Source organism: Allomuricauda sp. F6463D (genome assembly GCF_023015965.1).
Classification (GTDB): Bacteria; Bacteroidota; Bacteroidia; order Flavobacteriales; family Flavobacteriaceae; genus Flagellimonas.
On record NZ_JALKAN010000003.1, the window covers coordinates 173014 to 230684 of the forward strand.

The window sequence follows — 57671 nt, forward strand, 5'->3', positions numbered from 1 at the left end:
TGGGACGGTTCCGAAGCAACTGAAAAGGAAAATGCATACTTGATCGATGTACAGAAAGCATTGGCCGCGGCCAAAGCAGGAGGTAAAGCCGAACTTCCTCTATTGATCGGTGAAAAGGATGGTGAAAAATTTTATATCATTCCCATGTACGGTAAAGGACTTTGGGATGCTATTTGGGGATACCTTTCTGTTGGTGAAAATATGGAAATCAAAGGTGTCTTTTTTGATCACAAAGGAGAAACGCCCGGGCTAGGTTCAAACATCAACCAACGCTTCTTTATGGATGATTTCGAAGGAGAACTGGTCGTTAGAGGCAATACTTATGTAGGTGTTGAAGTGGCAAAAGGAAACAATGATCCTTTGAACAACGACAAAGAAGATTATCAAGTAGATGCTTTGGCAGGTGCCACCATTACTGGAAATGGGATATCCGCAATGATTAAAGAGAGCCTTGAGCTTTACAAACCTTATTTAGAAACTATTAGAACCAATTAATATGGCGCTACTATCAAAAAAAGATGCAAATCTGATAAAAGACCCTTTGGGAGACAATAACCCGATTACCATTCAGGTATTGGGAATTTGTTCAGCATTGGCAATTACGGCAGAACTAAAAGCTTCTGTGGTAATGGCAATATCCGTGTTGTTTGTAATGGGTGTCGGTAATGTCGTGATTTCACTTATACGTAATATAATCCCATCAAAAATTAGGATTATTGTACAGCTCGTTGTAGTGGCAGCCTTGGTGATAATTGTAGATCAAGTGTTGAAGGCATTTGCTTATGACCTTAGTAAAACCTTATCAGTATTTATCGGGCTTATCATTACCAACTGTATTATTATGGGGCGTTTTGAGGCATTTGCTCTTGGAAACGGTCCGCGTAGGGCTTTTCTCGATGGAATAGGAAACGCACTGGGCTATGGGGTGATTTTGGTAATCGTTGGTTTCTTTAGGGAACTGTTGGGGTCTGGTACACTTTTCGGTATTAAAGTATTGGGTGATCCAATCGCAAAAACTGGATTGTATGCCATAGGATATGAAAACAATGGTTTTATGATTATTCCTCCAGCAGCATTGATTGTTGTGGGAATTATTATTTGGGTACAACGCTCCAGAAATAGAGCATTAATTGAAGAAGCATAAAATAAGAAAGCATGTTAGAGCATTTAGAATTATTTTTTAGATCAATCTTCATAGACAACATGGTGTTTGCGGTCTTTTTGGGAATGTGTTCCTATTTGGCCGTATCCAAAAGAGTGACCACTGCTGTAGGTTTAGGTGCTGCCGTAATATTCGTATTGGGTGTTACCGTACCATTAAACTGGTTGTTGGATAAATATTTGTTACAGGACGGAGCTTTAGTTTGGCTAGGCCCTGAATACGCTGATTATGACCTTAGTTTTCTATCATTTATCCTGTTTATCGCAACTATTGCAACAATGGTTCAGCTAGTAGAGATCGTAGTTGAAAAGTTTTCCCCGTCCCTGTATAACTCACTAGGTATTTTCTTGCCTTTGATCGCTGTAAACTGTGCGATCCTTGGTGGTTCCCTTTTTATGCAAGCAAGGGAAATTCCAAATATTGGATTGGCCTTAAATTATGGTATAAGCTCAGGTATAGGATGGTTCTTGGCGATTTTGGCCATCGCAGCCATTCGAGAAAAGATTAGATATTCCAATGTGCCAGCTCCATTGCGAGGCTTGGGGATAACATTTATAATCACAGGTTTAATGGGAATTGGATTCCAAAGCTTTGGTGGTATGCTCACAGGAGACAACGATCCGCCAGAAGAAATTCAAAATACTACTGTTGAAACCAAAGAAGAAAAAGAATTAAAAAAGGAGATTGAAGCTAAAAAAGAAACAATCTCTTATAACGAAGCCATAAACAAATAAAGATGATATTAGCCGCAAGTACCGGAGGTACCATTATAATTACAGTTGTAGCATTTCTTGTTTTGTTGCTAGCTCTAGTGGCACTTTTATTGTTCACTAAAGAAAAATTGTCCCCATCCGGACCTGTAACGATTACCATAAATGGTGAAAAAGAAATGGAAGTGAGTTCCGGAGGTTCTTTGCTTACAACTCTAGGTAACCAAAAAATATTCTTGCCGTCTGCATGTGGTGGAGGTGGAACTTGTATCCAATGCGAATGTCACGTGTTATCCGGTGGTGGTGAGGCATTGCCTACAGAAACCCCACACTTTTCCAAGAAAGAATTACAAGAAGGAGCACGATTGGCCTGTCAAGTTAAGGTCAAGCAAGACATGGATATCACCATTCCAGAAGAGGTTTTTGGTATCAAAAAATGGGATGCCAAAGTTGTGCGTAACTATAACGTAGCGTCTTTTATCAAGGAATTTGTAGTTGAAATTCCAGAGGATATGAACTACAAAGCCGGAGGATATATCCAAATAGAGATACCGCCATGTGAGGTAAAGTATTCAGATATAGATATTACGGCACACCCAGAAGAACACGAAACTCCAGACAAATTTCAAGCGGAGTGGGATAAGTTTAACTTGTGGCCGTTGGTGATGAAAAACCCTGAAACTGTGGAGAGAGCCTATTCCATGGCTTCTTACCCAGCAGAAGGAAGAGAAATCATGCTTAACGTTCGTATTGCGACCCCACCATGGGATCGTAACAAAAACGGATGGATGGATGTGAACCCGGGTATTGCCTCATCTTATATATTTAGTTTGAAAGAAGGTGATCCAGTAACTATTTCCGGTCCATTTGGTGAATTTTTCATCAACGAATCCGAATCAGAAATGTTATATGTTGGTGGTGGTGCAGGAATGGCTCCAATGCGTTCCCACTTATACCATTTGTTCAGAACATTAAAAACTAATAGAAAAGTTACCTATTGGTACGGTGGACGTTCCAAAAGAGAATTGTTCTACATTGACCATTTTAAACAATTGGAAAAAGAGTTTCCTAACTTTAAATTCTATTTGGCACTTTCAGAGCCGATGGAAGAGGACAATTGGAAAGTCAAGGAAAGTATTGATGATGAGGGGGATGGTTTTGTTGGATTTATTCATAATTGCGTAATCGATAATTATTTGAACCATCATGAAGCTCCAGAAGATATTGAACTCTATTTCTGTGGTCCACCATTGATGAACAAAGCTGTTCAAAAAATGGGAGAAGACTTTGGTATTCCAGATGAGAATATCAGGTTTGATGATTTTGGAGGTTAAAAACAAACCATCATTATCACCTCGAGCATTGTCGAGAGGTATAAATAAAACCAACCGATGCTCTCAGCATCGGTTTTTTTGTTGTTTATGAGAAGAGAGCTTACAGAACAGGAATTGCATAACCTCGCCATGAACATTGTTGGTCGTGAGTTGGAGGCCAATGGTTTTGAATTTATGGCCATCAATAGCAAGCTCAAAAAAAATCCACAATATGTATGCCTAAAGGATAAGGTGCTACATTTTATTGTGGTGCGTAATATTGAGTTTCCTTTAAATCCAAAGAACTATGATGATGGGCTCATGGAGACTGTTAAGCAACATGCTGAAAAGTTTGAAGCAAGAACTTATTTTGCGGGAGTTGGTCTTTCCAATGCATCGGACAGAACCGAGCCCTTGTATTTGGATGAAGAATATATAGTGGATTATCAAGGTTTAATTGAGATATAGATGCGGGGCAAAGTGTTGTTAATAGGATGGGTAGTACTTTTTTTAAACTGTACACCCAAGGAGCAGGTTAAAAATCAAATACGTGGAAATGCACTTGGCACCACATATTCAATCATTTATATTGCAGATGACGAACTGGATTATAAAAAGGAGATAGACTCTGTCTTTCAAGTGTTGAACCACTCCATGTCCACGTATATACCCTCTTCGGATATATCCAAAATTAACGATGGTGATTCCACCATAGTTGTCGATGGGATGTTTAAAGAAGTTTTTGGTATTTCTAGCACAGTTTACAATGCCTCCGATGGCTATTTTGACCCCACTGTTGGTGTTTTGGCCAATGCATGGGGTTTTGGTCCAGGCAAACAAATTGAACTGGATAGCCTCCGTGTGGATAGCTTATTGGCTTATGTAGGGTGGGAAAAGGTCAAATTGAACCAAAATAATACCATCACTAAGACACATGGCTCTATTCGTTTTGATTTTAATGCCGTTGCAAAGGGGTATGCCATTGATCGATTGGGTGCTATGCTCGAAGAAAAGGGCATCAAAAATTATTTGGTTGAAATAGGTGGTGAAATACTGGCAAAGGGAACTAATATAAACTCTGGTAAGCCTTGGTCTGTGGGAATAGATGATCCGCAAGTAAGTACCGGTCGCCAACTAAAACAGATTGTTTCCTTAAAGGATATGGCCATGGCCTCATCTGGTAATTATCGAAAGTTCCGGGTGGATTCCAAAACCGGGGAAAAGTACGTGCATACCATAAACCCAAAAACAGGATATACCAAAAACTCAAATGTTTTGGCAACAAGCGTAGTGGCAAAAACTTGTGCGGTTGCAGATGCGTATGCCACAACGTTTATGGTAATGGATTTGGAAGACACCAAACAATTGCTCGCTAAACATGATGAGTTGGAGGCTTATATCATCCATTTGGATAAAAATGGGGATGTCCAAGAGTTTTTTACTCCCGGATTCAAGGCTTTGATCCAGAAGTGATTATTTTCTTACCAAAGGAATAATTTCTCCTTTCGCTAAACGGTATTTGTCAACGTTTTCTATGGATAGCATTTTGGTGTAATCCACCTCTTCGACGGTGAATCCTATGCTTCGTAGTTTATCAAAGTAATCTCTGCCATAGATGCGGACATGATCGTACTGGCCAAAAATACGTGCACGTTCTTTTTTGTCAGTAATAGAATCGTCCTCAAAGGTTTTTTCCCTTGCCAAATCTTGTGGGATTTGAAAAATCCCCCAGCCTCCAGGTTTCATCACACGATACAATTCTTGCATGGCCTTAGTGTCGTCAGGGATGTGTTCCAGCACATGGTTGCACAAGATCACATCAAAAGCATTGTCCGCAAAGGGTAACTTGCATATATCTGCTTTTACGTCGGCTAAAGGAGAATTTAGATCAGTAGTAGTGTATTCTAAGTTCTTTAGCTTTTTAAAGCGATTGTAAAACGCCTGTTCTGGCGCAAAGTGAAGTAGTTTTATAGGTTTCTTAAAGAATTCCGTTTCATTATTTATATAGAGCCATAGCAATCGATGCCTTTCCAGGGACAAGGTGGATGGGGAAAGCACATTCTCTCTTGGATTCTCGTAACCGTAAGGTAGAAAGCTTCTAAAAGATTTGCCATCAATTGGATCTGTAAACTTGTTTCCCTTTAGGGAAAAAGCAATCAATGGGCGTATCCAATAGCTTAACCGAATAAGTATAGGCCTAGGAATTAGATTGAGGAAGTATTTAAATATTTTTGACACGAATCACATGAATTATCACGAATGCTAACAAATGCTGAAATCTCTTTTCCATAGGTGATTCATATTTGTAAAATTGTGTATTGGCGTCAATATAAAGATTACTGACAATTAAAGCACCAATTTCTTGCTGCGGAACTCATCTTCTTCGTCGCTGGTTACGCCTAACGCTTCATAAATATATTGGAATGTGGACAGTAATTCCGGTTTTCCGTCCACCAAGGCCACATCGTGCTCAAAGTGGGCACTGGGTTTCCCATCGGCGGTTAGTATGGTCCAGCCATCTTTAAGTTGTTTTATGCGCTTGGTTCCCATATTTATCATGGGCTCAATCGCCACAACCATTCCATTGATAAACTTTTTACCTCTACCTCTTTTGCCATAGTTTGGCATTTGTGGGTCTTCATGCAGTTCCCTGCCCAAGCCGTGGCCAACCAATTCCCGAACCACACCGTAACCATGGTCTTCAGTATATTTTTGAATGGCATAGCCAACATCGCCAACGCGATTGCCCAGTTTAAGTTCTCGAATACCTATATAAAGCGACTCTTTGGTTACCCGAAGTAATTTTTTTGTTTCCTCTTCAACCTCGCCAACCTCGAAAGTGTAAGCATGGTCGCCATGGAAACCATTTTTAACGGCGCCACAGTCTACGGATATAATATCACCTTCCTTTAGAAGTTCATTTCCCGGTATTCCATGAACCACTTGTGCGTTTGGACTCCAGTTCAAGGTGTTTGGAAAATCGTACATACCCAAAAAACCTGGAACGGCTCCTTGTTCGCGAATATATTCCTCGGCCATTTTATCCAATTTTAATGGATTTGCACCGGGCTTTATTTCCTTGGCCAACATGCCCAAAGTTCTGGAAACGACCAAAGCACTTTCGCGCATTAACTCAATCTCCTCTTCTGTTTTTACGTGAATCATAGCGGCAAAGATAAATTGAATCTATCGATTTAGAAACATCTTTGATTATACCAATGGTTTTTGGGTCATCAAATCAGGTTGTGGAACTCCCAATAATTTTAGGATGGTAGGGGCAATATCGCCCAAAACACCACTCTTTATTTCTTTGATATCCTCATCCACTAAGATAAGAGGAACCGGGTTTGTGGTATGTGCAGTATTCGGACTTCCATCTGGGTTGACCATGGTGTCACAGTTACCATGATCTGCAATCACTATGGTGGAATAGCCATTTTCCAATCCTGCTGTAATAACATCTTTTGCACATTGGTCCACAGTTTCACAAGCTTTGATTGCAGCTTCCATTACACCGGTATGCCCAACCATGTCGGGATTGGCAAAATTTAGACAAACAAAATCCACTTCGCCTTTTTTCAGTTCGGGAATAATGGAGTCTCGGATTTCGTATGCACTCATTTCTGGTTGCAAATCGTATGTAGCCACTTTGGGAGATGGACAAAGAATACGCTGTTCGCCATCAAAAGGTTCCTCACGACCTCCGTTGAAGAAAAAGGTAACGTGCGGATACTTTTCCGTTTCCGCAATCCGAATTTGTTTTTTGCCATTTTTGGCAAGTGTTTCACCTAGAGTATCCTTAATATTTTCTTTATTGAATATGATTTTAATTCCTTTGAAAGAATCATCATAATTTGTCATGGTAACGTAATACAGGTCCAGCTTGTGCATGTTTTGTTCATGGAAATCCTGCTGACTCAAGGCTTGGGTGAGTTCTCGGCCACGATCTGTCCTGAAATTGAAAAATACAATAACGTCTCCGTCTTTTATGGTGGCAATTGGTTCGTTGGCTGCATCTGTTAATACCAAAGGTTTGATAAATTCGTCCGTAACGCCATCATCATAACTTTTTTGCATGGCCTTGCCAATATCTTTAATTTTTTCTCCAGCAGCATTGACCATTACGTCATAAGCTGTTTTTACGCGTTCCCAACGTTTGTCACGGTCCATGGCGTAGTACCTACCAACAACCGTGGCCAATTTGGTTTTTTTATCAGAACAATAATTGCTAAGGTCCACTAAAAACCCTTTTCCGCTTCTTGGGTCAACATCCCTACCATCGGTAAAGGCATGTACATACGATTGTTCCACACCACTTTCATCGGCAGCTTTGATCAATGCTTTTAGATGATTGATATGGCTGTGCACCCCACCATCACTAACCAAGCCTAAAAAGTGGATTGGTTTATTGTTCGATTTGGCATGGGCAAAAGCCTCTTTTAAGACCTTCTCGTTTTTTAAGGTGTCCTCTTTAACCGCTTTGTTTATTTTGGCAAGATCTTGATATACTATTCTTCCAGCACCAAGGTTCATATGCCCCACCTCACTATTTCCCATCTGCCCTTCAGGAAGACCGACGTTCATTCCATCGGTGTATAGATCGGCATCGGGATACTTTGTATATAAGGAATCAATAAATGGCGTATGTGCTTTTTCTATGGCCGAAACCTTTGGGTCAGGGGATTTGCCCCAACCGTCCAAAATCATGAGAATTACCTTTTTGTTCATAGCTAAAGATTGTATTGCAAAAGTAAAATGATCTGATTGGATGCCCTAGTTTTTCTTTAAAATTGTGATTATGGAGTTGTTAATAATATTGCGTTAAAATTGAATTATTGTTAAAATTTAGTTATTTAAATGTTAACCCTGTAACATCTTTGAATTTGAGAAGTCTACTTTAATAACAAGTAAATTCATTAATCAAAAACAAATCATCATGAAAAAAACAATCTTTACAGTGGCCATGCTTTGCATGTTTGCCCTAAGCGGTATTTCTGCCAACGAGTTGAAATCCATTGAAAGGGAAGCAAAAACCGAGATGGTTTCCCCAGAAGACCTAAGCGCTTTTTGCAAAGCAGTAATGCAAGGGGATGTAGATACCGTGAAAAAATTTATCGAACTTGGAGAGGATGTCAACCAAAAATCTTTGGGCAAGGCTCCTATTCACTATGCGGCCCGGTACAATAAGGCCGAAGTCTTAAAGGTGCTTATCGCTAATGGCGCAGACCTTAAAAAACGTTGCGATGGAGGTATGACCGCAATGAAATATGCAAAACTTTCCAATGCCACGGACGCTCAGGCCGTATTGGAATCCGCTATGAAAAGAAAATAAAAGAGGAGTTTATTCGTCCAAGAAAAAGGGGTCATCCAATTTGGATGACCCCTTTGCTCATTTTACATATTTAGTGTCCTTGCAAAAGAGTGTTTCTCGCGGCTTAAAATTCAAAGCCAGTAAAAGCCCTGTATAAAAATGCGTAAACGGCCAATAAAAACATGGCCGCGCAAAATATAGAGTACCCTTTCAAAAAAAGTACTACAAAGCTAGGTCTGCAATCGTCAAATGCCTCTAAATAGAGATCTTTAAAATGTACTAGTGTTCCCATGTGTTCTCTCTTTTTTCAGCATAAATGATTAAGAGAGTTTACAAGTAGGATTTGGGTTTACTCAAAGGTACAGAAATATTGCCAACCCCCTTTTTTTATCGTTGAACAGCAAATACTATCGACCTGAATATTTTTGAATGGCTTCCTTGATTCTGTCTATCCTGTTCTCGGGGTCGGGATGGGTGCTCTGAAACTCGGGAACCCTGTTGGGTCCTGCTGCAGATTTAAGAATTTTCATAACCTCAATCATTTCATTGGGGTCGTACCCGGATTCAATCATAAACAATACGCCGAGCTCATCACTTTCCAATTCATCACCTCTTCCATTTTTAAGTAAGGTGTTTTGTCCGATACCAGCCACAACATTTCCCATGTCCACACCCACAGAAGCTCCTGTTGCCAAAGTCTGCCAAAAATTACTATCGGCAATACGTTCAGCCGAATGCCTACCGATCACATGTCCTATTTCATGACCCAATACACCGGCCAATTGTGGTTCGTTGAGTTGTGAAAAGAGGGCATAGGTAATAAAAATCTGCCCACCCGGCAATGCAAATGCGTTAATGGTCCGGTCGTCCGCCAAAAGATGAAATTCGTATTGGTACGGTGTTTCCTGGGCCACGCTACTTGTTACCAGTTTATTGCCAATGGCATCCACCAAGTTTTGCAAACGTTCATCCGGATATAGGCCTCCATGTTGTTGAGCCATTTCGGGCGCACTTTGTAGACCAATGGCAATCTCTTGCTCGGTGGTCATATTTATATTCTGGGTACGGCCCGTATATGGGTTCTCCTCTTGGTTGCTGCACCTGCGTACAAAGGCAAAGGCTACTATGGCCAGACCAATAAGAATGCGTATCCTCCAACTTCCTCTTCTCATGGGTTAGTGTTCTTGTTAGTTAAGATACAAAAAAACTGTTATAGAAGTGCTGGGTTTATGTCCAGAATATTGTCCTGTATGTAGGTTTTTATAAAGCCTGTTGTAAAATGTTCACTGCCCAAAAACGCTTCTTTTTGCAATAGCTTTAACATATTGAGTTTACGATAGGCGGTGAGCATTGGAATGGAGATTGGGGCATAACTGTAGTGCCAAGGCTCGTATTTGAACCCTCTCCTTCTAGGGTCGTTGTTGTACACTAGGTAAAAATCATAGTTTTCGGAGTTCTCATCCATCCATAATTTAAGGTCTTGGTATGGACCTCCCTCTTCAAATTTTTCAGTGACCAATACGTCGCCAGAGGCCTGTGGATAACCATCGATAATATCAATATCGGTGCCCCAATGGTGCCTGCTGGTTCCGGGTATGGTGGAATATTCTACGATCTTGTCGAAGGCGTCCAACGGCTGCATGCCTTCATCGTCGGTATATCGAAGGTATTTTCGTTCCCATATGCTTTCTTGTCTGTAAAAATCTCTGTAACTGGAAACGATCTTTATGTCAATGCCATCCGAATAAGCTGCTTTTTTCATTGCTAAAAAGGACTCATGCGCTTCTTTCCTCAGGTTTATACCTTCTCCGAAAAGTTCAATATCCACTTTGCCCATGAGCTCGGCGGTTGAATATTCCAGATCATAAAAGTTTGGAAAAATAGGAGGGATGGTGCAGGCCAATCCCGTAGCGGAAGCATTTTTAATAAAAGTCCTTCTTTTCATAAAATGAATTTTGCCCCCAAGTTAAGAAGTATTTTTAATTCGGAACTTATGTATTGTAACAGAGGTGTTGGATTGTGCGCTAGCGATCCAAGAACAGAAAGCCAGAATATTCCAGTTCCAGGTCGTTCAAGGTAACGAGGTAAAAATATACGCCTTCGGGTAGGCCGATTCCTTGATTGGTGATCAAAGTGCCAGTATTGGCAATTCCATTGAACTCGTTGGTATAGTTTATTTTTTCAAAAACCTTTTGTCCATATCGGTTAAAAATGCGGACACTGTTGTTGGGCGATTCCTCCAAACCGTCTATGACCCAAAAATCGTTGGTGCCATCGCCATTGGGGCTCAGAAAGTATTTGCCCAAGGTTGGATTGTCCACGGCAAAGGTATCGGTAGCAAGTGGTACGGTTCCAAATGTGATAGCAGCATAATCGCTGGGTACAAATGTCTCCGAGGTTATAAAACCATTGTTAATATCCCCACTAAATGCTGAATTGCCAAGAATGACCCATTCGTTGTCTGCCTTGCTCCAACCTACCACAATGATGGATTCTGCGGTGGCGTTCGGAATGGATTCCAAAGCACTGCGTGTATTCCAACTAATGGTAACCTGAGCCGGAGCATCGCTTTGTAAGATCCAAAATTCGCGGTCGGATACCGTGCCAATTTCATTTACCTTTTGGTTGGTATCAAAACCTTCCAATACGGAAGAAGGACTTGAAGGGTCCTCAAAAAGATAGGCGCAGATAGCCAATGGCGTAGTGCTTTCCGACAAAAGAATCAGTGGCCTAAGCTGATCTTGGTCACCCACAGGAAACGAAAATACATCGCTGTTGTTGACTGCGGCAAAACCGGTTACCTTGGAGATATTACTCTCCCCTGTAAGTAAACCCTGGTCCATAAAGTTGAGATACACCGCTTGGTAATTTAGAGGAGTCAAAAAATCACCGTCGATAAAATGGGTATCGTTCCGCACTGAGACGGGTACTTGTAAAAAAACATTGTTATTGTTAAGGGTAAAAATCTCCGTGTTCCACAGCGTAGGTGAAACACCTCCAGAAACCTGTATGGGACCATTACCATAAAACCCTACCAACCCATTGGTTGGTTCAAAAGCGGCATTGTTGATGAAATTGGTATGCAAACCAATGTTTGCACTTTGGTGTATTTGTAGGTTGCCTCCATTGTATAAGCCGCTCTGGGCCACAGCTAAGCTGACCGACAACAAAAATGCTATGTGGAGGAGGGTTTTCAAGGTTAGTTGTTTGATTTATTCAATAACAGAGCCTTGATTTTTGCCAAATCTTCTTTTATGGAGTCCAATTCTTTGGTTAGATTTTGATTTTCGGATTGAAGTTGCTCAATTTTCTTTTCTTGTTCTATGGTATGGAGAAAGAGTTCTTCAATTTTTTCAAGCTGAGCCATTGATGATTCAGTTAAAAAATATTTACCTTGAGTTTTAACTTGATGAGCTGATTTTATACCGGGTAAGTGGTTATTTTCTTTAATAAAGGATTCGATCTCATCTAAACTTCTAAATTTATAATCATTATTTAAACTAGAATACCCATTAAAATATTTTTGAAATACGAAGTCAGGGGTTAAGTCTATAAAATCTCCTGTTGTGGTAACATCACTTGTAAATACAGGATTAATTTTACTTCCGTCAATTGCGGCACCTGCAGCTATTTGACTATTTGTAATAACACCAGGGGCGATTGAATTACTATTTATAGGTCCCGTTACATCACCAGCTAAATTTGTTGTTGAGATTACGTTTGAAGGATCAATATTAATACCTAAACCGGCGGAGTAAGTGGTGTCATCGTCACCGTCATCGATGTCCGCTGGGATCCCTGTAATTGATGCCCAATCGGGTGCGATGTTTGCATTGTCTACGGAAAACGTGTTTCCGGTTAGCGATAGGCCTAAACCGGCGGAGTAAGTGGTGTCATCATCACCGTCATCGATGTCCGCTGGGATCCCCGTAATTGATGTCCAATCGGGTGCGATGTTTGCATTGTCTACGGAAAACGTGTTTCCGGTTAGCGATAGGCCTAAACCGGCGGAGTAAGTGGTGTCATCGTCACCGTCATCGATGTCGGCTGGGATCCCTGTAATTGATGCCCAATCGGGTGCAATGTTTGCATTGTCTACGGAAAACGTGTTTCCGGTTAGCGATAGGCCTAAACCGGCGGAGTAAGTGGTGTCATCGTCACCGTCATTGATGTCCGCTGGGATCCCTGTAATTGATGCCCAATCGGGTGCGATGTTTGCATTGTCTACGGAAAACGTGTTTCCGGTTAGCGATAGGCCTAAACCGGCGGAGTAAGTAGTGTCATCGTCACCGTCATCGATGTCCGCTGGGATCCCTGTTATTGTTGTCCAATCAGGAGCAATATTGGCATTGTCAACCTCTAATGATCCATCTGGAGCTTGACTAAGTCCTGTGCCAGCCACACTTGCGTCTATTTTGTCGGAAGTAACGGCGTCATTAGCCAGTTCTGCCGTATCAATGCCTCCATCTGTAACATCCAACGTATAGGGGTCACCCTCAATACCAGCACCTAATCGTTCCAAAGTTGAATCAAAAGGCCCTACTACTTCGTTCCCTACAATACTGTCTAGTTGGGTGCTCAATAGGTCGGATTGGTTAACAAAGTTCCATGTGCTGCCATTCCACATAAACATATCGCCATTTTGGGATGCAGGTAGAAATTTGTCCTTGTTTATTGTTCCGTCTACGATATGACGATTGACAATTACTCCGCTTTGTATATCATCTCCGTTCACACCACCGGTAACAATGTTGGCAGAGTTGATCTGTCCTACCTCAAAATTGTAATTGATACTGCCATCTGGGTTCTCAACTTCGGAAATAACAACGGTGTTGTCAATTGCCTGTGGGTTTATTGTACTTAAATAATCTGCTCGGGTACTTACCGTAAACGAGTTGTCCAGTTCGTCGCAAATATTGATCCATTCCGTTCCGTCGTAGTAATGCAGGCAATCTTGGTCGGTATTGTATGCCAATGCACCGCGCAGTGGGTTGATCACATTCATTTGAGCATCGGTTAGGCGGGTAATCACCAATACACGTGAGGTACTTTCCAGTTCCAGTACAGAAGCGGAATTTAAGTTCTGTGGATTATCACCGATTTTTACCTGTCCGTACAGCGTATTGATCATGAGTAGGCCCATGATCATGTAGATAATTGAAGTTTTCACAGTGTTTGTTATTTGAGGATTTCCAAACGTAAAAAAACAAAACTAATCTTATGTTTGATTTATTATAATAAATACCGTCAAAACACCTAATTCAAAGGTGAATGGAATTCCCTTTGGTATATTTGCGGACACAGAATTAACAAAAGTTTAGAACGTCTTAATTTTTTATATCCTTGTCAAGGGTTTTCTTTAACTTATATTAAACACCAAATAATGAAAAATACATTCTTGATATTGTTCTCTTTGCTTATTACCGGCTGGGCCTCGGCACAGGATTCCCGCCAAATGCTAAGGGGCAAGGTACTGTACCGGAGTACCAACGTGCCCAATGAGAACGTTATCAACTCCACCAGTGGAGAAGCTACCATTACCGACGACAACGGGGAGTTCATCATAGCGGTGAGAGAAGGAGATCAGGTGGTGTTTACCGCGGTGAACTATCAATTGGAGGTAATTATAATTAGTCCGGAAATTCTTGCCAATAACCGTCTTGTGGTCGAGGTGACCGAAAAAGTACGGGAATTGGACGAAGTGGTCGTGACTCCGGAAGATCAGGAACGTTTTCTTCAAGTAAAGAACGAAGATTTTAAAGAATTTGAATACGGTATTGATCGGGGGTCCGAAGTGGAAAATGTAGCGAGTTCAAGAATTACGCGGGGCATGAAGGATGGAATCAATTTTGTAAACATTTTTAAGGCCTTGTTTAAATCGCAAGAAGCCAACGGACAACAAAGACCAGCGCTAAAAGTGAGCGAAGTGCTCCGACATGTGTACGATGATGAGTTTTTTGTGGTAGACCTTAGGTTGCCCCAAGATAAAATAGATGCTTTTCTTTTGTACTGTGATGATAAAATACCTTCGCAGACCATACTCCGAAAAGAGAACGAGTTCCAGTTGATTGATTTTTTGGTTACCCAGAGTAAAGAATATTTGGCAACCTTGGATGAGTAATGAAAAAGTGCTTTCTCGCATTGGTCAGTTTTTTGGTCGCTCAAGGGGCTTTTGCCCAAGAGGGGGATGCCAAAATGCTCCAGGGAAAGGTTACCAGTACAGATAAGGACGTTATTGGTGTAGTGGTGCAGAACATCACAACAAAAGATGCCGTTATTACCGATTTGGAAGGTAACTTCGCTATCAATGCCCATGTTAATGATACTTTGGTGTTCTCCGCAGTGCATTTTTTAAAGAAGATTTTGCCGGTTACTTCATCCTTATATCAATCCAATTTTTTTGAAGTGCCCATGCAAGAATTTGTAAATCAATTAAGGGAAGTTGTGGTACGCCCTTATGATTTAAGTGGGGATTTGAGCCGTGATGTGGATAAGGTCACCTTGGAAAAGGATGTGAGCGCAGAAGCTTTGCAATTGCCAAATGCCCACCAACGGGTACCCACACAAAGCGAAAGAAAGTTGCAAGAAGCATCATCTGGTATGTATTCTATTGGTAATCCCTTAAGTGTAGGATTAAACCCGATAATCAATGCCATAACGGGTCGCACAAAAATGTTGAAAAACAGAGTGAAAGTGGATAAAAACTACGTTCAAACCCAGCAGGTGCAAGGCTATTATGCGGATTCACTTTTTGTAACCACCTTAAAAATCCCTATGGACAAAATAGATGATTTTATGTATTTCTGCGAAGTTGATAAAATATTTCAGGCTGCAGTGGCATCCCGGGATAAATTACGGATATGGGACGTAATGATGAACAAAAGTAGGGCCTATCGTGAGAACAACAACTTGGATTGATTTTCTCAGGCGTCAGAAACCAGAAGTCATTTAACTTACATCCAAAAAAATAGTTGGGCAAGTACATTGTAGAAAAAGTGATAAAACTGTAACATTGCCGTACAATTAAAGACTCACACCATATGAGGAACATGAAAAAAGCAAAAATCATACTGTTGCCTTTGGCAATACTTCTGTTTTTGTCTTTCACATCCCTGCATAAATTCTACGTAAGCGTTACCAATATTGAGTATGCAGCGGAAGACAATGCTTTTCAGATTACCAGTCGGGTTTTTATTGATGACCTCGACAGGCTTCTCTTAGAACGCTATGGTGTCGAGGCTAAATTGGCTACGCCAAATGAATCTAAATTGGCCGATATGTATATCGAGAAATATTTTCGATCTAAATTTATGGTAGCGTTCGATGGCAAACAGGTACCCTATACTTTTTTGGGCAAAAGATATGATACTGATGTGGTGATATGCTATATGGAAATTTCCGATGTGTCCTTATCGGAAATAAAAACAATGTCCGTGCAAAATGAGGTGCTCACCGATTTGTTTGATGAGCAACAGAACGTGGTCCATGTAAAATGGAACGGTAACAAAAAGAGTTTTGTGCTTATCAAAGAGAACAATAAAGGAATGTTAAACTTGTGACATATTCTTAACATTTGGTTAAAATATGTTATTTTTCACCGTTATAAAATCAAATAGAAAATGAACAAAATCAAGTATTTTTTTGCTTCCATACTGTTCCTTTTTGGAGCTGTAGTTATGGCGCAAGAAGGGGACGTTCAGGAAGAACGAGAGTCCGGTCATTACAACCAAAGTAAGTTTAAACAATTGTACGAGGAATTTTCCACTCCAAACACATACCGGTCTGCTTCGGGTGCCCCCGGTCCCGATTATTATCAACAACAAGCTGATTATGTTATGGATATCCACTTGGATGATAAAAATGCCAAGATCAATGGAGAGGAAACCATAACTTATCACAATAATTCACCGGACGATTTAGAATTTCTATGGGTGCAATTAGATCAAAACGTACGTGCCAAAGACTCTAAGTCGCCACTTCGCGATGGAAATGGGGTAAATATCGCCTATACGGCAGATAACTTTGCCCAAACCTATATGAATGAGCCGTTTGACGGTGGATTTAATATTGAATCCGTAAAAGATGCTAATGGAAGGCCTTTGTCCTATACCATTAATCAAACCATGATGCGAATCAATATTCCGCAACCACTAAAAAGTGGGGATAAAATTTCGTTCTCCATTAAATGGTGGTACAATATTCCGGACCATACGGTTAATAGAGCACGTTCAGGGTATGAATATTTTCCAGAGGATGGAAACCGTGCCTATGTAATTGCGCAGTTCTTCCCAAGAATGGCAGTTTATAGTGATGTGGAAGGATGGCAAAACCATCAATTCTGGGGAAATGGTGAGTTCGCATTGCCGTTTGGTAACTACGAAGTGAACATTACAGTTCCAGCCGATCATATTTTAGATGCTACAGGAGAGCTACAGAATCGTGACGATGTGTTTTCCAAAGAAATGATGAAGCGATACAAGCAGGCTCAAAAGTCATATGACAAACCTGTGATCATTGTGACCCAAGAAGAAGCTGAGGCTGCTGAAAAGGGATTTGCAACGGATACCAAAACGTGGAAATTTAAAGCAACCAATGTTAGGGATTATGCTTTTGCATCATCCAGAAAATTTATTTGGGACATGCAGGCCGTTAAAGTTGGTAACAAAGATGTAATGGCAGTTTCCATGTATCCAAAAGAAGGTAACCCACTATGGGAGGAAATGTCGACCAAAGCGGTAGTACAATCTTTGATAACCTATTCAAAACACACCTTCGATTACCCATATAACAAAGCAATTTCCGTTCATGCCAAAAACCAAGGAATGGAATATCCAATGATTTGTTGGAACTATGGGCGTCCTAACGAGGATGGTACCTACTCCGATAGGGTTAAATACGGAATGATCAGCGTGATTATCCACGAAGTTGGTCACAACTTCTTCCCAATGATCGTAAACTCTGATGAGCGTCAGTGGGGATGGATGGATGAAGGTTTAGATACTTTTATGCAGTACCTAACAGAGCAAGAATTTGGTAGGAACAATCCAGAAGTTATTGCTCCGAACGAAAAATATCCCTCAAGAAGAGGCGAAGCAGCTAAAATTGTTCCTTATATGAGCGGTGACCAAAGTTATATCTCACCCATCATGTCCAACCCAGAAAATGTATACCAACTAGGACCTAACGCTTATGGGAAACCAGCTACCGCCCTTAATATTTTAAGGGAAACGGTAATGGGCGAAGAGTTGTTCGATCATGCCTTTAAAACCTATTCACAACGTTGGATGTTCAAGCACCCGACCCCTGAAGATTTCTTTCGTACCATGGAAGACGCCTCAGCTGTGGATCTTGATTGGTTTTGGAGAGGATGGTTCTACACCACCGATTATGTGGATATAGGTGTAAAAGAAGTTAAGAAGTACTATGTGTCCAACAAGCCAACCAAGGAAATGGAGAAATACATGGCTGATAGAAACCTTACCGAAGCCGATTTGCCACCATTGGTTTATTTGGCAGAAGAGGAAAGCGAGGACTTTGATCCAGCGCTTAAGGGAAAATCTCCGACCGAAACGTCTCAAAACCTTAAGGAGTTCATGATGGACAATATGAGCGAAGCGGAAAGGGCCCAAGTGGAAGAACCCAAGTATTTCTATGAAATTACTTTTGATAAACCAGGAGGTATTCCAATGCCATTAATCGTGGAGTATTCCTATGCCGACGGTACTACTGAAAGCATCACCTACCCGCCAGAAATTTGGAGGAAGAACGATGCTGAGGTGAAAAGAGTGATGGCTACTGAAAAGGAATTGGTTGGAATTGTCATAGATCCGAAATTGCAAACTGCGGACATCGATACTACCAATAACGCTTGGCCAAAGAAAGATGAGAAATCAGATTTTGATAAGTTCAAGGAAAACGTCAAAGGAGATCAATAAAAGAAAAAACTATGTTAAGAGCCTCGTGATTTCACGGGGCTTTTTTTATTTTAAACCCAACTTCTGATTATATTTGTGGTATGCAATTTCTATTCATTAGCGGAGCTGAGATTTTTTTCATCCTATTTATAGTGGTGATGGTGTTTGGTGCGGATAAAATTCCTGGAATAGCTAAAGGGCTAGGCAAAGGAATGCGCCAACTTAAAGATGCCACAGATGATATTAAACGCGAAATTCAAAATAGCACGGATATCGACACGGACTTCACCAAGGATATTCGTAAGGAAATCGATGATGTAAAAAAGAACGTGAGCGATGTCTCTGGTTCCATTAAAAGAGATCTTAATAAGTAATATCCCATGTTGGAAAAATTACTCAAATGGGATAGGGATACTTTTGTTTATCTCAATGGTTTGGGTATTGAAGACTACGATGTTTTTTGGTCAACCGTGACCAATATTTCAACTTGGACTCCCCTTTTTATCCTATTTCTGATTCTATTTTTCTTGAAATTCCCCAAAAAGGAAGCACTTTATAAGTCTTTGACCGTACTTGGATTGGTTGTTTTTATTACGCTTATCACACATTTGACCAAAATTTCTGTAGCAAGGTTGAGGCCGAACAATGTAGAAGAAATCAACACCTTGATTCGTATTCTAAAAAGTCCAACGGGCTACAGTTTTTTCTCTGGACATGCATCCAGCTCGTTCTCCATTACCATGCTGGTGTTTCTTTTTTTTAGGCAAAAATCCAATTGGGTGATTTTATTGTTTATATGGCCCGTATTATTTGCCATGAGCAGGATTTATGTGGGGGTACATTATCCCTTGGATATTATGGTAGGGGCTTTGGTCGGTGTTTTGTCCGGTATTCTTTTCTTTAGGCTCTATCAGCGTTTTATAGCACCCTACTTAAGGTCAGTCCATCCCTAATGGGAAGTAGTACGGTTTCCACTCTTGGGTCATTTTTTAATTTTTGATTGTAATCCAATAACGAAATAGTGGCTTTATCCGATTTTTGAATTGGCTCCACTACTTTTCCGGACCAGAGTACATTGTCTGATAAAATCACACTGCCTGGCTTTGTCTTTTGTATCACCGCTTCAAAATAAGCATCGTAATTTACCTTTTGAGCATCAATAAAAACAAGATCAAAAGTTTGCGGCATAGAGGGTATAAGCTCTAAGGCATCCCCGATATGCTGAATAATTTGAGGACCAAATTCACTCTTGTCAAAATAGTTGCGTTGCATTTCATGCAGTTCTTCGTTGATTTCTATAGTATGCAATTCCCCTTCTTTTTGAAGTCCTTCCGCCAGACAAAGCGCTGAGTACCCTGTATATGTGCCAATTTCCAAGATGTATTTAGGATTGATGATTTTGGACAATACACTTAATACCCTACCCTGAAAATGACCGGTAATCATTCGGGGCTGAACCACTTTTAAATGGGTTTCCCGGGTAAGTTCTTGCAATAATACCGGTTCGTCTTCCGAGCTGTTGGCAATATAATTCTCTAAAATGGGCGATAGGAAATGCATGATAAAATTTTCGCAAAATTATAGAAAAGAACTACATTGGAAACTCTCTTATAATAAAAGCATACAATGTCGTTACCAAAGGTAAACATACGAAAAGCAATTTTGGAGGATCTTCCTGTGTTGCTCAATTTTGAACAAGAAATCGTTAAGGCTGAACGTCCGTTTGATGTTACTATAAAAGAAGGGCCAATCAGTTATTACGATATCAAAAAGATGATTCAAGATCCTAAGTCAACAGTGATAGTTGGTGAAATTAAAGGAGAAATTGTGGCCTCTGGTTTCGCCATGCCCAAAGTGGCAAGAGGTTATTTAAACCATGAATTTTATGCTTATCTAGGTTTTATGTACACGCATAAAGACTTTCGTGGATTGGGGATTAATGCCTTACTAGTTGAAGAACTGAAAAAATGGTCCCTTGCCAACGGTTACAAAGAAATAAGGTTAACGGTATACAACGACAATGAACCAGCAATTAAAGCTTATGAAAAAGTAGGCTTTAAAAAGCATATCATCGAAATGCGTCTGGAGTAATTATCTTTTATCCAGTTTACATGTACATATTGTATTTTTGAGGCAAACCAGAAAAGGATGAGGTTCCAAAATACACTTGAATTTGCAAAAAAGCTTGATGCTTCGGATGCATTGGCCCCTTACAGGAATGAATTTCACTACCCCCAAGTAAATGGAAAGGATGTAATTTATTTTACGGGTAATTCACTCGGTCTCCAGCCCAAACGTACCCAAAAATTTGTGGATGAGGTTATGAAGGATTGGAGGGAATTGGCTGTTGAAGGCCATTTTTATGCTGAAAAACCTTGGTGGGATTACCATGAGAGACTTGCAAACGGACTTGGTAAAGTAGTGGGAGCAAAGCCTAAAGAGGTTTCGGTGATGAACACTTTAACCGTCAACCTTCATTTATTGATGGTATCTTTTTATAGACCTAACGAAAAACGATATAAAATAATTTGTGAGGAAAAAGCATTTCCATCCGATCAGTATATGTTGCAAAGTCAAACTCGTTTTCATGGATTTGACCCAAAAGAAGCCTTGGTTGAGGTTAAGAAAAGAGATGGTGAGCATACTTGGCGCACGGAGGACATCATCGCTAAAATCAACGAAGTAGGAGATGAGCTGGCATTGGTACTCATGGGTGGTGTAAATTACTATAATGGCCAGGTGTTGGATATGGAAGCCATTACCAAGGCAGGAAAAAAGGTTGGTGCTTATGTGGGCTGGGATTTGGCACACGCGGTTGGAAATGTAAAGCTGAACTTGCATGATTGGGGAGCTGATTTTGCCGCATGGTGCAGTTACAAATACATGAACAGCGGCCCGGGAAACGCTTCCGGAATCTATGTGCATGAGAGCTATTTGGACAGGGATGATATTCCTCGTTTTGAAGGATGGTGGGGCACTAAAAAAGAAACCCGTTTTCTTATGCAATCCGAATTCGACCCCATAGAAACCGCAGATGCTTGGCAGCTGAGCAATCCACCCATCCTTTCCATAGCCCCTTATTTGGCCTCTTTGGAGCTTTTTGATGAGGTTGGGATGGATGCCCTTATCGAAAAGCAAAAAACCATTGTGTCCTATCTTGAGTTTGTATTACAAGAGATAGATAAGGAAGTGGACAGTACTTTTGAGATAATTACGCCAGCCGCCAGGGGATGCCAACTATCCGTGTTGTTACACGGGGAAGGAAAATCAATTTTTGATTACTTGATGAAGAATGGTGTGATTACTGATTGGAGGGAGCCGAACGTAATTCGATTGGCCCCAGCACCTTTATATTGTTCCTATGAGGATATGTACCATTTTGGTCAAATTCTAAAAAAAGGGATACAAACAACATAAACAATACAATTATTTACCAACCGAACCGACCAATTTAAACAGATGAAATCCCTATGGCTCATTTTATCCCATCCAAGGTACTTCGGACCTGCATGGGTTTTTACCAGTATAAATATCTGGTTTGGCACTTGGGCCATATATATCCCCACTGTAAAAGACAAATTGGACATTGACAAGGCAGATTTGGGCATAGCTCTATTTTGTCTGTCCCTAGGTGTATTTACTATTTTTCCCGTCGCCTCCAAACTCATTAACCGACTTGGAGTGGGCAGGGCCTGTTGGTTTGGGGTTGTTGGTGTCTCCCTAACGGCCATGTTACCACTTATGGCACCTAATTACTATTTATTGATGGCAGCCTTGTATTTTTTTGGAGCAGGGAACGGTTTTATCGATATTGCCATAAACACTTTGGTTACTGAGATTGAAAAAGAGGACAAGCAAAACTTTATGTCCGCTGCCCACGGATTTTTTAGCTTGGGTGGTATCTTGGTCGGATTGGGAAGTTTTTTGATTCCGGTAATTGGAAGCCAGGTCTTACATATGGGCATAACGGTAATTTTAGTATTTACCATTAATTTGTACTATAGGAAGCATTATATCCATATTGTGGCCGCCCCAGTGGAAAAGGAGCCTTTTAGTCTAAAGCTTTTTAAGCCTTTGTTGCTTTTGGGGATCATTGGTTTTGTTTCCTTTGGTAGTGAAGGAGCCATAATAGATTGGAGCGGACTTTATCTAAAAGAAGTGGCCATGGCTCCAGAACTTCTTATAGGAGCGGGGTTTTTGGCATTCTCCACTACAATGACCTTAGGGCGTTTTTTGGGAGATGGTATCAGCGCTAAAATAGGTCCCATTAAAATAGTGGGCCTAGGTGCATTTATAGCCGCTCTAGGGTACTTTTTGGTTTTAACCGAAAGTACAGTACTTTCCATAATTGGTTTTGCTTTTAATGGTCTTGGGTTTTCAGTAATTGTTCCCGAACTGTTCCGGATAGGGGGCAACGTTAAGGGAGTGGATTCTTCACAAGGAGTAGCTTTTATTGCAGGATCTGGTTATATGGGATTTTTGTTGGGGCCGGTAATACTTGGTTTTATTGCGGAAAGTGCTTCGTTGAGCTATAGTTTTATCTTGCTGCTGTGTCTTGCTTTTATGGTTTTGGGCATAACTTTTTTCTTGGGTAGAAGGGGGAGATAAAAAAGATGTTGTTGCTTGTAGCATAGGAGCAATAAAATTTAGCGTATCTGTCTTGTCGTAACTTTTATTTAGCAACTAATGGGCTGTACGATATTTACGTATTAAGTTTGATTCACTCTAAGTTGTTCGTACAACAGGAAAGAACAAAACATGGAAAAAGTTTCAGTGGTAAATCCTTTGTCGAAACACCGGTTTATCTAAATGAAATCGGCAAAAGTAAGAATGGTCAAGAGCGACGCCAAGGCCATTTCGTGACAATAGCTTGGTGAATAAGATTCCTATTATAAAACGTTACATTACTTTCTTAGTAAAGAAGAAATCATCTCAAAATTATTGAAGAAAAGAGTCGTTTCTTTACTTAGTTCTCTGTTACGCCAACTGTTTGTATTTTCCATAAATACATCCAAGAGTTATCTCAGCAAAAATAGAACCGCAAAGCGTATTTTTGTTTACATATGGATTCACTTACACAAATAGTTTTAGGAGCCGCGGTCGGTGAAGCGGTTTTGGGTAGAAAAGTGGGAAACAAAGCCATGTTTTATGGAGCCATTGCAGGTACTATTCCTGATTTGGATATGGTCGCTTCCTACCTGACGGATACAGTTTCTTCGCTTGCCATACACCGCGGATTTACGCATTCCATTGCTTTTTCCATGCTTTTTGCGCCACTGATGGGCTGGTTGGTTTCACGTTTTGAATCGTATAAAAACTTTAGAGATTGGTCGTGGTTGTTTTTCTGGTCGTTGGTTACGCATCCCATTTTAGATGCACATACTACCTGGGGCACTCAATTATTTTGGCCGTTTGATGTACGCTTGGCCTTTAAGACCATTTTTGTGATAGATCCAATATACACATTGCCTTTCTTAGTGTTTTTGATTCTTGCTATGAGACAAAAACGAACTTCGCCTAAACGCAAACGATTCAATACGATGGGCTTAATCGTAAGTACAGGCTATCTATTGCTTACTTTTCTTTTAAAATGGGCGGCATTTGGGCAATTTGAGCAAGCCTTGAAAAGCCAAAAAATAGCATATTTACAATTGGATACCCGACCATCACCCTTGAATACCATACTTTGGAGCGCCAACGTTGAAACGGAAAACGCGTATTTATTGGGGAATTATTCGTTTTTGGACACACAACCCATTTCATTTGTAAGCTATCCTAAAAACCATGAATTGTTAGGTAAGCTTGTGGAAAATGAAAAGATCAAGCGGATGATTTCCATTTCGGAAGGGTGGTACACGATAACTGAAAATGAAGGTTATTTATATTTTAATGATTTGCGTTTTGGACTTTTTAGTATGAAACCAAACGCACAAGATTTTGTGTTCAAATATAAGATTACGGTGGAAGCTGATGACCAAGTTGTTTTTACCGAAGAGCCGCCAGACAGGAGCGCAGGTAAAAGGATACTTATAGATTTATGGAAACGAGTGAAAGGAAATTAAGATTTTAGTACTTGAAGCCAATGCCCCATATAATAATTGATATGGTGTAAAAGTTTAGCAATATAAAACATAGGCTTTTATGGCCTTTCAATGCAAAACCAGATGGGTTCGAAGTGGGTTTTGTGGTATGCTTCGTTATTGTATTTTAAGCCCAATATATAGATGCGTTCTATTCTTTACGTACCGAAAGTCCTGTAAAATAAAGATTTGTTCCGCCATCAGGTCGATTATGCTGTTTTGCCAGATGCAAACCTTCCATATTCACATAATCTTCCCAGGTGGAAACTAAATTAGGTTGGTCTTGGTTGGATTTGCGATATGCCCACTCCCGAAGTATATAATCATCCTTAAAGTAGAGGTCATACGCATCACCCGGGGTGTAGCCGCCTTCGTTGGCATATACAATGGTGAGTTTTTGCATTGCTTCTTTGCTAATTGGAGCGGTAGCTTCGGTATTGTGCTCATAGGTGTAGTTCTTGGCATCCCACATCAAATTAAATGGTGCTAAAAGCCAATATCTATCATTAATAAAGCCGCTATTGGTCTTTAGGGCAATACTGTCCATATCTGCACGGTCGTACGTTAAGGTGTCAGCTCCAGAAATGGCGGTTACCGTATTGGTTTTGGGTTTCCATTTCCATTTGCGCTCAAAATGCATGGAATCCCTGTCCACATTAAAAGTAAAGGCAATTTCGTTCACCGCGTTCCAGTTTTCAAAACCGTGGGCTTCCGCAATACGTTCGGGAACAGTTTTTTTGGGCTCATTGGTATCTTCAACTTTTTTAGGGTCGGTTTTGCATGCAGAGAAAAAAAATACAGCAAACAATCCTAGTAGGTGATAGATCTTCATATCTGACTTTTAATCAAATATACCATGAAAATCCAGTAATCTGTATTTCGTTTTAAAAAGCTACACCAAATAAAATCACTCTTGAATCAACTTTTATTGAAAAATAATTTTTCTCATTTTCATTTTTACTACCGTGTTTTTGGGTGCTGCAGGTATGAATGAACATTGTACTGATTGGCAATGATTTAAATAGGTTGGCGGAAGATGTATTGTTTTCTGTGCTTAAATAAGTAATGTGATATGGGATAAAATAATTAGTGGGATTATGAAACCATATAATAAGTGGACATATTTAGACTTACTGTGGCTATTTGAACAGTAAAATGGGTGATTTTGAGCAAAGATGATATGCTTAAAAAAGACAGATAATAATATTATAAAAGTATTGGGGTCAACAAGTTCAAAAAAATCAGTGGAATTTGATTATTTTTGATGTCTCACAACACGTAAATAATGAGTTCGAAAAAAGGAAAAGTTCAAGAGTTGATCCAAGAAAAACTGCTAGAAGACCGCAAAGTATTCTTGTGGGGTATGGTAGATGATGATTCTGCCAAACACGTTATCGACCGATTGCTGTATTTGGATATGCTGAACAATAAAGAGATTCAATTGATAATCAATAGCCCAGGCGGTTATGTTACCTCCGGTTTTGCCATTTACGATACCATTAAGCAAATAAAAAGCCCGGTATCCACGGTATGCTCAGGTTTAGCAGCTTCCATGGGTTCCATACTCTTATCAGTGGGGGAAAAAGGTAGAAGGTTTATTCAACCACATGCCCGTGTAATGATTCACCAGCCCAGCGGAGGAGCCAGAGGACAAGCTTCCAATATTGAAATCCAAGCCAAGGAAATTATAAAGACCAAAGAATTGGGTGCCAAAATTTTATCTGAAAATTGTGGGCAGTCTTTTGAAAAAGTCATGAAAGATTTTGACCGTGATTATTGGATGGGTGCGGAAGAATCAGTTGAGTATGGTATTGTGGATGAAATCTTAAAATAAAAAGAGAATTTATTAAAAGTGAAAAGTCCTTCGCAACGTATTGTGAAGGACTTTTTATATATAGACGCCGTAGCGGAATATTATACATTATATACGTGGAGACATGCCGCTTCGGATTATATCGTATGCTGAAAATTGTCAACAGACCTAACAATAAAAAAAGCACTATGGCTTGCATGGTATGGCAGGTTGAAAGGAAAAGGTGCCAACCTGAACAATTAAAAATCCTTATTTTAGCTATTTAATTAGAACGAGCCTTAGGGCATTTATGACACAGACCCCAAAAAATATCGCCATCATCGGTTCTGGATTGGTGGGTTCCCTTTTAGCAATATATCTTCGAAAAATTGGACATGCGGTTACGGTATTTGATAGAAGGCCAGACATTCGAACCATCAAATTTTCGGGAAGATCCATTAACCTCGCCATGAGTGATAGGGGTTGGAATTCCTTGGATGAGGTGGGCATCGGAAAAAAAATTAAAGATATTGCAATCCCCTTGTACAAGCGTGCCATGCACGTTAATGATAAACCTATTTATTTTCAAAATTATGGAAAGGATGGAGAGGCCATATGGTCAATTTCCAGAGGAGTCCTAAATAAGAGAATGATAAACTTGGCCGAGGAAGCAGGTGCTGTTTTCAGGTTCAATGAAAAAGTTTGGGATGTAGATTTGCCCGATGCTAAAATCTATACAGGGGAAACTGAGAAAAGTGAATGGAAAGAATATGGGTTCGACCTTGTTTTTGGGTGCGATGGTGCATTTTCACGGGTTCGCCATAAAATGCAGCGTCGGAGCAGGTTTAATTATTCCCAAAACTTTATTGATGTAGGCTACAAAGAGCTAACTATACCTGCCAATGAAGATGGAACCCATAAATTGGATAAAAATTCCTTTCATATTTGGCCTCGTGGAGAATTTATGCTTATTGCCATGCCCAACGTGGACGGTAGTTTTACCTGCACATTATTTTTACCCTTCGAGGGGGATATATCTTTTGAAAGCATTAAAACCGAAGCACAGGCCAAAGATTTTTTTAAGAAATATTTCCCTACCGTGAGAAAGGAAATTGAGGATTTGACCAATGACTTTTTCAATAACCCAACAAGTGCCATGGTTACTATGAAGTGTTACCCATGGACCTATTGGGACAAAGTTGCCTTGGTCGGTGATTCTGCGCATGCCATTGTACCATTCTATGGGCAGGGTATGAATGCAGGTTTTGAAGATATCTATGTGCTCAACCAATTAATGGACAAACACGGTGATGATTGGGCACGTATTTTTTCCGAATATCAGGAAGAACGAAAACCCAATGCAGATGCCATTGCGGAATTGAGTTACAGAAACTTTGTGGAAATGAGCAGTAAAACAGCGGACCCAAAGTTTTTGTTGCAGAAAAAAATTGAGAAGCATTTTGCGAAAAAATATCCAGAGAAGTGGGTTCCGGTATATAGTAGAGTCACATTTTCGGATAAGCCGTATGTCGAAGCCCTTGCCACGGGAGATTTACAGGAAGCAATAATGCAACAAGTGATGCAGCAACCCAATATAGAGGAAAAATGGGACTCCAAAGAGATTGAAGAAATGATCCTGGGATTATTGTGAGCAATTAAACTTAATTGTCATTTCGACCGAATGGGAGAAATCTGTTTTTAGATTTCTCAATTGCAACGCTTATTTCGAAATGACAAAGTACAATACCAAAAAAGCCACCGATAAGGTGGCTTTTTTTATTATGTAAAAGCTATTGTTCTTAGATCTTGGCAAATAGTTTTTCCATTCTATCCTGTTCTTCCTCGGCCAATAGTGGGTCTACTAGAATCCTACCACTGTGCTCATCGGTAATAATTTTTTTACGGGAAGCAATCTCTACCTGTACCTGTGGTGGAATGGTAAAGAAAGAACCTCCAGATGCTCCACGTTCCACGGGAACTACTGCCAAACCGTTCTTTACGTTATGACGGATTCTTTTGTATGCTTTGATCAAACGGTCTTCAATTTTATCTTCGTACTCCTCAGATTTTTTTAAGAGCGCTTTTTCTTCCTTTTCAGTTTCTTTAAGGATAGCATCCAATTCACCTTTTTTGTGCTTAAGATGGCTGTCGCGTTCGGATAATTTCTCTTTGGTTTGGGAAATCACCTCTTTTTTCTGCTCAATCTGTGCTTTGAACTCCTTAATGTTTTTTTCAGCCAATTGAATTTCCAGTTCTTGGAACTCCACTTCCTTGCTCAAGGAATTGAATTCTCGGCTGTTTCTGACGTTTTTTTGTTGTTCGCTATATTTTTTGATAAGCGCTTTGGCCTCATCGATGAGATTTTTCTTGGCAGTAATCTCAAAGTTGACGGTCTCAACATCTGTTTTCAATTTGTCCATTCTGGTTTTAAGACCAAGGACTTCATCTTCCAAGTCTTGTACTTCCAGGGGCAGTTCGCCTCTAACATTACGGATTTCATCAACTCTGGAATCAATAAGCTGTAGGTCGTACAGCGCTCTCAACTTTTCTTCCACAGTGCTTTCTTTCTTGTTCGCCATATATTTTATAAATACTTGATGGGATTCGTTATACTCTCTGATAAAGAGACTGCAAAATTAGGAATTTTTTTCGTAAGATAATCAACCAATAAATCTTTTGTAAACTGCTCAGTTTCAAAGTGCCCGATATCGGCTATTACCAATTGGTTTTCGGCTTGGTAAAATTCATGGTATTTAATGTCGGCAGAAACAAAAACATCGGCTCTGGCGCTCTTGGCCGAACCAATGGCAAAAGCACCGCTACCACCCAAAACTGCGACTTTTCTTATCTTTTTGCCAAGTAGTTTTGAATGCCTTACTACAGCGGCGTTCATTCTTTCTTTTACCAATAATAAAAACTCCTTTTCATCCATTTCAACTTCAAGGGTTCCTATCATCCCCATGCCCAAATTTTGATTGGTATTGTCAATTGTGAGCACTTCGTATGCTATTTCTTCATACGGATGGGCATCAAAAAGTGCGTTTAAGATGGATTTTTCCTTTTCAAAGGAATAGATGATGTTGATCTGTGTCTCTTTTTCAAAATGAATTTCCCCTACATTCCCAATGGTTGGATTGGCCTCATTATCTGCTTTGAAACTACCAATTCCTTCTAAACTATAACTACAATTGCTGTACTTTCCAATTTCGCCTGCTCCTGCTTTGAACAAAGCTGTTTTTACTTTTTCAGCATCATTCAAAGGCACATAAGTAGTCAATTTTTTAATGCTTTTTGGTCTTGGTATCAAAACCTCCGTTCCTTTAATCCCAAGTACTTCACAGATTTTGGCGTTTACACCCATTTTACTGTTGTCCAGTGCAGTATGCATACTGTAGATGGCAATGTTGTTGGATATTGCTTTAAGAACCACACGCTCTACATAATTACTGCCCGTCAGCTTTTTCAAACCCTTAAAGATTATCGGATGGAAGCTCACGATTAGATTGTGATTTTTTTCAATGGCTTCGTCCACCACGTTTTCCAGCGTATCCAGAGTTACAAGGATGCCAGTAACTTCCATGTTCGGGTCACCCACCAATAAGCCTACGTTATCAAATTCTTCGGCATGGGCCAAAGGAGCCAATTCTTCCAGTGTTTTCGCAATATCGTTAACGGTCATTTTAAAAATGTTGATTGGGCTAAAGATAAAATATTATATTTTCGTTCAATGCTTCAGATGCTCCGGAAAATAACGTTCCCTATTTCTTTGATCTATGCCATGGTGGTTTATGTGAGAAATTTAATGTTCGATTTAGGTGTTTTTTCATCCAAATCGTACAAAACCCCACTTATTTGCGTGGGCAATCTTAGTGTTGGTGGAACTGGTAAAACGCCTATGACGGAGTATTTACTGCGATTGTTGAAAGAGCATAGGGTAGCGGTTTTGAGTCGTGGTTATAAACGTAAATCTAAAGGGTTTTACTTGGGAAGTCCTGAAAGTACTGTGTTGGATTTGGGTGATGAGCCTTATCAAATCTATAGAAAGTTCCCTAGGGTTACCGTAGCTGTTGATTCCGATAGGAGAAATGGCATTGAGAAATTGGAAAACGATAGGAATCCGGATATCATAGTATTGGATGACGCTTTTCAACATAGAAAAGTGAAACCTACTTTTTCCATCTTGCTTACCTCTTTTGGTGACCTTTATGTGGATGATTGGTATCTGCCGACTGGAAACTTACGAGATGCAAAGAAAGAGGCCGAACGAGCCGATTTAATTATTGTCACCAAATGTCCTACAGCCTTGGACGAAGATATTAGGAATGGAGTTATAAGCAAGCTTAAACCAAAATCACATCAAAAGGTGTTGTTCGCCACTTTGAAATATCAGAATTTTGTTACTGATGGCCAAAAACAGAATATTTTATTGTCAGAATTAAAAAACAAACCATTGGCATTGGTTACTGGAATTGCTTCTCCGGGGCCGTTGGTTGAATTTTTACAGTCCGTGGGAATACATTTTGAACATTTTGAATTTAGGGACCATCACCATTTTACCGACAAGGAAATTGCACGGTTTAAAAAGTATGAGACTGTGTTAACCACGGAAAAAGACTTTGTGCGATTAGAGGGTAGGGTGGATAAGCTGTATTTTTTGGAAATAGCCCATAGCTTTTCGGATGAAGATGCTGCAATTTTAAAGGATGCTGTTCTGGATTTGCTTTAAATGGAGCCTTCCATTTTACTTCTGAAGATATTCTCACCTATTTTTTGATAGAAAACCTCTGGTTTAAATGGCTTGGTGACCACATCGTTACAGCCTGCTTCGTAAAAGCTCTCCAAACTATCGTCCAATGAAATGGCGGTTAGGGCAATAATGGGAATGTTTTTGTCGAACTTTCGTATTTGTCGTGTTGCTTCCTCGCCGCTTATGCCGGGCATATGGATATCCATTAAAATAGCATCGTATTTATTGGTTTTGGCCAAATCGATGGCTTCGTTGCCGTTATTGGCAATGTTACAGGTGATCTCTTTTTTAGTGAGCATTTTTTTGGTGATTACCTGATTTATTTTATTGTCTTCGACCACTAGAACATGTAATCCTTTAAATTGAAATTCTTCAGGACTCAGTTCAAAGGCAATATCCTCTCCTTCTTTGGTTTCATAATCCAAATCCATTTCAAAATAGAAGGAACTTCCATGGCCAACGTCACTGTCCAAATTAATAGTACTACCGAACAAGCCTAGGAGACTTTTAACTATAGTTAATCCAAGTCCCGTTCCTCCATATTCTCGGTTAATTTGAATGGATCCCTGTTCAAAACTGTCAAATATATGTTGTTGCTGTTCTTCCGATATTCCGATTCCGTTGTCCCTTACTTCAAAATACAGCTTTACATTGTCCTCTTCTTTCTTAAGCATTTTTACTATGACCTCTACCTTGCCGTTTTTGGTGAATTTAAGAGCATTTCCAACAAGGTTCATGAAAATTTGGGATAGCTTTACAGGATCTCCCAATAATTTTTTCGGAATGGTTCGGTCGTAATTTAAGATGAGTTCAGTATTCTTTTCATTGGCATTTTGTTGGAGCGATTCCACGACATCCCCAAGTACTTTTTCTAGATTGAGATCTACGTTGAGGGGTTCAAGTTTATCCGCATCAATTTTATTGATTTGAAGAATATCGTTTATGAAATTTAGCAGGTATTCTCCCGAGAATTTTAAAGATTTTAAATGCTCTTTTTGATGTTCGGAAGGGTTTTCTTCCAATAATAGGTGGGTAAGGCCCGTAACAGCGTACAAAGGTGTTCTAAGCTCGTGTGTTACCGTAGATAAAAAATTGGTTTTTGCCTCCATGGCTGAAACCGCCGCATCCCGCGCTAATTCGAGTTCCTTGTTTTTGGTATAAAGAAGATCGTTGGTCTTTAATTTTATTTGGTTGTTGCGGAACAATGAAACGGCCAAAAGAGAAATAATTGTCAAAAAAGCAGAAGTTAAAATGGCCGTTATCTCTGAACGGTTTTTTGATTCACTCAACTCTTCGTTCTTGGCTTGAAGCTTATTGAGTTCATTCATTTGGTGATTGAAACGGATTTTATCCGCTGTATCCAAGTCTAGTTTTACTTTTTCCGAATTAAATATGGAATCTTTGATTTGAGCCAAACTTTTGGCATATATCAGGGCTTCACTATAATTGCCGTTGGTTTCATAAATCTTTGATAGCTGCTCGTAGGCATTTTTTATTTCCTTGGCGAAACCATGTTTTTGAGCCAATTCCAAAGCAGCTTTGGAATGGATAATACTTTCTTCAAGGTCGTTTAGGGTGATACTGATTTTGGCCAACTGCAAGTTTGCTTTTGTTGCCAAATAGGCCCGCTCCTTATCGTCTGAGTTAACTATGAGCGCATGCAGGTTTTTTATGGCGTCATCATATTTTTCAATATTGGTATAGATGTTTGCCTCCAGTAAAAGTATGTTGTTGGTAAGGTTTCTGTTATTGCTCAATTTCCTCGATTCTTCCAGTTGTTTCAACGCCTGAAAGTTGTTGCCTTCACTATATCTAAGTGAGGCATCCAAATATAAATGAAATGCCTGGCCGTAAGAATATGAGGTGTCCTTTAATAGGATGCTGGCCCGGTCCCAGTAAAAAATTGCTGTTTCTTGATCACCTTGTTCTAAAAATAATCGTGCGTATTGGTGATAAGTGTCAAGTAAAAGTTTGGAGTCTTCATTGCTTTCTGCAATGTTGGCTGCTTCGTTCAAAGCCTCTAAAGCTAAATCCACTTTGTTTTCGTGGCGGTAGCTCATAAACTCATCAAAAATTGACATTACATCTGAGGTGGAATTACTTTCATTTTGGGCAAAACAAAGTTGAATGCATAGAAGCATGCACAAGAGAAGCGGCGATTTTACGCCCATCTTTTTGTTTGCTAGTTTGAATTTCAAATGTATTTTTTCTTAATGAGCAAAACGATTAAATCAATTATTCTGGAGCAATATCCAGTTTCATTGTCATACCAACCAATGATTTTTACCATTTTACCAATCACGGAGGTCATCAATGAATCAAACGTACAAGAGTAACAACTATTGTTTATGTCAATGGAAACAATAGGGTCTTCCGTATAATTGAGTATGCCTTTTAGGCTGTTTTCCGCTTGTATCTTAAAGGTAGTGTTTATTTCTTCAATGGAAGTTTCTTTTATAACATTGAAAGTGATGTCCGTTAGTGAGCCATTTGGAACAGGAACGCGAATGCCACACCCACCTATAGTATTGGATAGTTCTGGGAAAATACTGGTCAAGGCTTTAGCAGCACCTGTGGTTGTCGGAATTATAGATTGGCCAGCAGCCCGGGCCCTTCTAAGGTCTCGGTGTGGACTGTCGTGTAAACTTTGGTCAGAAGTGTAGGAATGTATTGTAGTGATATATGCCTGTTCTATGCCGCACAGTTCATTTATGACTTTGATCATTGGGGCAGCATTGTTGGTGGTACATGATGCATTGGAGATAATATCGTCGTTAACATCGATAATTTCGTCATTAACGCCCAAAACCACCATTTTGATGGAATCATCCATCGGAGGAACGGATAGGATTACTTTCTTGGCCCCATTTTTTACGTGGAATTCCAAATCTTCCGGTGTTTTAAATTTTCCTGTGGATTCCACAACTAAATCAACTTGATGGGATTTCCAATCAATTTCTTTGGGGTGATTGTGGTTGAGGACAGGTATTTCCCTGCCATCGAAACGAATATTGTTATTGTTGTGGCTTACATCCGCATTGAATGTTCCGTGGATGCTATCATATTTAAGTAGATGGGCCAAGGTTTCCGCGTTGGCCAAATCGTTTATAGCTACTACGCTTATATTTGGATGATTGTGTAAAAGCCTAAAAAGGGTTCTACCAATACGTCCAAAGCCGTTTATTCCAACAGTGATATTTTTCATGATTGGGAGGGAGGAGAGGTGCTAATCAATATGTTTATGTGCTTTGTAAGATGAGCGAACCAAGGCGCCACTTTCAACGTGCCTAAAGCCCATTTCCAAACCTAATTCCTCATATTTTTTGAACTGCTCGGGTAAAATAAACTGCTTTACAGGCAAGTGCTTTTTTGAAGGTTGTAGGTATTGACCAATAGTAACTACATCGACACCAACATTCCTAAGGTCTTTCATGGTGGAGATTACTTCATGCTCTTCTTCACCTAAACCGAGCATAATACCCGATTTGGTTCTGTTTGCACCATTTTTCTTTAAATAATCCAGAACTTCCAAGCTTCGTTCGTATTTGGCCTGTATCCTAACTTCCCTAGTCAATCGCTTTACGGTTTCCATGTTGTGGGAGATAACTTCTGGAGCTACGTTCAATATGCGGTCCAAATGTGTGGAAATGCCTTGAAAATCAGGAATAAGGGTTTCCATGGTGGTATCAGGGTTCATTCTTCTAACGGCCTTAACCGTCTCTCCCCAAATAATTGACCCCATGTCCTTAAGGTCGTCTCGATCTACAGAGGTAAGCACAGCATGTTTTATCTTCATGATCTTTATAGATCGTGCCACTTTTTCAGGTTCTGCCCAATCCACTGTTTCGGGTCTACCTGTTTTTACCCCACAAAATCCGCAGGAGCGTGTACAAATATTACCCAAAATCATAAAAGTAGCAGTTCCTTCACCCCAACATTCACCCATATTTGGGCAACTTCCAGAAGTGCAAATGGTATTCAAGTCGTATTTGTCAACCAATCCTCTGAGCTGGGTGTACTTTTTACCCGTAGGGAGCTTCACTCTTAGCCATTTTGGCTTTCCCTTTGGAGGAAGAACGTTTTCTGCTACGCTTGTGCTCATACAATTTAATTTGTATTAACAAAGGTACAAAACTGGAAAGGAAAATTTATGAACCCGGACGGGGCAATTTTTTTTGATGACTTCAGCCAAAAGTTTTTTTGCCCGAAGCAATTTTACCTTCACATTGTTTATGGGTTCGTTGAGCTCTTTGGCGATGTCGGCATAACTCAATTCATGAAAATAACGTAGGTTGATGACCTTTTGGTAGTGTGGCTTTAATTTTTTGATGTCTCTAAGTAAATTGGCCAAATTCTGCTCGGTAATCAATCGGTCTTCTACCGATGGTGTTTCGTCCAAAACTCTCTTTACTTCGTCCCCTCGGGAATCCATATCGTTAAGTAAGCTTCTTTTGCGTTTTCGAAGAAGGTCTACATGGAGGTTTTTGGAAATGGTTATGAGCCAGGTTTTGAACTCAAATGCGTCATCATAAGTTTCAATTCTATCAAATGCTCGGGAAAATGTTCTTATGGTGATGTCTTCTGCATCATTTTCATTTTTGGTGCGAAGTATCTGAAAACTGTAAACATCGTTCCAGAAAGTATCCAAAAGTGTGCTAAAGGCAATTTGGTTTCCTTTTTTTGCCTTTTGTATAATTTCTTTGATGGAATCGTCAGTTTTTTCCAAAAATTAAAGATTGCCTTTAAATATATAAAGTTATGGAGTGTTGGAGACAGTGTCTTTTTTGCAATCTTGTTCATCAGGAAGTTTACCGCAAAACCCGCAAGCTTCCCCGTCTTTGTTTAAAAACGGACTTTGGCTTGCGCATGTGCCAGCAAACTCACCGTTCTTTTTACCCCAGATTTTAATGGCAATACCTGCAAATGCGAGTGCCAATAATCCAATTGTAACTAGTGCTAACTTCATAATCCAACTTTTGAACAAAGGTACAAAATACCTTGTTAAACCTTGAATTTATTAATATTTGATATTGGCCACAATATTGTCCACGGATGGAGCACTGTTTCCGCCTTTTGGCTCAATGGTGATGTAACCAACAGCGTTATCGGCATAAGGTAGCGCTAGCAACTTGTCTTTTTCGTCAAAATCCTTGATTACTCCCAAATTTACCAACTCACCATTCACTTCGGCCCACATCTGGAAACATTTGTCTTCTGGCAACTCAGGTACATTGCTGACATTGATGTAGGAAAGTTTTTTAACAGGATTGATGTAGGCAATGGCCTTAAGTGCTTTGCCTTCTTTTTCTCCTTTTACCTGATATTTTTTGGTCGCCGGATTGTTCAGAACGATAAATTGGTTTCTCATATCGGCCAATTGATCTTTCATATTGTTCTCCAAATACTTAATCTGGTTGGTGACCAGGGTATTTTCTTCTTGAAGTGTTTGGTTCTCATTCCAGAAGAAGAGAGAGGAACCAGCAAAAATCATAATAGCCACACTTGCAGCAATGGCATAACGCAAGAACCTTTTGCTTACCATAGTCTCTTTTCTTGCACTGGCAAGTATAACCTCTTTAAGGCCTTCTGGTGTCTTTTTAGCGTATAAATTAGCAAATGTCTCCAAGTTTTTTTGAAGCTCATCATATGTTTCCCTTACCTCGGGATACATGGCGATATACCTTTCTGCCTTTTGGGTCTCATCCTTGGTTGTATCTCCCATAAGATACTTTTCCAAGATGTCGGATTCTAAAAATATTTTTACTTTTTCCTTCATGACAATAAGTTTAAGATAAGGAGCAAAGACATAGTTGTGCCGTAAATTTTTCCAAGTTCGCGAAGTCCTATTTTTAATCTGGATTTAATTGTTCCTAAGGGAATGTCCAGTTCATCACTCGCTTCCTGCTGCGTCATTCCTTCAAAAAACAGGGCTTCAAGAACAACTTTGTACTTGTCTTCAATTTTGTCCAAGTTTTCTTGGATGTCCAAATGTTCGGGGTTTATACCTTTAACTCCTAAATTATATACGTCTGAAACGTCTATTTGGATTTCCTTATCCGATTTATTTGTAATGCTTCTTAACTTATCAATAGCAGTATTTCGGGTTATTCTGAAGAGCCATGTAAAAAGTTTGGCTTTGGAAGCATCGTAAGTGTCCGCTTTTTTCCAAATTTTAATGAAACTTTCTTGTAGTACATCTTGAGCCAAATCTTCGTCTTTTACCACTTTATAAGCAACACCAAAGAGTGTATCACCGTAGTTTTCATACAACAGGGAAATAGCCTTATCGTCTTTTTCCGCGAGGAGTGAAACGATATGTCTTTCGATTAGTGTGCTCATTTACGAATCTTTTGGTATTTTTTTTAGGGGTTAAAATCTAAAATAGAATTTATCCCGTATATAAAACAAAGCTAAGACAGAAAAAGTATTTTGTCTTTGTAATATTAAAAAAGTACAAAAGGACTTGTAGTCCGTACAACATATATAGATTTGGTTAGTTTGGTTTGGTATAACCCTCGTTATTGATTTCAATACGGGGGTTATTTTATTATGTTTACTTCAGGTTCTATTTTTATTTTGTACGTCTTATTTACCACATCTTGAATTTTTTTGGCCAATTCCAAGATTTCTTTACCTGTAGCGTTGCCGTAGTTCACCAGTACAAGGGCCTGTTTTTGGTGGATGCCTGCATCTCCATAGCGTTTGCCTTTAAAGCCACATTGCTCTATGAGCCAGCCAGCCGGTATCTTATATTTATTCTCATCTATTTCATAAAAAGGAGCATCGGGGTGTCTTCTTATAAATTTATCAAACGTTTTTTTTGAAATGATCGGGTTTTTAAAAAAGCTGCCACTGTTTCCAATTTCCCTTGGATCGGGCAATTTACTTTTTCGAATGGCAATGACCGCATCGGAAACATCTTTTAGAGTCGGATGGACTATTCCTTTATCCTTGAGTTCATTTTCAATGGAACCATATCCGGTATGTAGTGCATGTTCTTTTTTGGTGAGTTTAAGATTTACAGAAGTGATAATGTATTTGTCCTTGGCCTCGTTCTTAAAAATGGAGTCTCGGTATCCAAATTTGCAGGCTTCTTTGTCAAAACCTTCCAATTCTCCTGTTTTAATGTCCATGGCGGCACAACTCACAAAAACATCTTTAAGTTCTACACCGTATGCACCTATGTTCTGTATAGGAGTGGTGCCTACATTCCCAGGGATAAGGGATAGGTTCTCCAATCCACCATAACCTTGCTCCAAGCTCCACATTACCAATTCGTGCCAATTTTCACCGGCCATCACCTTAATTTCAGCGGTATCCTCGTCCTGATCTACGAGGGTGATGCCCTTGAGATTAATGTGTATTACCAATGCATCTACATCTGTGGTAAGCAGCATATTGCTCCCCCCACTGATTATGATTTTTTTTGGATACGCTTTAAGTTCAAGTACTTTTTGAAGTTGTACGAGTCCAGTAATCTCAACAAAAAACCTTGCTTTCACATCAATACCAAAGGTATTGTAGCTTTTTAAGGATATGTTCTCCTGAATATTCACTTGCTTTTATACACTTTTAAAGCTTTGTCCAAAATTTGGACGGCCTTCACAAGTTGCTCTTTTTCCAGCACATAGGCAATTCTTATTTGATTTTTCCCTAAGCCAGGGGTTGCATAAAAGCCTGCAGCGGGTGCCACCATTACAGTGGTGCCGTCCAAATCAAAACTTTCGAGCAAACATTGTGCAAATTGATCGGCATCATTAATTGGTAATTCCGCAACACAATAAAATGCCCCTTGTGGAATTGCTACGTTCACTCCATCGATTTTTTTAAGTTCCGATATTAGGATGTCCCTTCTGGAAACATATTCTTTGATGACGTCATCAAAATATTCCTGAGGGGTTTCCAATGCAGCTTCACTGGCAATTTGCGCAAAGGTCGGAGGAGATAAACGAGCCTGGGCAAATTTCATTGCGGTTTGGATAACTTCGGTGTTCTTAGAGATTAAACACCCGATTCGGGCACCGCACATGCTATACCTCTTGGACACTGAATCTACAACTATGGCATGCTCTTCCAGTCCTTTAATCTGCAAAATGGAATAGTGCTTGCGACCTTCGTATGTAAATTCTCGATACACCTCATCTGCAACGAGGAAAAGGTTATGCTTTTTTACAAGTGCGGCTAGTTGTTTTATTTCTTCTTCAGTATACAGGTAGCCGGTAGGGTTACCTGGATTACAAATAAGAATGGCCTTAGTCTTCGGTGTAATGAGCTCTTCAAACTTGGAAATTGGAGGTAGAGCAAAATTGTTTTCAATAGTGGAGGCAATTGGTTTAACAATAACTCCCGAAGCTGTAGCAAACCCATTGTAGTTGGCATAAAATGGCTCTGGGATTATTATTTCGTCATCATTGTCCATAATGGTTCCCATGGCAAAAGATAATGCTTCGGAACCACCTGTGGTCACAATAATATCCTCAGAATCAACTATAATGTCTTTTTTAGCATAATAATCGGCAATTTTAAGTCTATATGTTTCTGAGCCTTGCGTCATACTGTACTCCAAAACCTCTATGTTGTGGTTTCTAACGGCATCCAGCGCTACTTTAGGAGTTTTAATGTCGGGTTGACCAATGTTGAGGTGGATTACATGGACACCTCGCTTTTTAGCAGCTTCCGCATAGGGTACTAATTTGCGAATTGGCGATGCGGGCATTTTATTGCCCTTATTGGAGATACTTGGCATGAGCTAAAATTTTGACAAAAATGAGAAAACCAATTATTGAAACCAACAACTTTAGAGAATAATTAGTGGATTATTGATATGTTAAATAAAAGTGGCTTTTGGCTTAAAATTGTTATATTTAATAAGTATGATTAATTGATATTAAGAATGTTAAGGAAAAGTATTGCTTTTTTTATGCTTTTATGGTTAGTGCCTCTTTTTACGATGGCGCAAGGATTCAACTTGCCAAAAGGTAAAAAATATCAAAAAATCAACTTTGAACTTATCAATAACCTAATTATAATACCAGTTGAGATCAATGGAACAGAACTCACCTTTATTTTAGATTCAGGAGTAAGCAAGCCGATACTTTTTAACCTCTCTGACTCCGACTCGGTACCTATCAACAATGTTTCTGAAGTTACTATTCAGGGATTAGGTGAAGGACGACCCATGAAAGCCTTGAGTTCCAAAGGAAACGCTTTCAGTTTTGGAAAAGCAAAAAACTATTCACAAGATCTTTATGTGGTTATAGATAAGAGTATAAACTTTTCAACATCTTTAGGAATTCCTGTACATGGTATCATGGGCTACGATCTTTTTAGGGATTTTATTGTTGAGGTCAATTATGGAGCAAAAAAAATAAAACTGCACAACCCTGAACTTTATACCTATAAGGATAAAAGGAATAGACAAACAATCCCTTTGATTGTGGAAAAGCGAAAAGCGTATGTTGAGGGAACTGTATTAATGAAGGATACAGCAAATATACCAGTCAAGTTGCTTGTGGATACAGGTAGTAGCGATGCACTTTGGTTGTTTCCAGAACAGAAAAAAGGATTGGAAATTCCGGAAAAAAATTATGATGATCACTTGGGACGAGGTCTAAGTGGAGATATTTTTGGCAAGCGAAGTAAAATAAATGGCGTTCGAATCGGGGAATATCTACTGGAAGAAGCGAAAGTTGCATTTCCCGATCGAGAATCTTTCCAAGGTTTGGATAATTTGGGTGACCGCAACGGCAGTTTAGGAGGTGAAGTGCTTAAGAGGTTCAATATGGTCTTTGATTACGGTAGAGGATTGGTCACTTTAAAAAAGAATGGAAATTTTAAAGAGCCATTTCATTATAATATGGCCGGGATAGATTTACAACACAATGGACTTCGATATATAGCAGAAAGTATTGCCGATGTCAATGGTGTTGTTAAAGGCGATGGAAAGGATACGTTTGGCAATGTCAAAATAATGTTGGAAAATAAGACAAAGCTGAGCTTAGTGCCCGAAATTGTGGTTTCCGGTATTCGCGCAGGTAGTCCGGCAGCAGAAGCAGGTTTACGCGAAGGAGATGTTATTTTGGCTGTTAATGGGAAAAGAGTTCATCAGTATAAGCTACAGGAAATCCTTAAAATGATCAATGACAAAGAAGGAAAACGCATTAAATTGTTAATTGAAAGATATAATCAAGATTTATTGTTCTCTTTTGTTCTTAAAAAAGTCTTTGATGATGACTAAAAAATTAAAGCCCCAAAATCCAATTGGATTTTGGGGCTTTAAACATATAATTTTCTTCTTCTTATTTTGCTCCGGAATTCTTTACGGTTCCCTTAATTTTTAAAACTTTGGTGGGAGTATCCGCATTAGAGGTAACAGTAATGGCCTTTCTAATTGGGCCAACCCTGTTAGTATCATATTTCACTTCGATTTTGCCAACTTTGCCAGGCATAATGGGTTCTTCCGGCTTTTTAGGAATAGTACATCCACAGCTAGATCTTACATTGCTGACCACTAAAGGAACATTTCCGGTATTGGTAAATTCAAATACTCGGACACCATCACTACCTCTATCAATTTCTCCATAATCAATAGTCTCGCTCTTAAATTCGATTTTAGCAGTTTCTTGAGCATACACCCCTAAGGATAAAAGCCCTACAAACAGCAAGAGTACAGTTTTTTTCATCATTTTTGGTTTTTGGGTGAACTTCAAATGTAGATGTTTTGATACCTGCATCCAAAATTCTTTTGTTATAGAATAACGTTACTTATTTTTGTTTCGTATTTCTGGATTGGTTCTCCACCGAAGAATTGCAAAAAATTAACATTTAGCTTCCTTTTAAAAAGAACCAATCACAGTCCAAATAAACAAAAACTATACCGAAAAATGGAAATCCCATCAAAATATGACCCTAAAAGGGTTGAAGAACACTGGTATGCCTACTGGTCCGAGCATGATTATTTCAGCTCCAAGCCAGACGAAAGGGAGCCCTACACCATAGTAATACCCCCGCCAAATGTTACTGGAGTGCTTCATATGGGCCACATGCTCAACAATACCATCCAAGATGTACTGATTAGAAGAGCAAGGCTTTTAGGAAAAAATGCGTGTTGGGTACCGGGAATGGATCACGCTTCCATTGCTACCGAAGCCAAAGTGGTTGCTAAGCTGAAGGCAGAAGGTGTTGATAAATCAAAGTTGTCCCGAGAGGAATTTCTTAAGCACGCTTGGGATTGGACCAATGAGTACGGTGGTGTTATTCTTCAACAATTGAAAAAATTGGGATGTTCATGTGATTGGGACCGCACCAAGTTCACTATGGATGACGATATGTCTGCCTCTGTAATTAAAGTCTTTGTGGATTTGTACAACAAAGGTTTGATTTATAGGGGGTACCGAATGGTGAACTGGGACCCAGAGGCCAAAACAACCCTTTCCGATGAAGAGGTGATATATGAAGAGCGACAAGGAAACCTCTATTATTTATCTTATGCTATTGAAGGTTCTGATGAAAAAGTGACCATCGCCACAACACGTCCAGAGACCATCTTGGGGGATACTGCCATTTGTATAAATCCAAACGATGAAAGATACCACCATTTAAGGGGCAAAAAGGCCATTGTGCCAATTTGTGATAGGGTAATACCAATTATTGAGGATGATTATGTCGATGTAGAATTTGGTACGGGATGCCTTAAGGTAACCCCGGCCCATGACGAGAACGATAAAAACCTTGGGGATAAGCACAATCTTGAAGTGGTCGATATCTTTAATGAAGATGGAACCCTTAACTCTTATGGGCTACACTACAATGGAAAAAATCGCTTTGTGGTTCGCAAAGAAATCTCAAAGGAATTGGAAGAAAAGGGATATTTGGTGAAAACTGAACAACATATCAACAAAGTTGGAACCTCAGAAAGAACCAAAGCGGTTATAGAGCCTCGACTTTCGGATCAATGGTTTTTGAAAATGGAAAATCTGGCAAAACCTGCCATTGAAGGTGTTTTGGAGACAAAAGATGTCAAATTGTATCCTTCCAAGTTTGAAAATACCTATCGCCATTGGATGGAAAACATAAGAGATTGGAACATTTCCCGTCAATTATGGTGGGGACAACAAATTCCAGCCTATTATTTCGGAGATGGTAAAGATGATTTTGTGGTTGCGGAAACCCCGGAAGAAGCATTGGAGTTGGCAAAAGCTAGAAATTCAAATATTCAACAATCGGATCTACGTCAGGATTCAGATGTACTGGATACATGGTTCTCTTCTTGGTTATGGCCCATTAGTGTTTTCGGCGGTATATTGGAACCAGATAATGAAGAGGTCAATTACTATTATCCTACTAGTGACTTGGTTACAGGACCCGACATTTTGTTTTTCTGGGTAGCCCGTATGATTATGTCTGGATATGAATATCGTGGGAAACGACCTTTTGAAAATGTCTACCTGACCGGATTGGTTCGTGATAAGCAACGTAGAAAAATGTCCAAATCGCTTGGTAATTCGCCAGATGCACTAAAATTGATAGAAAATTTTGGCGCCGACGGTGTTCGTGTAGGACTTTTATTGAGCTCTGCTGCAGGTAACGACTTATTGTTTGATGAAGCTCTATGCCAACAAGGAGCCAACTTTACCAATAAAATATGGAATGCGTTCCGATTGGTGAAAGGATGGGAAGTTGCAGATTTACCCCAACCCCAAGCCTCACAAAAAGGCATTGATTGGTACCAAGCAAAACTCAATAAGACTTTGGTGGAAATTGAGGACCACTTTTCCAAATACCGAATTTCCGACGCATTGATGGCTAGCTACAAATTGGTCTGGGATGATTTCTGCTCTTGGTTATTAGAAATTATAAAACCTGAATATCAAAAACCAATTGATCGAGCCACTCATAAAGAGGTGTTGCGTCTTTTTGAAGAAAATCTGATATTGTTACATCCCTTTATGCCATTCTTAACCGAGGAAGTATGGCAGCATATTGCAGAACGTACCCCGGAAGAAGCTTTGATAGTCGCCAATTGGCCAGAAACCGAAGAAGTGGACAATGCCTTGATTGCCAATTTTGATTTTGCAGCAGAAGTAATTTCTGGAATAAGAACCATTAGAAAGGAAAAAAATATTCCTCAAAAAGATGCATTGGAACTTTTTATGCTGAATACGGAAGGTATGGACAATCAAATGGATGCCATTATTTTAAAATTAGGGAACATTTCAAAAATGGAAGCTGTTGATTCCAGTTTGGATGGGGCCCTTACATATAGGGTGAAAAGTAACGAATACTTTATTCCAATCAGTGGAGCTATCGATGTGGAGGCAGAAATAGCCAAGATTACGGAAGAGCTAAATTATACCAAGGGATTTTTGAAGTCTGTGGAAAAGAAATTGAGCAACAAACGTTTTGTGGACAATGCGCCAGAACAAGTGGTTACCATGGAACGTAAAAAAGCTGCCGATGCCGAAGCAAAAATAGAGACTTTGGAAAAAAGTTTGGCAAGCTTAAAATAACCTTATGGTTAAAAGATTATACTGATTTTAAAAAAGGGAAGCTTGCTTCCCTTTCTTTTTTTTTCATACTTTGGAACAGAAGAACCACAATGCCTTGTTCACCTATGAAAAACCTTGATAGAAGAAGTTTTATCCAAAAAACTTCATTGACCGCAGCTGCGGTTACCATTGTACCAAGTTATTTGAAAGCCAATTCAGAAAGACCCTTCTCTTCAAAGTATATGGGTGGGTTCGCAGCTCCTAAATTGGATAAGGTACGTGCTGCATTTATTGGAGTGGGGGCCAGGGGCGGAACCCACGCTAAGTTTTTAGCCGCCTTGGAAGGAACCGAAGTGGTCGCTATTTGTGATCTTTATGAAGATTTGGTAAAGGAAAAGACGCAATGGGTGCAAGAAGCTGGTGGTAAGGATAGGCACAAGAATATAGCTCAATATTGGGGTGAGGAAGACCAATGGCGGACCATGCTTATAGAAGTCCGGCCCGATGTGGTGTTCATTGCCACTAATTGGACCAATCATGCCCCAATGGCCATTGGGGCCATGGAACATGGGGCGCATGCTTTTGTGGAGGTGCCAATCGCAACCACAATCCAAGATATGTGGGATATAGTGGATACCAGCGAGCGCACACAAAAACATTGCATGATGTTGGAAAATGTAAACTATAGCAGAGATGAATTGATGTTTCTTAATATGTGCAGGCAAGGTACAATTGGTGAAATTCTTCATGGCGAAGCAGCCTATATTCACGAATTGCGTTGGCAAATGGAAGAACAGGACCGAGGTACAGGCTCATGGAGAACCCATCAATATGCCAACAGGAACGGGAATCTTTACCCTACGCACGGCCTTGGACCGGTGGCACAATATATGAATCTGGCCCGACAAGAAGACACCTTTGGCAGTTTGGTCTCATTCTCCACTCCGGCAAGAGGGCGCGATTTATATGCTGAAAAAAATTATCCCACAGACCATAAATGGAACCAACTCAATTTTAAAGGAGGAGATTTGAACACTTCCATTATAAAAACTGCTTTTGAAAAAACCATTATGGTGCAATGGGACGAAACCAGTCCCAGACCCTATTCAAGATTAAACTTAATACAGGGAACAAAGGGGATTTTGGCAGGTTTCCCAACACGGGTAGCTCTGGAGGGTGGGGTAGAAGGTATAACTAAAGACCATCATTCCTGGGTGCAAGGGGAACAACTTGAAAAATTATATGAAAAATACGATCATCCTTTGTACAAGCGATTGAACCAAGCTGCGAAAGGCAGTGGACATGGTGGGATGGATGGCATAATGGTGTATCGTATTGTTGAATGTTTACAAAAAGGATTGCCTTTAGATCAGAACGTGTACGAAGGTTGTCTGTGGAGTGCTGTTTCTCCATTAAGCGAGCGTTCTGTGACCAGTGGTGGTGCACCGCAACCATTCCCGGATTTTACCAGAGGCAATTGGAAAGAGACAACTCCTTTGGAAATTATAAGTTAAGTAGACCAAACCAATGATTGAAATAAAGGTTCCTGCCCGAATCTGTTTTTACGGAGATCATCAAGATTATTTAGGGCTTCCAGTTATTGCGGGGGCTATTGATAGGTATATATCGTTAAGAGCAACCCCGAATACTGATAAAAAATATGTTGTCCGACTTTTGGACCTGCAACAAGAGTTATCCATCGCATTGAATGATAATCTACAACAAATTCAACCTGATGATTACTTCCGGTCGTCCATGGTTGTTTTAAAGTCACAAGGCTTTCAGTTTGGACAAGGTTACAATATCGAGATTTCTGGAAACATCCCCGTAAACGCTGGACTTTCCAGTTCATCTGCCTTGGTGGTGGCCTGGATTCGTTTTTTGGTGGCAACTCACGGAAAATCAGATCAGATTTCAGATTATCAAATTGGGAGATGGGCCTATGAGGCCGAAGTTTTATTTTTTGATCAACCCGGAGGTTTGATGGACCAATATACCATTGCACAAAAAGGACTTATTTATATTGATACCCAAGGCGGGAAAAGTACACGTCTTAATGCAAACCTTGGTAAACTTTTGGTGGCCGAGTCCGGAGTGCCCAAAAAAACTTTGGAAGTGCTCAAAAATGCCCGAGTGTACGCGCAAAGTGCGGTGGATGCTATTAAAAAAATACATCCCGAGTTTGTATTGGAGCAAGTACGAATAAAGGATTACGATAAATATAAGGGCCTTGTTCCGGAACAGCTTCGAGGATATTGGTACGCCACTATTTATAATTATCATATCACCTTGGAAGCAAGAAAAGAACTTTTAAAATCGACCTCTGATATTCATAAATTGGGAGATTTAATGAATCAACATCAGATAATCCTTCAAAAATTTATCAAGAACACGCCGAAAAAAATGGTAGAGATGATGGATGCGGCCAGAGATGTTGGTGCTATTGGAACTAAAATTATTGGTTCCGGAGGTGGAGGTTGTATGGTCGCAATGGTGGATGATAAAGCAGAGGAAAAAGTAAAACAGGCGTTTTTGGATAAAGGAGCCAAGGCTGTATATACAGTTGAATTAACAAGTTAATCAGAATGGAGAATAAGAGTTTAGTTATTATGGTCGGTGGAGCATCTTCGCGAATGAAAAGGAGCTTAAAGGCTATAAACGACCCAAAAGGGGTTATGGACAATATTCCCCATAAAAGTTTGATACCCGTGGGTAAGCATGGAAAACCGTTTTTATACTATTTGGTAAAGAACGCTTTAGAAGCAGGGTACACTAATCTTTTTTTGATTACCAGTCCTGAAAATCAAGTGTTTCAAAATTTGATTGATAATGGTGGCTTACCATCAGGCATCGAAGTGTTTTTAGCAGTTCAAAACGTTACTGCAGGAAGAATAAAACCGTTGGGAACGGCGGATGCATTACTACAATGTTTAGATCAGTATCCAGAATTAAAGAAAGCCACTTTTACCGTTTGCAATGGGGATAATCTTTACTCTGTCGGGGCTCTAAAGGATTTGCGAAAAGAGAGAAATGCCCCCCATGCACTTATCAGTTACGGAAGTTCGGGATTTGAGTATAACGATGAGCGTATTGCAAAGTTTGCCGTTATGAATATTTCATCAGAAGGGTTTTTACAAGATATTATTGAAAAGCCCAATATGAAAGATGTTCCCAAGTATAAAGATGAATCGGGTGAGCTTAGGGTGAGTATGAATATTTTTAGTTTTTTGGGTGAAGCCATATATCCTTATTTGAATAATTGTCCTATCGACCCTGTTCGCGATGAAAAGGAATTACCGAAAGCCGTCGCTGTTTTGGTGGGTGAGCATCCTAAAAGCGTATGTTGTATTCCTCGTTCAGAGCACATTCCAGACCTAACCGATGCCAACGATATACAGTTATTTAAAAATTTAGAGTAACTTAATAGCGTATAATCCCATTCTTGTATCGAGCAACATTTAATTTTTTTGAAATGGAATCGTATGCAACGGCATTGTTATATGCTACACCATTTTTTATCGGCCTTGTACTTATTGAAATACTTTACGGGCGTTTTGTAAAAGATCAGAAACACAATCTGATGGATACCGTGAGCAGTCTAAGCTCTGGATTAACCAATGTGGTAAAGGATTCACTGGGCCTTGTGGTGATACTGGTAAGTTACCCTCTTTTATTGGAATATTTGGCGCTGATTGAAATAAGGGCAACTTGGCTGGTCTGGGTGGTGGCATTTATTGCATTGGATTTTGCTGGATATTGGAATCACCGATTGAGTCATCATATCAATTTTTTCTGGAATCAGCATGTAATCCACCATAGTAGTGAAGAATTCAATTTGGCATGTGCCCTGCGTCAACCTATATCCAATTTATTGGGGTATTATGCTCTTTTGTTGATTCCAGCTGCACTTTTAGGAGTTCCTGATAAAGTAATTGCCGTATTGGCACCGATACACTTATTTGCCCAATTTTGGTACCATACCCAGCATATAGGTAAATTGGGGGTTTTGGAATATGTAATCGTTACACCTTCACAACATCGTGTCCACCATGCCATTAATACTGAGTATATAGATAAGAATCTCGGCCAGATTTTTTGTGTATGGGATCGAATGTTCGGTACGTTTCAGGAAGAATTGGATGAGGTCCCACCACAGTATGGTGTACTTAAACCTGTAAATACATGGAACCCCATCATTATAAATTTTCAACATTTGTGGCGTTTGATCAAGGATGCTTGGAGAACCAAAAATTATTGGGACAAAGTACGGATATGGTTTATGCCCACGGGTTGGCGGCCACCGGATGTAATTGAAAAATACCCTGTTACAATTATTGAGAATGTTTATGGTTTTAAGAAGTATCGGCCTGAAGCATCCACTTTGCTAAAGGCCTATTCGCTCTTTCAGTTAGTTGCAACTACTTTTTTAATGTTATTTATGTTCTATAATTACCAAGAAATAGGTTTTGATGGCCTGCTATTGTTCGGAGCTTTTATTTTTCTGGGTATTTTTGGATACACCACACTAATGGATGGCAAAAAGTATGCGGTTTGGATTGAAGTGATCAGAGGTTTGAGTGGGTTGGCGTTGATTTATTTCACCAATGACTGGTTTGGCATAAATGACTACTTTTTATTAGGGAAATATATCGTAGCAATATATTTGCTTAGTACTGTTTTCGGGGGAATTTACTTCACCTATTTCGAGAAGTCTTTTGCAACACCAGATTTGGCGTCCTAGTTTGATTTTAACTCTTTCTCTACCAGTGCAACATATTTTTCCATAGCTTCTTCGACGCTTATTCGTTTGGCCTGAAACAATGCGTTAGCCTTAAATGCATTGATAAGGGGGGTTCTGCTTCCGGGATTGTCAAAATTTTTATTGGCAATCTTAAAATAGGCGTATAGTTTCAGTAACAGATCTGCCGGTAGCGGGTCGGTATAGTCGTTAACAAAGTTAACGGCGTCGTTAAATCTTTTATGCAGGTCTTCACTGATCATCCAATGGTCTTACAGAAGCAATGCACGTAAGCGCACCAACAACTTTTTGGTTCAATTCAACGGTAATGTCACAATCAAGTGGCAATAACAAGTCTATTCGTGAGCCAAATTTTATAAAGCCTGCATCCTCCCCTTGGGTCACTTGCTCGCCCTCTTCTGCATAATTTACAATTCTACGAGCCATTGCCCCAGCGATTTGTCTATATCCAATTTCACCGAATTTAGGTGTGTGGAGAATTATCGTGGTGCGTTCATTTTCGGTACTGGATTTTGGATGCCATGCCACTAAATATTTTCCAGGATGGTATTTGGAATAGGTTACGGTACCACTCGCAGGATAGCGGGTCACATGTACATTGGTCGGGGACATAAATATGGATACCTGCTTTCTTTTTTCTTTAAAATATTCGGTTTCCTCCACTTCTTCGATAACCACTATTTTGCCGTCGGCTGGCGCCAATATTTCATCAAAATTGGGAGTCACCAATCTTTTGGGGTTTCTAAAAAATTGAAGTATGGCTATTAAAACGAAAAGTGCGGCAATCTGCACTACATACCGAATCCATTCCACATCAATGTAATATTGTGCGGCTAAAACAGCTGCAACCACCAAGAAAAAAGTGGTAATTATAATTTTTTGCCCCTCTTTATGAAACATTGGAGAATATATTTAAAATCAAATATGCAAAAGGTGCAGCAAATACCAAGCTATCCAATCGGTCCCAAATTCCGCCATGTCCGGGTAATATAGCTCCGCTATCCTTAACCCCGGCCATTCGTTTAAATTTAGATTCCAATAGATCACCCAAACTTCCTGCGACCACAATTAAACATGCCATTACCATCCACTCTGTCAAGGAAAGCCTTGTTTCGTGCCACGATAAAAAATAAGCGGCCAATAATGCAAAAATAAGACCTCCTGCAGAACCTTCAATGGTTTTTTTTGGTGAAACTGAAGGAAATAATTTTGTACGCCCTAAAGTTCGGCCGACCAAATAGGCAAAAGTGTCATTGACCCATATCAAAATAAAGATTCCCATAATCAGAAATTGAGCAAAACTATCTTGCTTATAGGGTATCATGGTTAAAAAAATACATCCGCCACCAATATAGAAAAGTGCGATAATAAATTTTTGGAAGTTGGTAAACTGTCTTCGCTTTTTTGAAAAAAGGAACATCAGCAGGGCCAAATCCACTGTAATGGTGCAAATCATTAACAAATTTATTGCTACGCTATCGTTTGTTAAATAAATGAATATCCACCATAAAGCCAAATAGGCTACGAATACATAGTACCCTTTAAGCTTTACGATTCTTTTAAATTCGTAAAGACAGGCCAATCCAAAGGCCATGAAAAGAAAGTCGAATGCATCTGAACTCAAAAAGACTGCGCCCAATAGAAGTACCACATAAATTACTCCTGTTAGGGAGCGTCTTAAAATTTCTCTCATGTATTTAGAAATCTTCTAGAAGTAAAAGATATACATTTTTTGATGCACTTCCATAGGAAAGAAAATCATCCTTATTTTCGGCAGTGGGTTGAAAATGTTTTAATGTGGTAATATTGTTTGGAATGTTTCCTTGATATCTCTCTTTGATAACTTTTAAAGCTTCACTAATAGAATCCACCAATTGGCTTGTCGTGGCAAATACCACTAGGTTGGATGGAAGTTCGTCCAATTTTTTTTCTTTGATTTGATTGGAACAAACTAAAATAGAACCGTTATGGGCCACCAAATGCTCACAGGTAGTAAAAAAAATATCACTTTCGCCACGAGTATTGGTAAATTGAAGGTTTTCTGTCGAAAACCGAGTTTCCAGTCTTGGGTCCATTGAATAAAAAAGGTGGTGTTTCCAATCATTTTCCGAAATAATATTTTTCAGTGCTTCTGAAACTTCGGAAAAGTCCTCACAGTAAATAAATTTTCCACCATTTTTTTTAAAATAGATGGTAAACTTTTCATCCACAGGAATTTTTAAATCTGGCATATGATCGCCACGGGTTTCCGTAGTTTCTTTAGAAACCTTTTTTCCTCCTCCGAAAAGTTTTTTAAAAACTCCCATTTATGGCATTGTGTTCTATTCTAACGAATCAACAAAACTTTTTTATAGTTCTTATTTGACAGGCTCTAATTCTTCTTCTTCTTTCTCAAAGGGTCTTTGACCAAAAATCTTTTCTAGATCGTCCTTAAAGATAACTTCTTTATCCAATAGCCTTTCCGCTAATTCGGTAAGTTTATCTTTATTGTCTTCTAATAATCTAATAGCCCTGTGGTATTCTTTTTCTATAATTTTAGATATCTCTTGGTCTATTTTCTGAGCTGTTTCTTCACTATATGGTTTGGTGAAACCATATTCGTTCTGTCCTGAAGAATCGTAATAGGTAATGTTCCCCAATTGCTCATTAAGACCATAAATGGTTACCATGGCACGCGCTTGTTTGGTGACTTTTTCCAAATCACTCAATGCACCTGTGGAGATTTTTCCAAACATTACTTTTTCCGCTGCTCTACCTCCCATAGTGGCACACATTTCGTCCAACATTTGTTCTGGTCGAACGATTAAGCGTTCTTCCGGTAAATACCAAGCAGCTCCCAATGATTGACCACGCGGAACAATTGTAACCTTTACCAATGGGGCGGCATGTTCCAGCATCCAACTTACTGTAGCATGGCCTGCTTCGTGGAATGCAATGGTTTTCTTTTCATCTGGTGTGATGATCTTGTTTTTCTTTTCCAATCCTCCGACAATTCTGTCAACAGCGTCCAAAAAGTCTTGCTTCGTTACTGCTTTCTTTTCTTTACGGGCGGCGATAAGAGCAGCTTCGTTACAAACATTTGCAATGTCTGCCCCTGAGAAACCTGGGGTTTGTTTGGCCAAGAAGTCAAGGTCCAAGGTCTCTGCGGTTTTTATAGGTCTTAGGTGTACTTCGAAAATTTCTTTTCTTTCGTTCAAATCTGGTAGATCCACATAGATTTGACGGTCAAAACGTCCTGCTCGCATCAATGCTTTGTCCAATACGTCGGCACGGTTGGTCGCCGCAAGTACAATTACATTGGTGTTTGTGCCAAAACCATCCATTTCTGTCAACAATTGATTAAGGGTGTTTTCCCTTTCATCATTGGAACCAGTAAAGTTGTTTTTACCTCTTGCGCGGCCAATGGCATCTATCTCATCAATAAAAATAATGGCAGGGGATTTATCTTTTGCTTGCTTGAACAAGTCCCTTACCCTTGATGCTCCTACACCTACGAACATTTCAACAAAATCCGAACCAGATAGTGAGAAAAATGGAACTTTGGCCTCACCTGCAACGGCTTTTGCCAATAAGGTTTTACCTGTACCGGGAGGTCCTACCAATAGTGCTCCTTTAGGTATCTTACCACCTAATGATGTGTATTTGTCAGGATTTTTAAGAAACTCAACAATTTCTTGAACTTCTTCTTTGGCTCCTTCCAAACCGGCAACATCTTTAAAGGATGTACGTGTATCTGTTTTTTCATCGAACAGTTTGGCCTTGCTTTTTCCAATATTGAAAATTTGGCCACCTGCTCCACCTCCAGCCCCTCCGGACATTCTGCGCATAAGGTATATCCAAATACCAATAATTAGCGCAAAAGGGAGTAATGTCAGAAATATTTCGCCGATTACGTTGGATTCCGTGTCAAATTCCACGATGGTATCCAGATTGTTCTCTTTTTTGATCTCTGTGATTTCATTTTGAAAAATCTGCAGATCACCATAATCAAGGATATATTGGGGAACCAAACCGGATGAAGGTAGTAGCGGTTTTTCGGCTACACCTTTGTGCACATCTTTGGCCAATGCTTCTTCGGTGAGGAATACCTTGGCTTGACGTGTGTTTGTAATGATGACGATTTTGGAAATGTCGCCATTGCGTAAAAATTCCTGTAATTCGGATGTTGTGGTTTTTTCCGTACTTGAAAAACTACTTCCACCAAAAAATTGGAAGCCAATAATTAATGCGATTACCACACCATATATCCACCACGAGTTAAAACGTGGCTTTTTCGGGGTATTATTTGGATTGTTTTCTTTTGCCATTTTTTCTTAAGAATTGTAACTGCTTTCTACCATAGTAACCTTGGCATCTCCCCAAAGTCCTTCAATATCATAGAATTCCCTAATGTGTTTTTGAAATACATGCACTACAACATTGACATAATCCATTAACACCCATTCGGCATTTTCTGAGCCTTCTATATGCCATGGTTTGTCGTGTATGGCTTTGCTTACCTTTTTTTGGATGGAAGAAACAATTGCGTTTACATGCGTGTTGGAAGTACCGTTGCAGATAATGAAGTAGTCGCAAACTGTATTTTCGATTCCTCTAAGGTCCAGTAGATTGATATCAACACCCTTAACGTCTTCTATTCCTTCTAATATTAAGGCAATCAATTCATCTGCGCTAGCTTTCGTTTTCTGCATTCAAAAATTTTAGTTTTTTACAAAGTTATGTTTTTTTTGTTTTCTTAGCCCTAGTTTTTAACAATTCATAAAGGCTTACATCATTGGGAAAACATTTTCAAATACTCAAACTTGATGCCACGGACTCCACAAATTTATATTTAAGGGGATTGTTGCAATCCGAAAATCCATCGGAATATACCGTTGTGGTTACCGATGAACAGCTCAAAGGCAGGGGGCAAATGGGGACTGTTTGGCAGTCTGACAAAGGTAAAAACCTTACGTTCAGTGTGTTGAAAAAATTTGATAGTCTGCATGTCCAACATCAGTTTGTTTTAAATATCGCTATTTCATTGGGGATTTGTGATGTGTTATCTGAATGTTTTTTACCGAATGTCAAAGTGAAATGGCCCAACGACATAATGTCAGGTTCAATGAAAGTTTGTGGTATTTTAATCGAAAATGTGTTAAAAGGGCCTTTTATAAATCATTCCATCATTGGGATTGGCTTAAATGTTAACCAAACCGACTTTGAAGCATTGGGCAAGGCTTCTTCCCTAAAGAAAATAACTGGTCAACATTTTAATCTTGATGAACTTCTTCACAAGATTTTGGAGCGGCTAAGGTTTTATTTGGAAAGTATTGAGGCCAACACGGTTGCCCAATTGGTGCCAGCCTACGAAAGCATGCTTTTTAGAAAAGATAAACCATCAACTTTTAGAGACCCTTTAGATAATAATTTCATGGGTTACATTCGCAACGTATCGCCATCGGGCAAACTGGTGGTCGAATTGGAGGATAAGGTGTTCAAGGAGTTTGATTTGAAAGAGATTACCTTGCTTTATTGACCTATTTTGTCCATGTTGTTGGATAGGGTTCCAATAAAATTGGTAATAGGTGTTTTAATCATCATGGCCATCATAGCATTGAATTCGCCTTCAAAGCTCAATCCTACCTCACTATCATTTTCTCCCAAACGTGTGATATCGGCGGTTAATGTAAATGGTAGCTTATCACTTGCTGCCCCTAAGATCACTTTTTCGTGAGGGTGCTGTTCCTTGAGTCTCAATACAATTTCCGGCATACCTTTTAGTGCAAACTTGAAGGTGTTTTCGTCCAACACTTCAAATTTATCAATATTGTCGGGCATTAAGGTTTCAAAGTTTTTGATGTCGGACAGGAAATCAAACACTTCCTTGTTGCTTTTAGCTACTTTCTTTTTTGGAGATTCAATGTGCATTGTATAGTATTATTTCCATTCTTGTGGATTGGATTTCCACTCTAATAATGTTTGTAATTGGGATTCTTTTATGTAATTGGTGTCAGAAGCCTGCTCAATTAGGTTCTCGTAATCGGACAAGGTGTGCAGTTCTACGTCTTGTTTTTTAAAATTTTCCGTAGATACAGGAAACCCATATGTAAAAATAGCAATCATTCCTTTGATGTCCGCTTGTTCCTCCTTTAAAGCCTTTACAGCATTTAAACTGCTGTTACCGGTACTAATCAAATCTTCGATCACTACCACACTTTGCCCTGGCTCAAAATATCCTTCAATCTGGTTTTGTCTGCCATGTTCTTTAGGCTTTGGCCTTACATATACGAAAGGTAGTCCAAGTGCTTCGGCAACCAAGATACCGATTCCGATGGCCCCAGTAGCGACTCCGGCGATCACATCCGGCTTTCCGTAAAGCTTTTCCACTTGTTTGGCTATTTCTTCCCGCACAAAATTCCTGACCATGGGGTAAGAAAGCATAATCCTGTTGTCACAATAAATTGGAGATTTCCAACCAGAAGCCCATGTAAAAGGATTTTCAGGTTCCAACTTTATTGCATTAATTTGTAATAACAGCTCGGCTGTTTTTTTTGCGATTCCCTTATCTAAAACCATTGCGCAAATGTATGAAGTTTTTGTTAATGAGGCCCCACTGATTTTAACAAACAAGAGACCCCAGGATTCCGATGACAATTTGTTTTCTTTGGATGGTGATTCTATTGTTGAGGCTATTCGACTATTGTCCAAAAAGAAACTGGATAAAGCATATCTGTACCATCCTGATGAGGAAAAAATACTAAAGCTTTTTATGCACAAGATTCCCGTGGTGGTTGCTGGGGGCGGATTTGTGATAAATAAAAAAGGGAAAGTCCTCTTTATTTATAGAAATGGAAAATGGGATTTGCCCAAAGGAAAAGTTGACAAAGGGGAATCTATAGAGCGTGCGGCGATTCGTGAGGTGGAGGAAGAGACCGGGGTGAAGAACCTTATAATCGATAGGTTTCTTCATACTACCTATCATATATTTAAAAGAAATGGGGAGTATCGCTTAAAGCAAACACATTGGTTTGTTATGTCGACCGATTACAAAGGGAAATTGGTGGCAGAAAAATCTGAAGGCATCAAAAGAGTAAAATGGAAAGGGCCTAAAAAAACCAAAAAGGCTTTAAAGAACTCTTACCATAACGTTAAAATTTTGTTCGAGGATTGGCCATTTAATTAGGAAGCAAACCTGAGGCACTGCTATTTTTTGCTATCCTGAAAATGGGGTAGGTGCGATAGGCATCTTCAAAATGTTCGGAGCGCTCAAAAATCCAATTTAATTGTGCATACCAGTTATTGGCAAAATTAAGGTCGGATTCTTTTCGTGTTTTAAACTCTTTTAACAATATAGAATCGTTTTTTAGCATTTCCAGTGCAACATCTTCAAAAACATAGGGGGAGAAACCTTCTTTACGCTGTAATACGGTATCAAAAAAATTCCAATTAAAGAATGAGTCTACACCTTGTGGCTCCAGCGTTTCCATGAGATACCTAATTCCTGGTTGATGGGTAGGCACCAAAAGATCACCTATTTCTAAAGGGACTTCTTTTATGCTTTTCTCCACCTGGGTGTTGGAATGGAGGTAATGCCCCTCGTAAGGTGTGGTCCTGGTGTCAAAATCCTTTATTTTATATGCTTCTACAGATACAATAGTGTCTTTTTTTATAGGCGAATACTGAATTTTATTGGCATCCAAACGTTCGATTACTTTTTTCCAGCTTCGTTTTACAATGTAAGCTTCCGGCACTTCAACAGTATCTGCGGGGTAAAAATAATCTTGGTATATTGTTTCTTTGGTAAAAGGCTTGTCACGGTTATATTTTATTCTTGGAAGCCCGGTTACTTGGCTTGTGATTTTTTCCGCTTCGTAACCCTTAAAATTGAGTACAGAGCTTTGAGTAGTGTCCACTTTCCAGTTAAAGTAATATTCAGAAAGATTTAAATTATTTGCAAGTGTTTCTTTTCGTAAGGAAGTAATATTGTCATGCTCAACTTCAACTACCTCGATCAGGCTGCGCATTAGTTCGTAGGTTCCCTCGACACGTTGTTTGTATGGTTTAAGCATGTGGGTTTCTACCATAAGGCCCAAAGTACTCCAAAGGGTTGTATAGCCGGTAGAATATCTTGGGTGGTCCATGAATTGGCTGAAACCCATTTCTGGAGACACATTAAATACATTTACATAAGGCGTAATATCCCATTCTTTTTGAATCAATGAACTTTCAAGACCCGGCATTAAGGTGTTGTGCAGGTATGCGCCCAATTTTCCACCCAATTTATTGTGCTGGGTAAAAAGATGGGTTAGAATATATTGGTAATCTGCTCCATTGCTAACATGGTTGTCAACGAATACATCAGGTTTCACGATGTGGAAAATTTGAGCGAACGTCTTAGCATTTTGGGTATCCAT

Annotated in this window: 59 protein-coding genes (2 of these 59 only partly in view); 28 read left to right on the forward strand and 31 right to left on the reverse strand. The window is 39.6% G+C overall.

Annotated elements, in window-relative coordinates; genetic code table 11:
- The 6 genes from MWU56_RS14455 to MWU56_RS14480 all read left to right on the forward strand — a co-directional run.
- Positions 1-495, forward strand: partial view of a Na(+)-translocating NADH-quinone reductase subunit C gene (locus MWU56_RS14455; protein WP_247045545.1) — the 3' portion only. 255 nt of this gene lie to the left of the window's left edge; the window shows 495 of its 750 coding nt (coding positions 256-750); its start codon lies off the left edge, out of view; it ends in the stop codon at positions 493-495.
- A 1-nt stretch (position 496) separates the two neighbouring features.
- A complete protein-coding gene (locus tag MWU56_RS14460; protein ID WP_247045547.1) occupies positions 497-1144 on the forward strand; it encodes an NADH:ubiquinone reductase (Na(+)-transporting) subunit D in 648 nt (215 codons plus the stop codon).
- An 11-nt stretch (positions 1145-1155) separates the two neighbouring features.
- Entirely contained in the window at positions 1156-1896 is a 741-nt protein-coding gene (gene nqrE / locus MWU56_RS14465) for an NADH:ubiquinone reductase (Na(+)-transporting) subunit E (RefSeq protein ID WP_247045549.1), read from the forward strand.
- Positions 1897-1898: 2 nt separating this feature from the next.
- A complete protein-coding gene (gene nqrF, locus MWU56_RS14470) occupies positions 1899-3206 on the forward strand; it encodes an NADH:ubiquinone reductase (Na(+)-transporting) subunit F (RefSeq protein WP_247045551.1) in 1308 nt (435 codons plus the stop codon).
- Positions 3207-3293: 87 nt separating this feature from the next.
- Entirely contained in the window at positions 3294-3653 is a 360-nt protein-coding gene (locus tag MWU56_RS14475) for a Na(+)-translocating NADH-quinone reductase subunit F (RefSeq protein WP_247045757.1), read from the forward strand.
- Positions 3654-4658, forward strand: coding sequence for an FAD:protein FMN transferase (locus MWU56_RS14480; protein ID WP_247045553.1), 1005 nt, complete (start codon positions 3654-3656; stop codon positions 4656-4658).
- Here MWU56_RS14480 and MWU56_RS14485 read toward each other — a convergent pair whose 3' ends face one another.
- The 3 genes from MWU56_RS14485 to gpmI form a co-directional block, all read right to left on the reverse strand.
- A complete protein-coding gene (locus tag MWU56_RS14485) occupies positions 4659-5423 on the reverse strand; it encodes a class I SAM-dependent methyltransferase (protein ID WP_247045555.1) in 765 nt (254 codons plus the stop codon). It lies immediately after the preceding gene.
- A 108-nt stretch (positions 5424-5531) separates the two neighbouring features.
- Positions 5532-6350, reverse strand: coding sequence for a type I methionyl aminopeptidase (map, locus tag MWU56_RS14490; RefSeq protein WP_247045557.1), 819 nt, complete (start codon positions 6348-6350; stop codon positions 5532-5534).
- A 45-nt stretch (positions 6351-6395) separates the two neighbouring features.
- Positions 6396-7913, reverse strand: a complete 1518-nt coding sequence (gene gpmI, locus MWU56_RS14495) for a 2,3-bisphosphoglycerate-independent phosphoglycerate mutase (RefSeq protein WP_247045560.1) — start codon at positions 7911-7913, stop codon at positions 6396-6398.
- Between the two features lie 208 nt (positions 7914-8121).
- On the opposite strand from gpmI, the gene MWU56_RS14500 reads away from it, so the two are divergent.
- Positions 8122-8517 (forward strand): ankyrin repeat domain-containing protein, encoded by a 396-nt coding sequence (locus MWU56_RS14500; protein ID WP_247045563.1) that lies wholly within the window; start codon positions 8122-8124, stop codon positions 8515-8517.
- A gap of 103 nt (positions 8518-8620) precedes the next feature.
- On the opposite strand, the gene MWU56_RS16635 is transcribed toward MWU56_RS14500, so the two are convergent.
- The 5 genes from MWU56_RS16635 to MWU56_RS14520 all read right to left on the reverse strand — a co-directional run bounded on the left by MWU56_RS16635 (position 8621) and on the right by MWU56_RS14520 (position 13666).
- Entirely contained in the window at positions 8621-8788 is a 168-nt protein-coding gene (locus MWU56_RS16635; RefSeq protein ID WP_317236555.1) for a DUF6747 family protein, read from the reverse strand.
- 115 nt (positions 8789-8903) lie between these two features.
- Positions 8904-9668, reverse strand: coding sequence for a M48 family metalloprotease (locus MWU56_RS14505; protein WP_247045564.1), 765 nt, complete (start codon positions 9666-9668; stop codon positions 8904-8906).
- A gap of 38 nt (positions 9669-9706) precedes the next feature.
- The gene (locus MWU56_RS14510; protein WP_247045566.1) at positions 9707-10441 is read right to left on the reverse strand and encodes a M15 family metallopeptidase; all 735 of its coding nucleotides are present in this window, start codon (positions 10439-10441) and stop codon (positions 9707-9709) included.
- A gap of 79 nt (positions 10442-10520) precedes the next feature.
- Positions 10521-11693, reverse strand: a complete 1173-nt coding sequence (locus MWU56_RS14515; protein WP_247045568.1) for a gliding motility-associated C-terminal domain-containing protein — start codon at positions 11691-11693, stop codon at positions 10521-10523.
- A 2-nt stretch (positions 11694-11695) separates the two neighbouring features.
- Entirely contained in the window at positions 11696-13666 is a 1971-nt protein-coding gene (locus MWU56_RS14520) for a bZIP transcription factor (protein ID WP_247045570.1), read from the reverse strand.
- 213 nt (positions 13667-13879) lie between these two features.
- Here MWU56_RS14520 and MWU56_RS14525 point away from each other — a divergent pair, with 213 nt between their 5' ends.
- From MWU56_RS14525 to MWU56_RS14550, 6 genes are all read left to right on the forward strand, one after another.
- Positions 13880-14617, forward strand: a complete 738-nt coding sequence (locus MWU56_RS14525; protein WP_247045572.1) for a hypothetical protein — start codon at positions 13880-13882, stop codon at positions 14615-14617.
- On the forward strand, positions 14617-15414 hold the full coding sequence (locus tag MWU56_RS14530) for a carboxypeptidase-like regulatory domain-containing protein (RefSeq protein WP_247045574.1): 798 nt from the start codon (positions 14617-14619) through the stop codon (positions 15412-15414). Before MWU56_RS14525 ends, MWU56_RS14530 begins: the two co-directional genes overlap by 1 nt.
- Positions 15415-15545: 131 nt before the next feature.
- Positions 15546-16055, forward strand: coding sequence for a DUF6702 family protein (locus MWU56_RS14535; RefSeq protein ID WP_317236556.1), 510 nt, complete (start codon positions 15546-15548; stop codon positions 16053-16055).
- Between the two features lie 60 nt (positions 16056-16115).
- Positions 16116-18431 (forward strand): M1 family metallopeptidase, encoded by a 2316-nt coding sequence (locus MWU56_RS14540; protein WP_247045577.1) that lies wholly within the window; start codon positions 16116-16118, stop codon positions 18429-18431.
- An 80-nt stretch (positions 18432-18511) separates the two neighbouring features.
- Entirely contained in the window at positions 18512-18784 is a 273-nt protein-coding gene (locus MWU56_RS14545; RefSeq protein WP_247045580.1) for a twin-arginine translocase TatA/TatE family subunit, read from the forward strand.
- Between the two features lie 6 nt (positions 18785-18790).
- Entirely contained in the window at positions 18791-19363 is a 573-nt protein-coding gene (locus MWU56_RS14550) for a phosphatase PAP2 family protein (protein ID WP_247045581.1), read from the forward strand.
- On the opposite strand, the gene MWU56_RS14555 is transcribed toward MWU56_RS14550, so the two are convergent.
- Positions 19329-19970, reverse strand: a complete 642-nt coding sequence (locus MWU56_RS14555; RefSeq protein ID WP_247045584.1) for an O-methyltransferase — start codon at positions 19968-19970, stop codon at positions 19329-19331. The two genes, MWU56_RS14550 and MWU56_RS14555, sit on opposite strands and share 35 nt — an antisense overlap.
- A 66-nt stretch (positions 19971-20036) precedes the next feature.
- On the opposite strand from MWU56_RS14555, the gene MWU56_RS14560 reads away from it, so the two are divergent.
- From MWU56_RS14560 to MWU56_RS14575, 4 genes are all read left to right on the forward strand, one after another.
- The gene (locus MWU56_RS14560; RefSeq protein WP_247045585.1) at positions 20037-20501 is read left to right on the forward strand and encodes a GNAT family N-acetyltransferase; all 465 of its coding nucleotides are present in this window, start codon (positions 20037-20039) and stop codon (positions 20499-20501) included.
- Positions 20502-20558: 57 nt separating this feature from the next.
- The gene (gene kynU, locus MWU56_RS14565; RefSeq protein WP_247045587.1) at positions 20559-21827 is read left to right on the forward strand and encodes a kynureninase; all 1269 of its coding nucleotides are present in this window, start codon (positions 20559-20561) and stop codon (positions 21825-21827) included.
- A 42-nt stretch (positions 21828-21869) separates the two neighbouring features.
- Positions 21870-23018 carry an MFS transporter gene (locus tag MWU56_RS14570; protein ID WP_247045589.1) on the forward strand — a complete coding sequence of 383 codons (1149 nt, stop codon included), beginning with the start codon at positions 21870-21872 and terminating at the stop codon, positions 23016-23018.
- A gap of 455 nt (positions 23019-23473) precedes the next feature.
- Positions 23474-24472, forward strand: coding sequence for a metal-dependent hydrolase (locus MWU56_RS14575; protein WP_247045591.1), 999 nt, complete (start codon positions 23474-23476; stop codon positions 24470-24472).
- Between the two features lie 169 nt (positions 24473-24641).
- On the opposite strand, the gene MWU56_RS14580 is transcribed toward MWU56_RS14575, so the two are convergent.
- Complete coding sequence (locus MWU56_RS14580) at positions 24642-25322, reverse strand: hypothetical protein (protein ID WP_247045593.1); 681 nt, start codon at positions 25320-25322, stop codon at positions 24642-24644.
- A 453-nt stretch (positions 25323-25775) separates the two neighbouring features.
- Here MWU56_RS14580 and MWU56_RS14585 point away from each other — a divergent pair, with 453 nt between their 5' ends.
- Together MWU56_RS14585 and MWU56_RS14590 are read left to right on the forward strand one after the other, a co-directional pair.
- Positions 25776-26324 (forward strand): ClpP family protease, encoded by a 549-nt coding sequence (locus MWU56_RS14585; RefSeq protein WP_247045594.1) that lies wholly within the window; start codon positions 25776-25778, stop codon positions 26322-26324.
- 268 nt (positions 26325-26592) lie between these two features.
- On the forward strand, positions 26593-27933 hold the full coding sequence (locus tag MWU56_RS14590) for an FAD-dependent oxidoreductase (protein WP_247045595.1): 1341 nt from the start codon (positions 26593-26595) through the stop codon (positions 27931-27933).
- A gap of 148 nt (positions 27934-28081) precedes the next feature.
- Here the strand turns inward: MWU56_RS14590 and MWU56_RS14595 are convergent, their stop codons facing one another.
- Complete coding sequence (locus MWU56_RS14595) at positions 28082-28861, reverse strand: zinc ribbon domain-containing protein (protein ID WP_247045597.1); 780 nt, start codon at positions 28859-28861, stop codon at positions 28082-28084.
- A 5-nt stretch (positions 28862-28866) separates the two neighbouring features.
- Positions 28867-29961 carry a Nif3-like dinuclear metal center hexameric protein gene (locus MWU56_RS14600; protein ID WP_247045599.1) on the reverse strand — a complete coding sequence of 365 codons (1095 nt, stop codon included), beginning with the start codon at positions 29959-29961 and terminating at the stop codon, positions 28867-28869.
- 57 nt (positions 29962-30018) lie between these two features.
- On the opposite strand from MWU56_RS14600, the gene lpxK reads away from it, so the two are divergent.
- The gene (lpxK, locus tag MWU56_RS14605; protein ID WP_317236557.1) at positions 30019-31008 is read left to right on the forward strand and encodes a tetraacyldisaccharide 4'-kinase; all 990 of its coding nucleotides are present in this window, start codon (positions 30019-30021) and stop codon (positions 31006-31008) included.
- On the opposite strand, the gene MWU56_RS14610 is transcribed toward lpxK, so the two are convergent.
- From MWU56_RS14610 to MWU56_RS14650, 9 genes are all read right to left on the reverse strand, one after another.
- Positions 31005-33200, reverse strand: a complete 2196-nt coding sequence (locus MWU56_RS14610) for a response regulator (protein ID WP_247045603.1) — start codon at positions 33198-33200, stop codon at positions 31005-31007. The two genes, lpxK and MWU56_RS14610, sit on opposite strands and share 4 nt — an antisense overlap.
- A 23-nt stretch (positions 33201-33223) precedes the next feature.
- Positions 33224-34234 (reverse strand): type I glyceraldehyde-3-phosphate dehydrogenase, encoded by a 1011-nt coding sequence (gene gap, locus MWU56_RS14615; RefSeq protein ID WP_247045605.1) that lies wholly within the window; start codon positions 34232-34234, stop codon positions 33224-33226.
- A gap of 21 nt (positions 34235-34255) precedes the next feature.
- On the reverse strand, positions 34256-35131 hold the full coding sequence (lipA, locus tag MWU56_RS14620) for a lipoyl synthase (protein ID WP_247045607.1): 876 nt from the start codon (positions 35129-35131) through the stop codon (positions 34256-34258).
- 15 nt (positions 35132-35146) lie between these two features.
- Complete coding sequence (locus MWU56_RS14625) at positions 35147-35755, reverse strand: RNA polymerase sigma factor (protein WP_247045609.1); 609 nt, start codon at positions 35753-35755, stop codon at positions 35147-35149.
- A 30-nt stretch (positions 35756-35785) separates the two neighbouring features.
- Entirely contained in the window at positions 35786-35995 is a 210-nt protein-coding gene (locus MWU56_RS14630) for a membrane or secreted protein (RefSeq protein WP_247045611.1), read from the reverse strand.
- A 51-nt stretch (positions 35996-36046) separates the two neighbouring features.
- Entirely contained in the window at positions 36047-36805 is a 759-nt protein-coding gene (locus MWU56_RS14635) for an anti-sigma factor (protein ID WP_247045613.1), read from the reverse strand.
- Entirely contained in the window at positions 36802-37368 is a 567-nt protein-coding gene (locus MWU56_RS14640; protein WP_247045615.1) for an RNA polymerase sigma factor, read from the reverse strand. The genes MWU56_RS14635 and MWU56_RS14640 overlap by 4 nt, the downstream gene beginning before the upstream one ends.
- Before the next feature lie 200 nt (positions 37369-37568).
- Positions 37569-38585, reverse strand: coding sequence for a UDP-N-acetylmuramate dehydrogenase (gene murB, locus MWU56_RS14645; protein ID WP_247045617.1), 1017 nt, complete (start codon positions 38583-38585; stop codon positions 37569-37571).
- Entirely contained in the window at positions 38582-39775 is a 1194-nt protein-coding gene (locus tag MWU56_RS14650; RefSeq protein ID WP_247045619.1) for a pyridoxal phosphate-dependent aminotransferase, read from the reverse strand. Before MWU56_RS14650 ends, murB begins: the two co-directional genes overlap by 4 nt.
- 147 nt (positions 39776-39922) lie before the next feature.
- Here MWU56_RS14650 and MWU56_RS14655 point away from each other — a divergent pair, with 147 nt between their 5' ends.
- Complete coding sequence (locus tag MWU56_RS14655) at positions 39923-41266, forward strand: aspartyl protease family protein (protein ID WP_247045621.1); 1344 nt, start codon at positions 39923-39925, stop codon at positions 41264-41266.
- Between the two features lie 61 nt (positions 41267-41327).
- Here the strand turns inward: MWU56_RS14655 and MWU56_RS14660 are convergent, their stop codons facing one another.
- Positions 41328-41714: a DUF1573 domain-containing protein gene (locus tag MWU56_RS14660; RefSeq protein ID WP_410548946.1), complete on the reverse strand. Its 387-nt coding sequence runs from the start codon at positions 41712-41714 to the stop codon at positions 41328-41330.
- 198 nt (positions 41715-41912) lie between these two features.
- On the opposite strand from MWU56_RS14660, the gene MWU56_RS14665 reads away from it, so the two are divergent.
- The 5 genes from MWU56_RS14665 (at position 41913) to MWU56_RS14685 (ending at position 49257) form a co-directional block, all read left to right on the forward strand.
- Positions 41913-44537 carry a valine--tRNA ligase gene (locus tag MWU56_RS14665; RefSeq protein ID WP_247045623.1) on the forward strand — a complete coding sequence of 875 codons (2625 nt, stop codon included), beginning with the start codon at positions 41913-41915 and terminating at the stop codon, positions 44535-44537.
- 104 nt (positions 44538-44641) lie between these two features.
- Positions 44642-46030: a Gfo/Idh/MocA family protein gene (locus tag MWU56_RS14670; RefSeq protein WP_247045625.1), complete on the forward strand. Its 1389-nt coding sequence runs from the start codon at positions 44642-44644 to the stop codon at positions 46028-46030.
- Between the two features lie 13 nt (positions 46031-46043).
- The gene (locus MWU56_RS14675) at positions 46044-47096 is read left to right on the forward strand and encodes a GHMP kinase (RefSeq protein ID WP_247045627.1); all 1053 of its coding nucleotides are present in this window, start codon (positions 46044-46046) and stop codon (positions 47094-47096) included.
- 5 nt (positions 47097-47101) lie between these two features.
- The gene (locus MWU56_RS14680; RefSeq protein WP_247045629.1) at positions 47102-47935 is read left to right on the forward strand and encodes a sugar phosphate nucleotidyltransferase; all 834 of its coding nucleotides are present in this window, start codon (positions 47102-47104) and stop codon (positions 47933-47935) included.
- Positions 47936-47988: 53 nt separating this feature from the next.
- The gene (locus MWU56_RS14685; RefSeq protein WP_247045631.1) at positions 47989-49257 is read left to right on the forward strand and encodes a sterol desaturase family protein; all 1269 of its coding nucleotides are present in this window, start codon (positions 47989-47991) and stop codon (positions 49255-49257) included.
- Here MWU56_RS14685 and MWU56_RS14690 read toward each other — a convergent pair.
- The 6 genes from MWU56_RS14690 to rsfS are packed head-to-tail and all read right to left on the reverse strand — an operon-like array spanning position 49254 to position 53966.
- Positions 49254-49517 carry an acyl-CoA-binding protein gene (locus tag MWU56_RS14690; protein WP_247045632.1) on the reverse strand — a complete coding sequence of 88 codons (264 nt, stop codon included), beginning with the start codon at positions 49515-49517 and terminating at the stop codon, positions 49254-49256. The two genes, MWU56_RS14685 and MWU56_RS14690, sit on opposite strands and share 4 nt — an antisense overlap.
- Positions 49507-50175, reverse strand: a complete 669-nt coding sequence (locus MWU56_RS14695) for a phosphatidylserine decarboxylase family protein (RefSeq protein ID WP_247045634.1) — start codon at positions 50173-50175, stop codon at positions 49507-49509. Before MWU56_RS14695 ends, MWU56_RS14690 begins: the two co-directional genes overlap by 11 nt.
- The gene (locus MWU56_RS14700) at positions 50165-50968 is read right to left on the reverse strand and encodes a phosphatidate cytidylyltransferase (protein WP_247045636.1); all 804 of its coding nucleotides are present in this window, start codon (positions 50966-50968) and stop codon (positions 50165-50167) included. The genes MWU56_RS14695 and MWU56_RS14700 overlap by 11 nt, the downstream gene beginning before the upstream one ends.
- A 4-nt stretch (positions 50969-50972) precedes the next feature.
- Positions 50973-51581: an LUD domain-containing protein gene (locus tag MWU56_RS14705; RefSeq protein ID WP_247045638.1), complete on the reverse strand. Its 609-nt coding sequence runs from the start codon at positions 51579-51581 to the stop codon at positions 50973-50975.
- 51 nt (positions 51582-51632) lie between these two features.
- On the reverse strand, positions 51633-53582 hold the full coding sequence (gene ftsH / locus MWU56_RS14710; protein ID WP_247045640.1) for an ATP-dependent zinc metalloprotease FtsH: 1950 nt from the start codon (positions 53580-53582) through the stop codon (positions 51633-51635).
- A gap of 6 nt (positions 53583-53588) precedes the next feature.
- Positions 53589-53966: a ribosome silencing factor gene (gene rsfS / locus MWU56_RS14715; protein ID WP_247045642.1), complete on the reverse strand. Its 378-nt coding sequence runs from the start codon at positions 53964-53966 to the stop codon at positions 53589-53591.
- A gap of 83 nt (positions 53967-54049) precedes the next feature.
- Between rsfS and MWU56_RS14720 the strand changes: the two genes are divergently transcribed.
- A complete protein-coding gene (locus MWU56_RS14720; RefSeq protein ID WP_247045644.1) occupies positions 54050-54793 on the forward strand; it encodes a biotin--[acetyl-CoA-carboxylase] ligase in 744 nt (247 codons plus the stop codon).
- Here MWU56_RS14720 and MWU56_RS14725 read toward each other — a convergent pair.
- Positions 54787-55185, reverse strand: a complete 399-nt coding sequence (locus tag MWU56_RS14725; RefSeq protein ID WP_247045646.1) for an SRPBCC family protein — start codon at positions 55183-55185, stop codon at positions 54787-54789. The genes MWU56_RS14720 and MWU56_RS14725 overlap by 7 nt on opposite strands.
- 9 nt (positions 55186-55194) lie before the next feature.
- A complete protein-coding gene (gene pyrE, locus MWU56_RS14730) occupies positions 55195-55833 on the reverse strand; it encodes an orotate phosphoribosyltransferase (RefSeq protein ID WP_247045648.1) in 639 nt (212 codons plus the stop codon).
- A gap of 7 nt (positions 55834-55840) precedes the next feature.
- Here pyrE and MWU56_RS14735 point away from each other — a divergent pair, with 7 nt between their 5' ends.
- The gene (locus MWU56_RS14735) at positions 55841-56440 is read left to right on the forward strand and encodes an NUDIX hydrolase (protein ID WP_247045650.1); all 600 of its coding nucleotides are present in this window, start codon (positions 55841-55843) and stop codon (positions 56438-56440) included.
- Here MWU56_RS14735 and MWU56_RS14740 read toward each other — a convergent pair.
- Positions 56433-57671, reverse strand: partial view of a M14 family metallopeptidase gene (locus MWU56_RS14740; protein ID WP_247045652.1) — the 3' portion only. Its footprint extends 534 nt past the window's final position; 1239 of the gene's 1773 nt are visible here — the last part of the coding sequence; the start codon falls outside the window, past its right edge — the gene reads right to left on this strand; its stop codon occupies positions 56433-56435. The genes MWU56_RS14735 and MWU56_RS14740 overlap by 8 nt on opposite strands.

Excerpts from the sequence above, each read along its gene's own strand:
- MWU56_RS14460 (WP_247045547.1), top strand. The coding sequence starts at position 497 with ATGGCGCTACTATCAAAAAAAGATGCAAATCTGATAAAAGACCCTTTG.
- nqrE (WP_247045549.1), top strand. The coding sequence starts at position 1,156 with ATGTTAGAGCATTTAGAATTATTTTTTAGATCAATCTTCATAGACAAC.
- nqrF (WP_247045551.1), top strand. The coding sequence starts at position 1,899 with ATGATATTAGCCGCAAGTACCGGAGGTACCATTATAATTACAGTTGTA.
- MWU56_RS14475 (WP_247045757.1), top strand. The coding sequence starts at position 3,294 with ATGAGAAGAGAGCTTACAGAACAGGAATTGCATAACCTCGCCATGAAC.
- MWU56_RS14480 (WP_247045553.1), top strand. The coding sequence starts at position 3,654 with ATGCGGGGCAAAGTGTTGTTAATAGGATGGGTAGTACTTTTTTTAAAC.
- map (WP_247045557.1), bottom strand. The coding sequence starts at position 6,350 with ATGATTCACGTAAAAACAGAAGAGGAGATTGAGTTAATGCGCGAAAGT.
- gpmI (WP_247045560.1), bottom strand. The coding sequence starts at position 7,913 with ATGAACAAAAAGGTAATTCTCATGATTTTGGACGGTTGGGGCAAATCC.
- MWU56_RS14500 (WP_247045563.1), top strand. The coding sequence starts at position 8,122 with ATGAAAAAAACAATCTTTACAGTGGCCATGCTTTGCATGTTTGCCCTA.
- MWU56_RS16635 (WP_317236555.1), bottom strand. The coding sequence starts at position 8,788 with ATGGGAACACTAGTACATTTTAAAGATCTCTATTTAGAGGCATTTGAC.
- MWU56_RS14505 (WP_247045564.1), bottom strand. The coding sequence starts at position 9,668 with ATGAGAAGAGGAAGTTGGAGGATACGCATTCTTATTGGTCTGGCCATA.
- MWU56_RS14510 (WP_247045566.1), bottom strand. The coding sequence starts at position 10,441 with ATGAAAAGAAGGACTTTTATTAAAAATGCTTCCGCTACGGGATTGGCC.
- MWU56_RS14525 (WP_247045572.1), top strand. The coding sequence starts at position 13,880 with ATGAAAAATACATTCTTGATATTGTTCTCTTTGCTTATTACCGGCTGG.
- MWU56_RS14530 (WP_247045574.1), top strand. The coding sequence starts at position 14,617 with ATGAAAAAGTGCTTTCTCGCATTGGTCAGTTTTTTGGTCGCTCAAGGG.
- MWU56_RS14535 (WP_317236556.1), top strand. The coding sequence starts at position 15,546 with ATGAAAAAAGCAAAAATCATACTGTTGCCTTTGGCAATACTTCTGTTT.
- MWU56_RS14540 (WP_247045577.1), top strand. The coding sequence starts at position 16,116 with ATGAACAAAATCAAGTATTTTTTTGCTTCCATACTGTTCCTTTTTGGA.
- MWU56_RS14545 (WP_247045580.1), top strand. The coding sequence starts at position 18,512 with ATGCAATTTCTATTCATTAGCGGAGCTGAGATTTTTTTCATCCTATTT.
- MWU56_RS14550 (WP_247045581.1), top strand. The coding sequence starts at position 18,791 with ATGTTGGAAAAATTACTCAAATGGGATAGGGATACTTTTGTTTATCTC.
- MWU56_RS14555 (WP_247045584.1), bottom strand. The coding sequence starts at position 19,970 with ATGCATTTCCTATCGCCCATTTTAGAGAATTATATTGCCAACAGCTCG.
- MWU56_RS14560 (WP_247045585.1), top strand. The coding sequence starts at position 20,037 with ATGTCGTTACCAAAGGTAAACATACGAAAAGCAATTTTGGAGGATCTT.
- kynU (WP_247045587.1), top strand. The coding sequence starts at position 20,559 with ATGAGGTTCCAAAATACACTTGAATTTGCAAAAAAGCTTGATGCTTCG.
- MWU56_RS14570 (WP_247045589.1), top strand. The coding sequence starts at position 21,870 with ATGAAATCCCTATGGCTCATTTTATCCCATCCAAGGTACTTCGGACCT.
- MWU56_RS14575 (WP_247045591.1), top strand. The coding sequence starts at position 23,474 with ATGGATTCACTTACACAAATAGTTTTAGGAGCCGCGGTCGGTGAAGCG.
- MWU56_RS14580 (WP_247045593.1), bottom strand. The coding sequence starts at position 25,322 with ATGAAGATCTATCACCTACTAGGATTGTTTGCTGTATTTTTTTTCTCT.
- MWU56_RS14585 (WP_247045594.1), top strand. The coding sequence starts at position 25,776 with ATGAGTTCGAAAAAAGGAAAAGTTCAAGAGTTGATCCAAGAAAAACTG.
- MWU56_RS14590 (WP_247045595.1), top strand. The coding sequence starts at position 26,593 with ATGACACAGACCCCAAAAAATATCGCCATCATCGGTTCTGGATTGGTG.
- MWU56_RS14595 (WP_247045597.1), bottom strand. The coding sequence starts at position 28,861 with ATGGCGAACAAGAAAGAAAGCACTGTGGAAGAAAAGTTGAGAGCGCTG.
- MWU56_RS14600 (WP_247045599.1), bottom strand. The coding sequence starts at position 29,961 with ATGACCGTTAACGATATTGCGAAAACACTGGAAGAATTGGCTCCTTTG.
- lpxK (WP_317236557.1), top strand. The coding sequence starts at position 30,019 with ATGCTCCGGAAAATAACGTTCCCTATTTCTTTGATCTATGCCATGGTG.
- MWU56_RS14610 (WP_247045603.1), bottom strand. The coding sequence starts at position 33,200 with ATGGGCGTAAAATCGCCGCTTCTCTTGTGCATGCTTCTATGCATTCAA.
- gap (WP_247045605.1), bottom strand. The coding sequence starts at position 34,234 with ATGAAAAATATCACTGTTGGAATAAACGGCTTTGGACGTATTGGTAGA.
- lipA (WP_247045607.1), bottom strand. The coding sequence starts at position 35,131 with ATGAGCACAAGCGTAGCAGAAAACGTTCTTCCTCCAAAGGGAAAGCCA.
- MWU56_RS14630 (WP_247045611.1), bottom strand. The coding sequence starts at position 35,995 with ATGAAGTTAGCACTAGTTACAATTGGATTATTGGCACTCGCATTTGCA.
- MWU56_RS14635 (WP_247045613.1), bottom strand. The coding sequence starts at position 36,805 with ATGAAGGAAAAAGTAAAAATATTTTTAGAATCCGACATCTTGGAAAAG.
- MWU56_RS14640 (WP_247045615.1), bottom strand. The coding sequence starts at position 37,368 with ATGAGCACACTAATCGAAAGACATATCGTTTCACTCCTCGCGGAAAAA.
- MWU56_RS14650 (WP_247045619.1), bottom strand. The coding sequence starts at position 39,775 with ATGCCAAGTATCTCCAATAAGGGCAATAAAATGCCCGCATCGCCAATT.
- MWU56_RS14655 (WP_247045621.1), top strand. The coding sequence starts at position 39,923 with ATGTTAAGGAAAAGTATTGCTTTTTTTATGCTTTTATGGTTAGTGCCT.
- MWU56_RS14660 (WP_410548946.1), bottom strand. The coding sequence starts at position 41,714 with ATGATGAAAAAAACTGTACTCTTGCTGTTTGTAGGGCTTTTATCCTTA.
- MWU56_RS14665 (WP_247045623.1), top strand. The coding sequence starts at position 41,913 with ATGGAAATCCCATCAAAATATGACCCTAAAAGGGTTGAAGAACACTGG.
- MWU56_RS14670 (WP_247045625.1), top strand. The coding sequence starts at position 44,642 with ATGAAAAACCTTGATAGAAGAAGTTTTATCCAAAAAACTTCATTGACC.
- MWU56_RS14675 (WP_247045627.1), top strand. The coding sequence starts at position 46,044 with ATGATTGAAATAAAGGTTCCTGCCCGAATCTGTTTTTACGGAGATCAT.
- MWU56_RS14680 (WP_247045629.1), top strand. The coding sequence starts at position 47,102 with ATGGAGAATAAGAGTTTAGTTATTATGGTCGGTGGAGCATCTTCGCGA.
- MWU56_RS14685 (WP_247045631.1), top strand. The coding sequence starts at position 47,989 with ATGGAATCGTATGCAACGGCATTGTTATATGCTACACCATTTTTTATC.
- MWU56_RS14690 (WP_247045632.1), bottom strand. The coding sequence starts at position 49,517 with ATGATCAGTGAAGACCTGCATAAAAGATTTAACGACGCCGTTAACTTT.
- MWU56_RS14695 (WP_247045634.1), bottom strand. The coding sequence starts at position 50,175 with ATGTTTCATAAAGAGGGGCAAAAAATTATAATTACCACTTTTTTCTTG.
- MWU56_RS14700 (WP_247045636.1), bottom strand. The coding sequence starts at position 50,968 with ATGAGAGAAATTTTAAGACGCTCCCTAACAGGAGTAATTTATGTGGTA.
- MWU56_RS14705 (WP_247045638.1), bottom strand. The coding sequence starts at position 51,581 with ATGGGAGTTTTTAAAAAACTTTTCGGAGGAGGAAAAAAGGTTTCTAAA.
- ftsH (WP_247045640.1), bottom strand. The coding sequence starts at position 53,582 with ATGGCAAAAGAAAACAATCCAAATAATACCCCGAAAAAGCCACGTTTT.
- rsfS (WP_247045642.1), bottom strand. The coding sequence starts at position 53,966 with ATGCAGAAAACGAAAGCTAGCGCAGATGAATTGATTGCCTTAATATTA.
- MWU56_RS14725 (WP_247045646.1), bottom strand. The coding sequence starts at position 55,185 with ATGCACATTGAATCTCCAAAAAAGAAAGTAGCTAAAAGCAACAAGGAA.
- pyrE (WP_247045648.1), bottom strand. The coding sequence starts at position 55,833 with ATGGTTTTAGATAAGGGAATCGCAAAAAAAACAGCCGAGCTGTTATTA.
- MWU56_RS14735 (WP_247045650.1), top strand. The coding sequence starts at position 55,841 with ATGTATGAAGTTTTTGTTAATGAGGCCCCACTGATTTTAACAAACAAG.